Below are 56,143 nucleotides of genomic sequence, written 5' to 3' on the forward strand. Positions count from 1 at the left end.
AGACCGCCGGTTCCGAGATGTCGGACAGTGGTGGTTCAAGGAAGGCGTCGCCGAACCGGTCGACGATTCGCCCCGGCTCGTAGCCCACGACACGACTAGTTCGTCGGCACCCGCCGATTCTCGAACACGTGCGCGAGCAACGCCCGCCCAGCCACATCGATAAGCCCCTTCGGCCGGTCGTCGGTGAGCTCGCCGAGTCGACTCCCCCGCCCCGCGGCGGGTATCACGGCGTCCATACGGGAGACGCCACACGCCGGTCACCGAACCCCATCGACGAGACTACCGGATCCAGAAGGCACGCCGGTGGTCTTCAATCTCTGAGAGCACCATTAAGAGGACGTCACGCCGGTCGGTCGGGTGTGTCGTATCGTCTCCGGTCGTCAGTGCGTCCGGTCCCAGATGGACGTGGTCACGGACGTTGTGACAGTCGTTTGCGGCGATAGTCTGAAGTACATGGACTTCGGACTAACAAGTATGACTGCTGATCACAACCGCGTTCGTCCGGATGGTGGGATCGACGCGCTGGACCCGCCACCGAGAGATGTGATGGGTGAAGAGGCGCTCAAGCCAGAGACGCTGGCCCAGAACGCTCCTCGGCTCGAGACGGTCGTTCAGTTGCTCAACCACCCCGCACTGACCCGTGTCTACGTCTACGTGTGTTACTGGGGGCCGGTTGCCCCGCCGGAGATCATGGAGGCACTCGATATTTCGAAATCGACGACCTACGAGTACGTCGATCAGCTTGTCGACCTCGGCCTCGTCGACCGTGATGACTCGACGCGCCCCCAGCAACTGACTGCCGATCCGATCGTCATCGTCGAGCAGTATGCCCCAATCGTCATCACACCGACCGTCCTCCACGCCCTCGCGCTCCAAGAGGTCGACGAGGACATCGCGTACTTTATCGACCGCTACGGTATCGGGAAACTCATCGCAGCTTTACGGGGTGCTGGACTCCATTTCGCGGGCAAGACAACCCAGCGGATGGTCGCCACTGATATCGACGTTCGCGAAACGGAAGCAATGATGATCATCTACGCACTCAAACCGGCACTGGCCGTTGGCCGAGACCACGATCCGTTCTTTGAGTATCTGTTCCCGGATGTAGATGACGAAATGGATCTCCCTGACCTTGACGCAATATCTGATGCCCCGACTCACTCGTCGGATCTCGATAGGTGAGTCGGACGAATGGACACCGACACACCATTCTCTGCTGACCAAGACATCCTTGTCGACGCGAATATCTTCTACAGATAAGCAAGGCGAGTGCCTTGGGGCTTGACCCTGAGGTAGTTCACGCAATCGGTAGTCCTTCGAATCCTCAGTATCAGCGCTTCCGGAGTGCAGTCCAAAATGCTGGCGTTGTCTGCAAACTCCCCCGACGCGTGATCGGTGAACTTGGAGGACCAGAGACGGACCGTGTCCGAACGTCACTCGACGAGGGTTGGGCAACAATCATTGATGCTCCCTCACCGACGGATGGCGACGCTGTCGCCGCGAGTGATATCGCCAAACGAACTATTGCAAACGAAACCGATCAGGCCGAACACGAGGTCGAAAAAAAACAGATGCGATTCTCGCCGGGCTAGCGATCCAGTACATCAGAGACCGTTCATCGGAAGGTGTTGTGGTCCTAACAGATGATAAGCCTGCGAAAAAGGGAATCGAGAACGCAGTCCGAGTGCAAGGGTACACGGACACGAACCACCGAGAGCCCAATATTCGAAGTCTTTTACTCGAGTCGGTGACTTCACCCAAATGAGATGGTGGACCCCGACCACGTCGTGACTGCTGAAGATGTTGCCGACGCGACTGGCCAGTCCATCGAAACGGTGGCCCGGGTCTGGCACGAGCTGGCCGAAGAGCAGGTCGATACCGAAGAGTCCGAGTCGGAATCCACGGACCGTCGCCGGATGTTTTCCGACGAGTAACTCATTTTCGTTAGCACGTCACGTAGCCTGCTATACACGGACGCGTCGATCCTTCCTGGCAACCCATCGTTCAGACCGGAACCCCGTCTCGATCGGTCGCCCAATCGTACTCTTTCAGCGCTGCTTTCACGACCGGCAACCGGTCAGCGAGGTGGTCCCACTCGCTGGCGATATCCCGCCATCTCTCGACTTCATCAGAGGCATCGACATCGGCGACACTCGCAAGGAGTTCGCTTGGCGACTCAACGTCGTACTCGGCTTCCCACTCTGCGATCCGTGTCTGCATCGATTCCAAGGTGTCGGCAAGCCCTCCCGGTCGTGCTCGCGTTGGAGGGTTGCGACTTCGCGATAGGTCGCCATCAGCTGATCGACGCAGTAGAGCGTCTGGCTCCCGCGGTCGGTCTTCTGTAAAACGGTATCCTCGACGAGCTGATCGAGGTACTTCTGGGCCAGCTTCTCGACAATTCCCGTCACTCCCGTTTCGTCTGTCTCGATCACGCCGGTCGTCGTCGCGACCGCGGGCGACACCGCCTCGACCGCGAGCGCGGTGTCTGCCTCCTCGACGGCCTCAATCGCGGGCTCGACGCTTCCCGCGAAGACGTTGTCGCCGTTCACGAGCAGGAACGTCCCGTCGACGTGCTGTTCGGCCTGTAACACCGCGTGCCCGAGCCCCAGCCGCTCGCGCTGGTAGACGTAGGTGATCGGGACGACTTCAAAGGCGTCGCCGAACCTGTCGACGATCCGCCCCACCTCATAGCCCACGATCACGACCAGCCTGTCGACTCCGGCGTCGACCACCGTTTCGAAGACGTGTGTGACCCCGGCGAGATCGAGTCGGGTCCGAACGCCCACGAATCGACGAGCGGATGTATCGCTGTCCGTCTACCGAGCGTCTGCATCGCCGTCCGGTCGAGTCGATCGCCGTCAGGCACGTCATCGGTGGGTGTTTCGTCCGACATGTTCTTCTGAGTCAGTCGGACGTTCCCAGATCGCCACCGTCACGTTGCCGATCAGTTGCCCGCGAGACGGTCCGCTGGAGCAGTTCGGTGTTGTGTCGGATCGTCCGCCATCGCGACAGCTACTGGCGATTTTCGCGTGCGCTCGACCACGAAGCCGAACACGTCCTCTACTGTCGGTCTAGCGGGTGCCGGCACGTTCGAATTCGAACGCTCCCAAAAAGGGGAACCGTTTTACTCCCTGCCCAACACCCACGCACTAATGCGACTCTCGGGTGGTCTCCAATGGAACTGATTGACGACGACGGCAACCTCTTTGGCGCCGTCAACGTTATCGACGCGCTCGTTGTCCTCCTCGTCTTGGCGGTCGTCATCGCAGGCGCTGCCCTCGTCTTTGGCGGCGACGACGCACCCGAACCAGACACCCAAACCACCTACGCCACCCTCGATATGGGCACGCAACCCGCCTACATCGTCGACGCGATTAATGAGGGTGACACCTACGAACCCGACGGATCCTCCTCGGCCACGATTACGGATGTCCACCTGACTCCCCGCGGGAACGACATCGGCGTCACCCTCCGCGTTGCTCTTGAAGGCGAAGCGAATGATGGTACGCTGACCTACGGGAATGCCCCACCGCGTCTCGGCCGCACACTCGCTATCGAAACAAGCCGGTATCAGGTAGAGGGTCAGATCCGTGCCGTTGGAAACAGTGATGCGCTTACCACCGGGGAGCGACGCGTCATCATCCGTGACACCCTCGACGCCGAAACCGCCTCTGCGGTCACCCCTGGCGACGAGATCCGCTTGGCTGGCCGCACTGTTGCGACCATCGACGATGTTGCGACCTACGCGACGAACACCTCTGGACAGACCCGACTTCTCGCCGAGACGACGCTTGCGACGCACCGTGAAGACGGGTACACCCGCTTCGGTGGCGTTCCTCTCCAACGCGGACAGTCACTCACACTCCCTGCTGATGACTACACCATTGAGGGAGATGTTGAGCGCACCAACGGTGATGGACTGGGCGAGACCGCCACCCGGAACGTCACGCTTCGCATGACGGATGTGCGTGAAGACACCGCTGATTCGATTGAGCCAGGGATGATCGAAGGCCCGGCCAATGACCCCGTTGCAGAGCTCACCGATGTGGACACAGAACCATCGCTCATCATCGCCACCGGTGATGACGGGAGTGTCAACGTCGTCGATCATCCGATCGATCGCGACGTGACGATCACTGCACAGTTCCAAGTCCGAGAAACTGCGACGGGTGTCCTGTTCAAAGGCGACCAGCTCCGCGGTGGCACGACTATCACCCTCGATCTGGGGACGAGAGTTATCGAAGTCGAGGTGGTGGGCGTCTCCAGATGACCGACTGCGGCCGGTCTCCCCCAATCCCCCCTGCACTCTTTCAGCGGCACTCGAGAGCGAGGTGTAGCGTATGACGGCTCGCTCGACAGAGGAGCCTGACGCATCTCCTCGCGATGTGTCGGACGACACGCCGGCCATGCTGGCCGGCTCTCGTGTGGCATCAGCTGTGCGGACTGCGAGTGACCGCGTCGGTTTGTGGGTGCGTACCTCGGCGCTCTTTCAGTGGCTCACCGCTGAACCCGATCCCGAAGTGATCGTGATCGACCTTCGGGAGACGTGGACGGTCGGGCCGTTCTTGCGTATCCTGGACTGGGTGATCGAGCGACTTGTCGATAGTGCAGCCGATTCTCGTGCCGTCGACATCGCCCAGCGCGGGGCCACCGCGACGTTCGCCGCGCCGCTTCGGGCGGCCGGACTCGGCGTCGCCACACTGGGCGCCGCCGTCGCGATCACCAGTCTCCCCGGTGGGGTCTCGACAGTACGTCTGGTTGTCGGTCTCGGACTCGCTGTTGGGGGACTGCTCGCGATGCAAGATACGCGTGACTGGGAAACACTCCGGGAGACGCGTCCCGTCACACTTGCCATCGCTGCGCTTGAGCCACCAGCCCCCCCGAATACTGACGGTGACGACACAAACGGACAGTCGCATGCCGATTCGGGTGTGAATTCGACTCGCTCCATGGCTGACGATGCAGACGACTCGAAGTTGCTGTCCTCGGACTCGCTGAAAGCGACTGAGGCGTCGGATTCAGACGACTCGAATGGACTGACTTCGGACTCGTTCAAAGCGACTGAGGAGTCGGATTCGGACGACTATTGACTACTCAAATCGAGAATCTGTATCGCTTAAGTAGTCGGCTCAACCCACATGAGATAGTGAATTCCACGGATATCGCGGTCGCAATCCTCGCGGGGATCGTCCAAGGAATCGTCGAGTGGCTCCCCGTATCCAGTCAAGGGAACCTCGCGTTAGTGCTGACGGCGGTCGGTACTGAACCTGATGTCGCACTCCAACTTGCGCTGTTCTTACAGGTGGGGACGACCCTCTCTGCAGCGACGTACTACCGCGACGAACTTCGGACAGTCCTCGCCGCAGTGCCGGACTGGCGACCGCGAGCAGCCTACGAGGGGGAGAATGCGATCGCCTCGTACATCGTGGTCGCCTCGTTTATGACTGGCCTCGTGGGAATCCCGCTCTACATCTTCGCCGTCGATCTGGCTGGCCAACTCACCGGTGGCGTATTTATCGCTGTCATCGGACTGTTGCTAGTTGCAACCGGAATTTTGCAACTCGCGTCTGAATCCGTCTCGATGGGAAAGAACAAAGCGCCAACATTCGCGGATTCAGTCCTCGTCGGCGCCGTTCAGGGGATCGCGATCCTGCCCGGCGTTTCGCGATCGGGGATGACCACGAGCGCCTTCCTCTTTCGCAGCTATGAGGCGCCGACCGCGTTTCGACTTTCGTTTTTGTTGTCGATCCCAGCCAGTCTCGGCGCAGCGGCACTCACACTACTCAGTGCTGGTGGTCTCCCGGGGATCAGTCCCACGGCTGCGTTCGTCGCGCTTGCTGTCAGTGCGATTGTCGGCTACCTTACCATCGACGCGCTCATGCGGGTCGTCGAGCGTGTCCCGTTCTGGGCGGTCTGCTTCGGACTTGGTGGGTTAGCGATTGTCGGGGGCGGTGTCGTGTCGATATTGACCTCCTCCCCGGCCTGAAGGGATTGCCAGACTGTCTCGCGTTCTAGTTGCCCGCAGGCACAGTCTGGCAACGAAGCGGTAGCCAGTTGGACGGCTCTCTCGTTGCCCTTCACACCAATACTGGTCAGTCATTCGTGAGACGGTCCCGTGTGAGCACCTCACCGGGCGCTGTCGTCGCACCAACGCCCATCGTGACGCCGGCGTTCAGCGACGTGTTGATCCCCGTCTTCGCGTCGTCGCCGACGACCACACCGAACTTTCGCCGACCCGTGTTGACCCGGTCGCCTTTCACGGTCAGCCGAACGTTCTCGTCGTCGTGGCGCAGGTTCGCGACGTTCGTTCCGGCGCCGACGTTCACGTCGCGACCCAGTATCGAATCGCCGACGTAGGACAGGTGACCGACCGACACGCCGGCCATGAGCACCGAGTTTTTCACTTCGACCGAGTGACCCACATGACCGTCTGGACCCACGACGGTCGCCCCCCGAATGTAGGCGTTCGGTCCGACTTCTGCACCCTCACAGATCAAGGCCGGCCCCTCCACGTATGCACCCGATCGAACACGGGCGCCGGCCTCGACGACGACAGCTCCCTCTAGGTGTACACCTTCCTCAACGGTACCGTCGAGTTGCTGGTCGTCCCAGTCGCCGAGGACGACCTCGGTCGCCTCCAACAGCTCCCACGGCCGCCCGACGTCGAGCCACGTGCCCGCATACGATGCGACCGCAATCTCGCGGTCGTCAGCAAGAAGCAACTCCAGCGTGGTCGTGATCTCGTACTCACCCCGCTCGCTTTCGGGCGTTCGCTCGATGTACTCGAAAACGTCCGGCTCGAACGCGTAACAACCAACATTCGCCAGCGATGTCGGGGGATCTGCGGGCTTCTCGATGATACCCGCAAGGACATCACCATCGGTGCCATCCTCGCTCGTCGTCGAAATAACACCGTACGACTGTGGGTCGTCGACGACCGTAGCGGCGACTGCAGTCCCACCCGCGTCGGCTAGCGCCCGCGGCAGTTCGGGATCAACGAGTACGTCGCCGTTGAGTACGATAAACCGGTCGTCGACGACTGACTCGGCCTGCGCGACGGCATCGGCCGTCCCTCGCGCCTCTTCCTGCTCGACGTAGTGAACGGGTCGGTTTCGATACGAGTCACCGATCGTCTCGCGGATCAGATCGCCGCGATAGCCGATCACGACCACGAACTCGTCGACAACCTCGTACGCGGCGTCGAACGCGTGTTCGAGCAGCGATCGGTCGCCGACCGGGAGCAGCGGTTTTGGTCGCCGATCCGTCAGTGGTCGCATCCGCGTTCCACGACCCGCCGCGAGCACGACTCCGTACATATCTGGGTGCGACGACCGGACGAGGTAAAGCCGCTCTGATCGTCGAAGACGGCTCACGCCCCGATCGCATCGGTGTGTGCCCACCCACAAATCTGATCGGAGAGAGCCGCACGAGAAACGCAGAGCTTTTACGAAAAATTGGCTTTGTTGAAATCCTCTTTTTCAGACATATCCTCTCTCGAAACAGCTGTTCGCTGATGGCTGCTGACTGACCATTACGTGATCTCGTCAATCAGCTCAAACCCATTTTTGAACCGCACACGATTCTCGAACCCGTGGGCGTCGAGTGTCGCAACAACCGCCTCGCCGGCGTCGATGTCGGTCGTCACGATACAGACCAGACCGCTATCCGCTTCGAGCCTTTCAACTGCGGCCGCAGCAAGCGCGGTGTCAGCCTTTTCGATCCGATCCTCGCTTCTTTTCGAGGATCGAGCGATATACGATCGGACACCGTCCATCACTCGTGATACCGTCCCGTTCGTATAATCAGGCTCGTCGGCAACTGTAATCCAACCAGCGTCGATGGCGCTGTTGATCGGAGTCTGGCCCGGCGTACTTCTCTCCGGCGCACCACCGAGTTCGTCGTAGACCCGCTGCGGAACGACGAACGTGAGGTCGTTCCGTCGGGCAAAGCGTTCGAGAGCGGTGTACTTGTTGTTCTGTTGCCGACCACAGGCGATGAACAAACCTGTATCCGCTATCCAAGTCACGGAATCCTGCAACGGGTCGAACGTCTCACTCATCGCTCTCGTAGTCAGCCTTCGACCGTCGGATTCTCGTTGGCATCCCGAATCTCGTCGAAGTAGGGATCAACCGGCTCCATGTCGAGGACGACGTCTCGTAGTGCCTGTAACACGGCAATTGCGAAGGCGTGCTGAAGGTCGAGTTCCCGGGCTGCAACTCGCTCCGACATGTTCCCGTTGGCGTACGGTATCGCATACGTTAGGGCGGCAGCGAGCTTTCCGAGACCGTCTCTCTCGATGAGGAGATTGAGGTCCTGATCCCGAGGAGATCGGCCGAACGCTTCGATGAGCGTCGGCGTGATCGTATACTCGTCTCCCCCGAGATTTGTCGAGAGAGTGATCGGGACTGCTGAATACGTGTGTGTTTTCTGGCCCTCATCTCGAGTGAGGACCTTGAGCTCAACGAGCGAGCCGGCATCGGAATACGCTGTCGTCCGGGGAATCTCCAGTTCATCGACAATGTCGTCGATAGTGACCTCCTCTTGCCGGAGCACGAAGGTGTAGAGCCGCGCCAGTCGTGGCTCTTCCAGCAGCTGTGCAACTGACAGCAGGCCGTTGACGGCGCGTTCGGGGTCTCCAGCTGCCTTCGACATACAATTCATAATTCATGTACTAGATAATAGTGTTTGGGGTTGCCCAATCGGACGAGATACTTCGGAAACCCTGTGCCGAGCGATTCGTGAGTCCTCTGTATTGACCGCAACCGGGGCAGAATATATCACCTACTGAGGATTTCAACAGAGCCGAAAAATTCGAGGCGAAAGCCTCGCCCTTCACAGTAGTTGCCGAATCGGCCCGTATCAGTCACCGATCGGGTGTGAACAACGGTCTTCAGTTATATACGTAATAAAGAGATATATAAATAGAATACACCGAGTTTGATGACCAGTATCCTCGATATGAGACGTGTTGTGAGGTTCGGCAACTACTGTTTAGCGCGGGGAGGATGTCAAAGATAACAAGGCGAGTGCCTCGAGGCTTGCCCCCAAGGCGGTTCACACCCGATTAGCTGCTCGCTCGACCAGCTCGTAAGCCGTCTCGAACAGCGCCTCAGTATCGGCTTCCTCGCGTGCTTCAGCTGTCACTCGCACCAGCGGCTCGGTGCCGCTCGCACGTACGAGGAACCAGCCTGCGTCGGTCTCCACGCGAATCCCGTCACGTGTCGAGATGTCGTCGAACTCTGCAGCCGCAATCTCGGCGACGGCCTCGACAACTGTGCTCTTCGAATCTGTCCGCACCGACTCACGCCGGATCGGATATGTGGGCAGCTCGTCGACAAGCGCCGCGAGCGATCCCTCCTGAACAACTAGCGCGGCGAGTACAAAGGCGGCGAGTGGCCCGTCTGGACACTGGGTGTGTTCGGGGAAGATCCACGCGCCGCTCGGTTCACCTCCGAAGACGACGTCTGGTTCTTCGGTCGCGGCCGCAACGTATGCATCCCCCACAGGCGTATATATCACCTCAGCACCCACGTCTCCGACCGCGTCCGCGACCAAGAGGCTCGTGTCGACTGGTACGGCCACGCGGTCACCCGCTTCGGCCTCACGACGAGCGAACAACGCGAGCAGCGCGTCGCCGGAGACGAACTGCCCGTGTTCATCGATCGCCATCAGCCGATCAGCGTCCCCGTCGTGAACCAGCCCTAAGTCCGCGTCGGTCGCCCCAACAAGTTTGCAGGCTGTCTCGCAGTGTTCGGCTGTCGGCTCGCTCGGTCGGCCGGGGAACCGTCCATCACGCTGGCCGTTGAGCGTCTCGACGGTACACCCCGCGGCGTGGAGTGCGTCGGCAGTCACGCGGCCGACACCGTTACCCACGTCGACGATGACGGACAGATCGTCGGGTAGTGACACCGCTGCGTGAAGTGCGCGCTCGTGTTCGGCACGAGGGCTCTCACCGTCACGTCCGTCGTTGATACGACTGACTGTCCCGATCGCGTCGTGGGACGCGGCCGCGAACTCGCCCTCACGGACGATCTGGGCGATGCGATCGTTGCGCTCATCATCGAACGCACGGCCCGAGGCGGTCCAGAGCTTGATCCCGTTGTCGGACGGGGGGTTGTGCGAGGCGGTGACGACGACGCCCGCATCTGCGTCCTCACGACTCACCGTCCGCGCGACCGTGGGTGTCGACTGTACGCCGACATCCGTAACGTCGCCGCCACACTCCGTGATCCCCGCGGTGAGCGCCCGGCTGAGCATGCGCCCGCTTGCGCGAGCGTCACGGCCGACCACGACTGTCTCGGCGCCGTCAGTCACAAGCGCCCGTCCCACGTCGAGTGCGAGATCGGCCGTGACCGTCTCGCCGACTGGACCGCGCACGCCGCTGGTTCCGAACATACGCTCGCGGTCGGTGGCCGTACCAAAGACGATTCTGGAAGCGTCGTCCATGTGCCCGAGGACCGCAACGGCTCAGGCCATCACCGAGCACCGGCCGAAACCGATTCTCCTCGAGACGACGCCCCAATTTCGGAAGCTGTTCGACGCGTTCATCGACGTGGGAACGAAAATCTCCACCTCGTCGTTGGCTACATCACAATTGACGCGCTTATACCGATTCGAGGGGAATACCTGCGGCTTTAGCCACAGGATGAATCCGACAGAACTCTACACGAACCACTGTTCGGTGGTATCCCCGAGTTTCCAAAGTCCGCAGTTTCAAGTGGTGTCAATTCGTATCTGAGGGTAAGGTCAGGTCGGAACGGAGCGATTCCGAACGGCCTTCGGAGGCGGCCTCGCCGCCGCTAATGAGACAATATCCGAAACACCAACACGGTGAACGCGAATGCCAGAAGCGTTCGTCTGTGCCTGTTGGTCGAGCAAGCCCAAAGATACCTCCAAGTCCGTCGAAGTGTCGGCGACTCCCTGCTGGCAAAAATAACAGGTGGGAGTCAGCGGCATTGAGGATAGGAGTACCGGCGGTTTGGCACCGCCAGTCAGCCACCGTTTCGTGATGGGTTAAACGGGTTCCCGAAGAAGAAATCGGACTCATGGTTGCGAACCTGAAACTCCCACCGCTCGGGATTCCTCCGCGTTCACGCGGAGGAGGATGTCAATTTGCGCTCTATCGTTTCCGTTGAAATCCTCTTCTTCGGCTCTGTTGAAATCCTTAAGATCTGATAGGATCGAGGTGCGAGATACAGAGGATGTAGTTAGCACCTGAACGATGTTATTTTCTCCGTCTATATCCTGAATTAGCCGATAGAATGTGCCTGCCAATTGCTCATATCTTTATCGCGGACAGGGAGGTATGCAACCCTGATTTAATGGAAAAGGTTGAGCTTTTTCAAGATGGTGGTAGTACACATCGATTCCGGAATATATCTGATTTGCGGTATTAACGTCCGGTAAACCAGCACTGATTGATATACAGAATAATTCCATCGCTGTATGCCAGACTGTTTCGTAAACAGTGGCCATTGCGAAGGTTCTACGTGGGATGAATGTAATGAGTGTGATATTTATGTTTGTCCTCCTTGCACGGGAACCATGTCTGAATGTCCTAACTGCGGAACTACTTGGGGGTGGGGTTAGCAAATAGCTCTCACGATACATTTACTGTACTGAGCGATCCGGCCTGACCGAATCTGAGAGGAACTTAGTACGAGACTTGCGCTCTGTATTCAGCGTGCTCTCTCCAACCTATCACAATTTGAGGATTTCAACAGAGCCTCTTCTTCAGATATATCATCGTCTGAAGCAACCGGTCGCTGAGGAGTGCGTATTGAATGACCATGCCACCGACATCTATATCAGTATGAAAAAAGTATGAATATACATGTCCAAACACAAACGGAAAGTCGGAGATCGGGGGCAGGTGACGATTCCGAAGGAACTGCGAGATCGTCGTGGCATTAAAGGCGGTGACGAAGTTGAATTCGTCGAAGTGAATGACGAGATCATACTCAAACCGCCGACAGATGAAGAACGGCTTGCTGAAGGATATCGAAAGAGGGCCGAACGGTCTCGTGAGTTGGCTGAAGAAATGGAAGAAGCTTCCTCAGAAGCAACCGGGCATCTCGGTGACGCACCCGGCTGGAGCGAGTGAATTCTGGAGTCACGTGTGCAGGTACGCCGCGGCGACATTGTCATCGTTGAACTGAATCCCACGAAAGGGAGTGAGCAGCAAGGAAAGACCCGGCCCTGTGTTATCATCCAGAACGATGTTGGGAATCAGTACTCACCGACAACCATCATCGCTCCATTCACAACGCAGTACACGTCTGGAGACACGTACCCGTTCGAGGTGGAAGTACTGGCTTCGGATACTGCCCTCGATCACGATTCAGTGGCAGACCTCAGTCAAATCCGGGTTGTCGACATCGACAAACGTGTGAAAAAGAACATTGGATCTGTCCCGTCATCAGATATGGTGAAAATCGACTCGGCAATCAAAGATAGCCTCGGCATTTGAGCGAAAAGTTCCGTCAGTGTATCGTCTGTCGTCGTTCCTGTGTTCTTTGAACGATTCTCTCCGCTGAGGAGTGGTCTGTGGTGTTCACTCCACAGTCACGCTCTTCGCGAGGTTTCGGGGTTTGTCGATCGACCGCCCAAGCTGGTTCGCGACATGATACGCGACCAGCTGTAACTGCGTGTTCGCAAGCAGTGGCAAAACACTCGGATGTGCATCGGGCAACTCCAGCGTGTGGTCAGCGTACTCAGAGACTCCCGTACTGCCGTCCGTTACTGCGATGACCGGCGCATCGCGCGCTTCGACCTCCTTCACGTTGCTCACCGTCTTCTGAGCTGCTTTATCATCATCGGTGACGACGGCGATCACTGGTGTATTCTCGGTGACGAGCGCAAGCGTTCCGTGTTTGAGCTCGCCAGCGGCAAGTCCCTCGGCGTGTTCGTAGGTGATCTCTTTGAACTTCAGCGCTCCCTCGAGAGCAACCGGATGGTTTGTGTTCCTGCCGATGAAGAAGTAGCCGTTCTGGCCGACGTACTCCTCGGCGATTGCCGCGGCAGTCGATTCATCGAGTACCTGTTGGATGAGCCCCGGCAAATCACGAAGCGCTTCGAGTCGTTCTCGCGATGCCGTCGATCCGTTTTCACACAGATGTTCGACGAGCAGCGAAAGTGTCACCACCTGACTCGTGAACGTCTTCGTCGCGGCCACGCCGATCTCCGGGCCAGCCCGGATATAGAGCGCTTCATCACACTCTCGTGCGGCTGTTGAGCCCACCACGTTCGTGACAGCCACCGTTTGTGCACCTCTATTCTTGGCTGCTCGCAGGGCAGCGAGTGTATCAGCAGTCTCGCCACTCTGTGTGACCCCGATGACAAGCGCATCACCGACCGGGGGCGTCTGTGTCGCGTACTCGCTTGCCAGAAATGCCTGTGCCGGGATACCCATCGCTTGGAACCGTTGGGCGCCGACGAGGGCTGCGTGATACGATGTCCCACAGGCCACAAGCTGGACTGTTTGTGGCGAGTCTATCGCATCTACGTCAGTGAGTTCGACAGTCCCATCGAGCTGATTAATCCGGCCCGATAGACACTGTCGGAGCGCGGTCGGTTGCTCGTTGATCTCTTTGAGCATGTAGTGGTCGTACCCACTCTTGCCCGTGTCTTCGATATCCCAGTCGACAGTTCTCACTGGCTTCTCGACGGGTGTTCCCGCAGTATCACGCACGGTGAATCCGTCGGCAGTCATCCGCACTGTCTCACCGTCGTCGAGGTATACGACTTGCTCAGTAAACTGCAGAAAGGCGGGAACGTCACTCGCCAGATAATATCCGTCGTCGCCAACACCGAGCACGAGCGGGGAGTCGTTTCGCGCTGCATAGATTGCGTCTTCACTTCCGAACACGACAACGATCGCGTAACTCCCCTCGAGTCTGGAGACCGCCCGCTGGAAGGCGGTCTCCGGATCGACGCCGTCAGCGAGGTACTGTTCAATGAGGTGCGGAATGACCTCGGTGTCGGTGTCGCTCGAGAAGGTGCGCCCAGCAGCTTCTAGCTCGTCTTTGAGTGTTTGGTAGTTCTCGATGATTCCGTTGTGAACGACTGCTACATCTCCGGTCTCGCCCGTATGCGGGTGCGCGTTGCGGTCTGTCGGCGGACCATGGGTGCTCCAGCGTGTATGTCCAATACCGATCGAGCCCGTCGGAGCGGCCGTCTCGATCGCCGTCTCGAGGTTTTCGATCTCGCCGGCTCGCTTGCGGACATCAATCCCGCCGTCGCTTACAGCGATCCCCGAAGAGTCGTAGCCACGATACTCTAACTGGTTTAACCCGGCCATCAACACTCGTGTTGCGTCTCCCGTCCCGACGTAGCCGATAATCCCACACATCAGCGGATCACCTCCCCTTCCTCGATGTTCGTGCGTACCTGCACTCCATCACCAACCGTTGCGTTCGGCCCGATTAGTACGCCGCCACACAGCGTTGCTCCACTGTGAATCTGTGCTCGATCTGCGATGACTGCGCCGAGGCGTCGGTCCGGATGGACTGTGGTCTGAACGTGGACGGCAGCCGGGCCACCGGCAGCAGTAACACCTGCTTCGATCTGGGCTTGTTGTCCGGTGACACAGTCACTGAGCGTCGTGTTCGGTCCGACGCGCGTGTCGTCGTCCAACACCGATCCCTCAACGACCGTGTTCGCTCCAATCGTGACGTTCCGTCCGACAACCGTGTTCGGCCCGACTACGGCTCCGGGTCCAATGACCGCGTCATCATCGATGACAACGGGTCCACGCAGCGTCACCGTCGAATGCACGCGAGCGCCGTCCGCGATCCAACAATCCGTTTGCTCTGTCGAGTGCTCCCCAGCAGGTCGGCCCCACTCCCGCTCCAAGAGTTGCTGGGAGGCTTCCAGCAAGTCCCACGGATACGTCGCATCTGTCCAGAATCCTTCTGTCCGGACACCGGTGACTGTCAACTCCGAGTCCGCAGCTGCTGCTGCAACGACGGCGGGAAGCGACAGTGAGCCCTCCACGCGCGGTGCCTGTCCAAGCACATCGAAGAAGACAGGGTCAAACGCATACACCCCGGCGTTCAATAGCTCATAGTCGCCATCAGTCGGTCGTTCGACCAGATCGATAACCTCCCCATCGTTTGTGAGTTCGACGGCACCGTACTGGCTCGCCGCCTCGGTTCGAACGACACCGATTGTGGCGATCGTTCCGGCGTCGCGATGGGCTTCGATGACATCGTCAACAAGTTCTGGGTCGACGAGTTGGTCACCGTTCACGACGACGAACGGTTCGGCAAGGGCGTCACGCGCTTGGAGCAGGGCGTGACCGCTTCCAAGTTGTTTTGCCTGATGGTGATATTCGAGTTGCTTGCCTCGATACGTCGGTCCGAATCGATCTTGGACTCGATCTCCGTGATAGCCAATAACGAGATGAATCTCATCAATCCCGTTGGCGATCAACCCATCGAAGACGTGCTCGAGGATGGGTCGGCCACCGACTGGAAGCAATGGTTTTGGACGGTTTGCAGTGAGTGGCTGCAGTCTGCTTCCCTCTCCGCCCGCAAGAACGACCGCTGTTGTGAGTGTCATTGGTAGACTGTGTAGTGGTACGGTGACTGATCGGTCCAACTACGACCGCGGTCAGTTTCGGTACGTCGTTGGATGGACAACTGCTCCCACCGTTTTGAGGCGCTGTTGTTCCTGGATAGGAATGGGTGACCGCCAGCAGGTGCTCTGCGATTTCGACGGATGTGTGGAGGACTGAGATGGTGCTGTCGTCCGTCTGTTAAGAACGAGGACAGTAGACCCACTCGTGTTGGGTGGTCGACGGCGCGCATGGCCGGCCATATTGGCCACCTGGATAAAAACGTTCGCGAAGCAGTCACCACCTCCCGCATCACCTGTGGACTCCTCACCACCAATCGTCCGCCATCGACGATTGCGGTGCTCGGTCTACACGTACTAGCTGATCGGTGGTTCGAGATCGGCTGGTCGCGCCACTCGATAGAACCGAACATACCGCACGAGAACGCGCCAGCAGACAACCGCCACGGCCGAGCCAACCGCATTGACGCCCATATCTCCGAACGCGAACGTTCGCGATGGGAGTCTCGACTGTAGCAGTTCGATCGTTACCCCGAACCCAACAGCACACACGAAGACAACAACAAACACCTGCCACTCTGCTAGGCGAGAATCCTGGAGTGCATACGCAAGCATCACCGCGAGACAGGCGTACGCGAGGAAATGCAGCCAGTCCGAGTAGGGAAACAGCCCAAGCGGTCCCGTCTGGAACGTTCCAGTACCGGGTCCCGCACGGATTGAGTAATACAGAATGATCCCTGCAACCGTGAAGACGGCACCCCACCGAAGTGGGTTCGGGATAAGCGGAAGTCGGAGTCGACGCATATACAGTCGGATTGATGTCGTTACAAAAAAGTCTCGTTACTCGACTCTCTGCTCGACGTGTACTTCACGCATTTCGCTCCTCCGATTCAGACACGCTGACGTTCGAGCATTCTCACTAGTCCTGTACCTACTACAGTTTGGACGAAATCCGCTCACCAACCCATCGCTACCATTAGCCTCAGCTGTTAAGTTGTGTCCCGTTTTGGACCGCATCTGCCGATACGTCGACAGGTTCCTGGTTGGAGTCAATTCCTTCACCACTGACTTCATAGGCACCTGAGTGTGCGACGACTACTGAATAGGTCCCGTTTTCGCCCGCTGTCGTTCGGCGTTCGTACGTAAACGGCTCATCGAGTCCGTCGACTGCAGCCTCGGTTCGAACTGTCACCGTTGTGTCCGGCGGGGCCTCGCCCGTTATTGTCGCGCCTGCGACCAGGCGATGCACCACCAGATCGGCTTCGCTTGGAACGTATGATAGCTGGTACCGACCCGAACCGTTCGCAGCCGCAGTTGCGCTCCCGCGTGCCTCAAATAGCTGTCCGTACGTCGATTCTGGTGGGAAATCAGAGTCGATCTCATGAATCACCACGTACCCAACCCGTCCGCTGAACCGATCAGCATACGGGTTCGGATTTTGTCCTTCAATAAACGGCTCATAGTTGGTTTGAGCGTAACTGTACGACCGCGCCTCGCCGTTTACCGCATAATTGAACATCCGACTTTTCCCCCATCCGGTCAACACGTAGTCGGGTCCCTCACGTTCAGTTGCGTCCGCGTCGATCCATTCGATTGCGCTCGCCTCTGCGTCAGTTGGGGCTACACTGTCGGTTATCGCCGGGATCATGAAAAGACTCAGGCTCGCGACGACGACCACGGCACCGATCGCGTATCCGGCCTGCTGCCAGGTGGTGTCTGACGGGGTCAGATTAATCTGCACCCGCTGGTCGCGTGATCCAAAGGGGGTTGGTCGATCGGCCAGATCGATAACCGATAGCAGATACACAAGTCCAAGTCCCGCAAAGACGGCGACTACTCCGGTCGCCTCACCAGCGAACCGAAGTTGGATAACCCCGAATCCGATCAGAGTGGTCCCATACCCCACGAGTACCAGCCACCGTGGTTCGTGCGCGCGGACACAACTCAATGCGACAACTCCAATTACCGGCAGCGCCACGAACAGAAACCATCCGAAATGATCGATCGGCCCAAAGATCACACCAAAATCGGCAGCGAACAGCGACCGCGTCTCGACGGCCCCTTCCCGGCCGAGGAGTGCACCAGTTGCGCGTTCAACCAGTCTGGCGGCCGCTTCCGGCTGAATCGCTTCAAAGCCAACCCACAGCGGCAGGATACTTACTACGGACACAGCAAGGTGGACCCCTGGATGAACGTCGAATCGACCCAGAATAGTGGCGGCACCCGCGACAACGGCGATTCCGACGGCAACCAACGCGAGCGAATACACAACGATCGGTTCCTGCCATCCCGCGCGCGTGTGTAGCGCGTAGGCGATCACAAACCCAATTCCGAGAGCGCTTACGAGCGGCGTTGCCGCGATCAGTGGATTCCACCCGGCACGCATGTCGGATGTTGCACGAAGCGTCGCGTAGACGGCAAGCCCGACAAGCAGTATCGGCGAGCCGTTCCAACTGTGGACCATCGCCGCAAAGACGAGCCCGAGTCCTCCGACAACAATCCACGTTGTCGGTGCGATGAGATGCCCTTGGCGTGTGTCCGAATCCCGTCCTTCGTGATCGCGTGCAAGCCAGAGTACGCCACCAATAGAGAGTGTAAGCCAGACATAATCGAACGCGTGGTGATCGAAGAAGCCGATACCCGAGTAGAGTACGTGTCCCGGTAGCAATGCAAAGACGACAACTGAGAGTACGCCGACCCGCTCATCATTCGTCGTCCACAGCCCCAACAAGTACACGCCTGCGCCAACGACGAGTGCACACAGAACTGGTAACCACGCGACGACCGTGATCGCGTCGCTTGCGCCCCCACCGGCGAGCCGTGTCGCCCACCAGCCCAGTGTGGGAACAAGGGGCTCACCGAAGCCTTGTCCTCCGAGAACCTCAGCGATCGCCTCGAAGTCGAGCGGGTTGGTGTTGGCCTCGGCGAGTCGTTCCACCCAGTAGAGATAGTAGTACGGATCATTCCCCGGAAGGAGGACGCGCTCGTCGCGAAACACCCGTCTGAGAGCCACAATCCGCGTCACGAAGAGGAGGAAGAATCCACCGACAAGCCCAAACAAGAGATCACGATGAACAGTGTCGCCAACCGACTGAATGCGCAGTCCTAGTTGCGATCTCAGCCCAGTACTGGCGTTTTCGTTGTTCGGTGGGTTCTCATAGGAGTCACCATCGAGTGCGGCCCGAACCGCTTCGTGGTCGACAACACGATAATGGTTGTCGCTGTCTCCGTTTGTGTCGGGTTGTTTCTCGACGATGCCACGAGAGACGAGTTCGCCGAAGGTCCCGGAATCCACGTCAACGCTATCAAACGACCACGGACCATCAGCATCAACAGCTAGGATCTCTTCGAGAGCCGTCTCCACCTCCGGCCGCTCATCGAGGAGGGCGCGCGTTTTCGCGTGCGGATCCGCCATTGTACGACCCTCTGCGGCCAACCGGGTAAAATCCTGCGTTGAAATGAGCGCTACACTCGATGTCACTCAGTTCGCCCTCTTTTGTCAGTAGAGGTGTCTTCGCTTGGAACAGATCGAATCTCACAGTTCCACAATTGAAAACGACTGTCTTACACCTGTCAGACGCCTATGAGGGGTGTTCACATACAGTCCAGAGACCACACAAAGCATTTATACTGACCACCTTAACAAACGGATGCAGACCCTACCCACAAATGCGACACGAAGGCGAGTAATCCGGGTCACGTCTGATTGTGCTCCGCTGACACGGTTGGTGGATAACGAACAGGCGGATGAAGACGCGGATAAAGCACACTGTCGCGACGTAGAACACAACAACAATGACAAACGACACAACCTACCGCACGAAGGCCAACGCGGTCTTCTTTGCGGCAATCATGGTGGTTTCCATGGTCGCAGTTGGATTTGCTGCCGCTCCTGCTGCAGCAGCTGCCAATGGCCATGGCGACTTCTCCTATAACCCCGGAAGCCCGTTCCAGGGACAAGACGTATCGACTACCAACCTTGGTGCTGACAACAGCAATGACTACCAGATCCGGCGTGTGACTGAGACCAATGATGGTCAGGTCACGAACAGCCAGTTCGTTGAGGACGTTATCCCCAGCGATGGCGAGATCTCTTACGATACCGAAGATCTCGACGCCGATGACTACTTCGTCGCCGGAGACGGCCAGCTGAACCGGACACCGATGCTGGACGACACCTTCGAGGTGCGCACCCAGAGTCTCAGTACCGAGTTCGATGATGATGAAGTCACTGACGAGGGTTCCAACGCTCTGACCGACTTCGACATTTCCTCGAACCGAGGAAGCTACACGCTCAACGTGAGTGCAGACGGTGACCTCGACGACGAGGAACTGTACGACATCTTCAACGACGGTGCTCGTGATTATAACACCGCGAAAAACACCGACGACTACACCGTTGATGCCGATGGTAATCCCACCGGTGGAGATTACTCTGGTAACTTCAAGGTCGGTCTCTACGACTCCGGTGAGGAAGACGCAGATGAGAAGATCCTTCTGTACAACATCGATGACCGTGAGTACGAGACGAACTTCACGGACATTGATTCCGATGACTACGACTTCGAGCTGAACGCCACCGAGACCGAGGCTTCGGACACCGCCAGTATCTCGGTCACCGAGCAGGACTCGAGTGCTGCGTTCGGTCAGAGCGTCTACACACAGACCGCCGGTGACATCGTCGAAGTCACCGTCGAACTCGAAGACGCTGATGAATCGTACGTCCAGTTCGGTAGTGAGGACGCTGGCTTCGTCGACATTATCCGCGTTGAGGACGACGACGATGACGACGAAGTGACCTTCGAGATCAATACCCGGACGCTCGGGGCCGTTGGCACCGATGCAGAGGACGCCGTCTACAACTCTGAAGACGACATCGTCGAGAGCTCAGTTCACGGCGATGCCGACGACGACATCGAGTTCCAGAATGAGGACGGCGGCGACCTACCCAATGACAACGACTTCGAGCAGTACCTGTACGAGCTCGACCTGATCGACGACCCTGACTACGATCCGAACACGACGCTCACCCGGCCGCTCCAGGCGACCGACTACGACATGGCAGCGAACGGGAACAACGTGTTCATCGTGAACGATGACGAGGAGTCCGAACTCGACGACGAGATCGGTCTCGCAACTGTCGACCTGACGCCGCCCGGTGTGCAGAACATCCAAACGTGGTCGGCGTCCGGTGACAACGCTGACGAGGATGACAACCTCGAAGACCTCCTCGACAGCGTGTCGCAGCGCGAGGACATCGCAATCGACGACCGGCTCGTCATCCAGGCCGAAGCCAGCGGTATCTACGGCCAGATGGCCTACCAGGCTAGTGGAGACGATGATGACTCGGACTTCGAAGCGCTGGACGATGGCTTCAGTGGTCACGCTCTCTACCAGCTCAACAACGTGCTCGGTGAGGGAGTGACGTTCGAAGTTGAGGCCGACGACGCGACGGGTAACCAAGAGCCGACGTCGCTCAACCTCGAAGACATGGAGACCAACGAGGTCTTCGTGCTCGTCGACAATGACGCCGGCGAGATGTACGTCGTTGCCGACACGAGTAACAGCGATGTCTTCAGCAGCTCGCTTGAGGACGGTACGGACTTCACGGCCGAACTCGAGTACGAGGCAGACGAAGACAACCGGTACGAGTTCAATGGCGAAGAACCGTACGGTGGTGCAGGTGACACGACCGCCGACGCGTTCCCGTACTTCCAGGCTGGTGAGGATAACACGCAGTCCGCCTCGACTGAGTTCACCCTCGCCGACCGTGAAGCTACGTTCAACAACGTGAACGATAACGATGAGGTCGAGATTGAGGTCGCCGAGGACGCGACAATCTCCGGTACGACCAACGTCGCGCCCGGTTCGGACGCGAGTATTCGCGTCCGCTCCGCGCAGGACGTCTCGCCCTCGTTCGTCGAGACCACTGACGCGAACATCACTGAGGACGGCGAGTTCTCGGCCGAGTTCGACTTCAGCGGTCAGTCCGTCGACGACACTGCGACGGTGAACTTCCGGGTCGCCGGGAGCTCCATCTCGGACTCCGACGCGGTCCTCATTGAGGAAGTCGAAGAGGAAGACGGTGAGGACGGCGAAGATGACGGTGAGGACGGTGAAGACACCGACGGTGAGGACGGTGAAGACACCGACGGTGAGGACGGCGAAGACACCGACGGTGAGGACGGCGAAGACACCGACGGTGAGGACGGATCCGACGACGGTTCCGACGGCGAAGACGGCGGTGACGGCGAATCCGAAGACGGCACGCCCGGCTTCGGTGCGCTCGTCGCACTCGTCGCCCTCATCGCGGCTGCGCTCCTCGCGACGCGGCGGAACGAGTAACGCAGCAGCGATTCACCACACTCGCTAACTATCGGCCCTCGCGGGCCGACCCCTTGCGGTTTTCTTTATCGCGCGACGCCTCGACCGCCTAGCGACGGCTATCGCGGTAACGATGACACTCGCGATCGACGGAGTCGTTCACCCGATTAGTTACACGCAGTCGCATACTGCCGATCGTGTTCCGCTGTCTCGGGGACTCTCCTGTCCGAATATTCAGGTGTTCAAACTGTCAACCACACAAAGTATATATGTTATTCTAATCACTTGTTAGCCACCCACTCGTCGCCGGCGGATTCAGGGACCCCCCGCGCCACGCCCGCCCTCGGTACCGCGGTTACGGATCGAGAAACGGACGGATCGAGAGACGGCCGGCCCGGAGACGCTGAGTCCGCGGGACGAGTGTACCCCCATGATACACAACGACACAACTCGACGGAAGGCCAGCGCGGTCTTCTTCGCGGCGATCACGGTTGTCTCCATGGTGGCGGTCGGCTTCGCGGCCGCACCCGCCGCTGCGGCGCCCGCCGGTGGAGACGCCCCTACAATCGACAGCGCTGACGCATCACACCTCGACGACTCCGGGTTCTCCCAGACGTCGTCGTACACGAACGCGTACCTCCGCGCCAACGGGAACGAGGCGAGCCTCGTCTTCCAGGGACAGGACGTCTATCTGGTCGGAAGCGACCTCGATTCCGCCTCGGAAGGTGATACGGTCGATCTGCGCGAGGTCGACAGCTTTGACAGCGGTACCGTCCAGTCCAGTTCGTTCATCGAGGAACTGACCATCGAGGACGCCGCCGACGCCGGATACCCGCAGGCCGTGGTCGACGAGACCGGCTCGAACGGCCTCGCGGTCGAAGTCGACACGGGCAGCTTCGACGACGGCAACTACTACCTCCAGGGCGCGGGCGACCTCCCGTCGACCCCGGATCAGGACGACACCTTCGAGGTCACGTCCCAGTCGCTCGACGCCGAGTTCGACGACGACGAGGTGACCGACGCGGGCACGAACGCGCAGACCGACCTCGATATCGAGTCGAACCGAGGAGGCTACAACCTCAACGTAAGCGCTGACGACGACCTCAACGATGAGGAACTGTACGACATTCTCGTTGACACCACCGACTCCGGTGTCGATTCATATGACGACGCGACTCCCGTGATCTACGACGACGTCGAGGACGGGAGCGCCGTCGACGACGCGAACGGTGACTTCAACGTTGTGCGCTACGCCTCCGGTGAGGAGGACGCCAACCAGAAGGTCGCCATTGTTGGCTTTAACGACGGCGAGCATCAGATCGACTTCACGGACATCGACGACGGCGACTACACGTTCACCTTCGAGTCCGTCGACACCGACGCTGAGACGACCGCAGATATCACCGTGACTGAACGGGATGCTGGTGCCGACTTCGGCGATAGCATCTACACGCAGACCGCCGGTGACGTCGCCGAAGTGACGATCGAACTCGAAGACACGGACGATGCGTTCGTCCAGTTCGGTAGCGAGGACTCTGGCTTCGTCGATATCCTCTACATCGAGGACGACAACGACGACGGCGAAGTAACCTTCCAGGTCAACACCCGGACACTCGGATCCGTCGGCACGAGCGCCGAAGACGACGTCTACTACTCCGAGGACGACGTCGTCGAGAGCTCGGTTCACGGGAACGCCGACGCCGACGTCGACTTCCAGGACGAGGACGGCGACGACCTGGCCGGCGACGACGACTTCGAGCAGTACCTGTCCGAGCTCGACCTGATCGACGACGCCGACGACGACGCGGACACGCAGCTCACCCGACCGCTTCAGGCGACGACCTACGACCTGACCGTGAACGGGAACAACGTGTTCGTCGTCAACGACGACGACGCGTCCGAAGCCGACAACGAGATCGGACTGGCGACGCTCGAACTGACACAACCCGGCGTCGAGAGCGTCCAGACGTGGGTCGCGCCCGAGAACGCCGCGGACGAGACCGAGGACCTCGACGCGCTCCTCGACACGGTGACGGAGCGCTCGGACGTCACGATCGATGACCGACTGGTGATTCAGGCCGAGGCCACCGGGATCTACGGCCAGTTGCTCTACGGCTCCGGGTCGGACTTCACCGCGCTCGATGAGGGCTTCGACGGCGACGCCCTCTATCAGCTCAACGAGGCGCCCGGCGAGGGCGTGACGTTCGAGGTCGAGGCCGATGACGCGACGGGCAATCAGGACGCCACGTCGATCAACCTCGAAGACGCGGAGTCGGACGAGGTCTTCGTGCTCGTCGACAGCGAGAACGGACAGCTGTTCGTGGTCGTCGACACCAGCAACGGCGACACCTTCGACGCGATCGAGGACGGCACGGAGTTCACGGCCAGCCTCGAGTACGAAGCCGACGCGGACGAGCGGTTCGCGTTCGGCGGTTCGAACAACGACTACGACCAACCGTACGGGAGCGCGGGCGGCGACTCGACCGACGACGCGTACCCGTACTTCGGTGCCGGTGCGGACAACACGCAGTCCGCCTCGGCCGAGTTCACGTTCGAAGACCGCGACGCCTCGTTCGACAACATGAACGAGGACGACGAGGTCCAGATCGAGATCGCCGAGGACGCGACGGTCTCCGGTGAGACCAACATCGCGCCCGGCTCGGACGCGAGCGTTCGCGTCCGCTCGAGTGATGGCGTCTCGCCCTCGTTCGTCGAGACGACTGACACCGAGATCACCGAGGACGGCGAGTTCTCGGCCGAGTTCGACTTCAGCGGGCAGGCCGCTGGCGACACCGCGACGGTGACCCTCCGGCTCGCCGGCAGCTCCATCGCGAGCGAAGACGCGGTCCTCGTCGAGGAAATCGAAGACGGGTCCGACGGTGAGGACGGCGAAGACGGGTCCGACGGAGAAGACGGAGAAGACGGCTCCGATGGCACCGACGACGGCGATGACGGCTCCGACGGCACCGACGACGGCTCTGCCGACGGTGACGACGGGTCCGACGGAGAGAACGGCTCCGACGGCGGTGACGGCGACTCCTCCGACGGCACGCCCGGCTTCGGCGCGCTCGTCGCCCTCGTCGCCCTCATCGCGGCTGCGCTCCTCGCTACGCGGCGTCACGAGTAACGCGGCTTCGACGCCTCACGCTCGCTAGCTACCGGCCCTCGCGGGCCGACCCCGTGCGGTTTTCTTTATCGGACTGCCCCCACTGAGCGACAGCGATCCGCGTCGCTTCGCGTGGACGCGCTGTCTCCCCCGAAATCGTTCGTCGACCGCGACGCGTCAAGTGGCGCGGCTCGCGCGCTTCGGGTTCGCCCTCCCTCCACTACTCGACGGCGACCGAGCCGCTTCCGTCGGCGCTCTCGTACAGGGCGTCGATAACGCGCATGTTCGCGACGGCCTCCGCCCCGTCGGTCAGTGGACGAGCACCGTCGTCGACGCGGTCTGCGAAGTGTTCCACCTGCAACCGGTACTGGTCGACGGGCTCGAACGTCTCGACGCCGCGCCGGCCGCCGATCTCGTAGGTCAGCTCCACCGGTTCGTCGGTGGGCGCGTCGAACGCGCGCTCGACCTCGATCCAGCCGTTGGTCGCGTCGACCCGGTAGCGCTGGACCAGCTGCGTGTCGAAGCCGCAGGCGACGCGCGCCGACCGGCCGTCGCCGTACTCCAGCACGCCCGCGAGCTCCGTGTCGACGCCGGCGTCGCGGGTGTCGTGCGTGTGAGCGTACGTCCGGTCCGGCTCGCCGAGGACGGTCCTGACGAGCGAGACCGGGTAACACCCAACGTCCATCAGCGACCCGCCGGCGAGGTCGGGGTCCAGCCGCACGTCGTTCGGCCGGTCGTACAGCGGGAATCGAAACGTCGAGGTCACGGTGCGCACGTCGTCTAACGCTCGTTCCGCCAGTTCGAGGACGCGCTCGGTGCGCGGGTGGTACCGGTACATGAACCCCTCCATCAGGGTGACGCCTCGGTCCGCGCAGTGGTCGGTCACCGTCTGCGCCTCCGCCGCGTCGCCCGCGAGGGGCTTCTCACAGAGCACGTGGAGCCCGGCGTCGGCCGCCCGGGTCGCCCACTCGGCGTGGAGCCCGTTCGGGAGCGGGATGTACACCGCGTCGAGCCCGTCGTCTTCGAGCAGCGCCTCGTAGGAGCCGTGGCTCCGCGGAATCCCGTGTGCCTCGGCGAACCGCTTCGCGCGCTCGCCGTCCCGGGACGCGACCGCGCCGACCGCGTGGTCGCTCGCCGCGATCGCCGGAACGACCGCTTTCCGCGCGATTCCCGCGGTTCCGAGCACGCCGAAGGTGAGCCGATCGGTCGATGTCGTCATGCTCCCGCGGACACCCCGGACGATCAAAAAGCCGTGTGGTTCGACCCCGGCCGTCTCTCCGCCTCCCGTTCCGGCCCCGTTCGGAACCACGACCCGGGCGTGAGTCCAGCTTCGACTACGGCTCTCGTTCCGGCTCCGGCGGCCCCGGATCGACGAGGGGGGAGTCCTCGTTCACGCACTCGGGGCGGCCGCAGACGCCGGCGTCGGCGCCGGCCTGCGAGACGCCCGCGTCGAGCGACTCGATGTCCCAGTCGACAGCGTGGCCGGTGGTCGACTCGTGGTCGTCCACGGCGGTCCGGGCGTCGCGAAGTCGGTCGTACGTCGCCGCGAACGAGCAGTCGCCACACCGAACCGCGACGCGCGTTTCGTTCATGGGGGGTATCTGGCGCTACGTCGGGATAACCGTCGGGGTCATCGACGCTCCGACGAAATCGAAAACGCTCCGGTCGCCGGAGCCGACGGTATCGCCGTCGCTACGCCGGCTCGTCGCCGTCGGGATCGGTCCGCCAGCCGCCCTTGAGCGTGACGAACCACACCGCGAGGCCGGCGAGGATCAAGACACCGGCCATGTACGGGATCAGCGGCAGCTCGATGCCGACGAAGTCGAGCACCGTCCGGAGCTCGTAGACGATCACGCCGACGATCGCGAGCGTCACGAGGAGTCCGCCGCGGGTCACGTCGACGGTCATCGAACCACCTCGACGAGCGAGGCCCACGCGTCGCCGGCGAGGGGCGGCGTCGCCGCGTTCGCGAGCGCGTCGAGCCCGGGCGCGAGCCACACCGGATACGTGCCGACGCCGGGACCGAGCAGTCCGCCGCGGTTGATGATCGCCGCCAGCGGGAGCGCGTACGCGAGGACCACGAGCGTGACCGCGATGGCGACCCACAGCCGGAGGTTGTCGAGCACGCGCGGCGCGTCGTCGGGCCCGGACAGCGCCGGGGGCAGCGTCTCCGCGAGCCCGGAAACCTTCGGGTTCCCCATCGTGAGCACGAGGTTCCCGATGAAGAGGATCGTCGAGACGAACAGCAGCGTCCCGCCGATCGCGATCTGAATGTTGAGCTCCTCGTACCCGCCGAACATCGTCGCGTACTCGAACCCGGAGTACTCGGGTTCGGCAGTCCGGCGCGGAACGCCCATGATCCCCTGCGCGTGCATCGCGTTCGACATCAGCGCCATGCCGATAAACCAGAGCACGACTTGGAACAGCCCGACCGCCCGGCTGTAGATCGGCTTGTTGGAGATCTGTGGCCAGATCCAGTAGGTGGCGGCCATGAACGTGAGCGCGACCGCGGTCCCCACGGTGAGGTGGAAGTGGCCCGGGACCCAGATCGTGTTGTGGATCATGTAGTTGATGTTCATCCCGGCGTTCACCATCCCGGAGAAGCCGCCGGCGGCGAACATCAGCCCCGCGAGCATCATCCCGGTGAACTCGGGTTTCCGCCACGGGAGGTCGGTGAGCCAGCCGAGGAGCCCGGTCCCGCCGCGCTGACGGGCGCCGTACTCGACGCTCGCCACGACCGTGAACGCGGTGAGCAGGCTCGGCAACAGCAGGAACATCGTGTTCGTCATCGAGATGAACTTGAACCCCTCCGCGATCCCCGGATCGAGGTACTGGTGGTGGATCCCGACCGGGGTCGATAGGAGGAGGAAGAGGACGAACACGACGCGGGCGAGCGGGTCGCTGAACAGCCGCCCGCCGGCGATCTTCGGCAGGACGGTGTACCACAGCAGGTACGCCGGCATCAGCCAGAAGTACACCACCGGGTGGCCGAAGAACCAGAACAGCGTCCGGGTCAGCGTCGGGTTGACCTGATCGATCAGCCCGAGCGACCACGGCAGCAGGAAGATGAGCACCGACGCCGCCACGGCGGACGACGCGATGTACCACATCGCCATCGTCATCAACACCATGAACGTCTGCAGCGGGATCCGCTCGCCGGGGTTCTCGCGCTTCCACGCGAGCCACGTCCGGAAGTAGTCGGCGCCGGCGATCCACGACCCGACGATGAAGACGGCGAGTCCCGCGTAGAACATCGGGTGCGCCTGCAGCGGCGCGTAGAACGTGAAGAGTACGTCCGCGCTCATGTCGATCGCGTCGGTGAATCCGGCGAGGATCGACACGCCGGTCATCGTCATCCCGACAGCCATGATCGCGTACCACGTCCACGTGATCCGGATGTCGATAAGCGGCCGGTCAAGGCTTCGGGTCACCGCCCACGTGAACAGTCCCACGAGGAAGAAGATGGTGAAGCTGATCACCATGAACACGCCGTGGGCGGTCAACACGGTGTAGTAGTCGGTCGACGGAATGATCCGCGCCACGTCGGTCCGGTGAAGTGTCTGGATGATCCCGAGAACCGCCCCGATCACCAGCGCGAGGAAGGAACTGAGCAAGGCGGCGCGAACGATACGCGCCTCTTCGGGGAACTTATCGACGAAGGTCCGATCGCCCTCGATGGCCTCGCTCATTCGCCGTCACCCCCGCTCGTTTGATTCTCGTACTCCGCCTGACTGACGACGTTCACCTTCCCCTCCATTACGTGGTGGCCGGCGCCGCAGTACTCGTTACAGATGAGCCCGTACTCCGTCGGCTCGTCCGTTTCGACGGTGATCTCCGAGACTTCGCCGGGGACGACCATCGTGTTGGCGTTCGTTCCGGCGACCTCGAAGCCGTGGATCACGTCTCGGGAGGTGACGTAGAACGTCACCGTGCTGTCTTCCGGTATCACGATCGGGTCCGGCTGGAACCCGAACTGGAAGGCGACGACGTACGCCGCGTACTCGTTCTCGCCGACCTGTTCGACACGGGGCTCCGAGAACCGCTCGTCCTCGTCGAGCGCGGTAGCATCGACTGGCTGCTCGCTGTCGCTGACCATCGCGACGCCGGGACCGACGGCGCCGTACGTGACGGAACCGAGGAGGAGCAGTATCAGGAGCACCGATGCCGCGAGCCACAGTTTTTCGTATGCGTGAATATGCATCTCGTGATCACCCCACGACGACCAGATCGCGGCCGAGGAACTCGATGTAGTAGATGTACACCCACGACAGCACCAGGATCGTGAAGTAGATCCCGATGAGCGTGAGCGTCCCGATCGGATCGAACTCCTCTGTGTCACCGCTCACGTCGTCCGCGGGCGCGTGTGCGGTCTCGTTCCGGCCCATGGGTTGCGTTATCGACAAGGAACCATATAACGTCTACCCGTTCTCGGACCCTGAAAACACGGGTGTTATATATGTCCGGCCAGCCCTTGGTCACGGCATGAACTTCTCGCTTCAACAGGCCGTACTTCTCGTGCTCGGCGGGCTCGTCCCCGCGGCGGTGTTCATCGCGGACCGAGCGGAGATCTACGTCGCGATCACGCTGGTGAACGTGCTGCTCATCTGGGCGAGCCTCCGGATCGCGACCGGCGGAAGCATGCCGGGGATCGGCGGCGGCGATGCGGCGGACCACGAACACGCGTAGTCGCCCGGAACAGGCGTCGAAGCAGCGGAACCCCGCGGTTACGACGCGTCGATTTCGGCCGCGGACCGGCCCCGGAAGCGAACACACATGCCACCCTGTACACTCTGTGACCTGCCGACCGGGGACGACCCCCATACGGCCCCGGACGTCGACGGCGAGTTCTGCTGTCGGGGTTGTCTCGCCGTCGCGCGGTCGCTCGGCGACGCGGAGGGGCTCGACGGGCTCGACGATGTCGAGGAGCGGCGACCGGACGCGGAGCCGGACGACGAGTTCGACGGCGAGACGACGTTCCTCCACGTCGACGGCATGCACTGCGCGACCTGCGAGTCGTTCCTGGAGATGACGGCGGGCGAACAGCCCGGCGTCGCGGCCGCGGAGGCGAGCTACGCCACGGACACGATCCGGGTCGACTACGACCCCGACGCCGTCGGCGCCGACGAACTCCCCGAGCGGCTCTCGGTCGCCGGGTACTCCGCGAGCCACCGGGCGGATCCGGACGCCGAGGACGACGACGCGGTCGTCCGGTTCCTGATCGGCGGCGGCTTCTTCGGGATGATGGCGATGCTGTGGTACGTCGTCTTCCTGTACCCCACCTACTTCGGCTACGAGCCGTTCCTCGATCTGGGCGGGATCTCGGGGTTGTACCTGTTCACGCAGATCTGGGTGTTCGCCTCCATCGTTCTGTTCTACACCGGATACCCGATCCTGCGGGGCGCCTACGTGAGCCTCCGCGCGCGACAGCCGAACATGGATCTCTTGGTGTCGCTCGCGGCGGTGAGCTCGTACGCGTACAGCACCCTCGCGATGTTCCTCGGCCGGACCGACCTCTACTTCGACGTGACGATCGCGGTCATTCTGGTGGTCACCGCCGGCAACCACTACGAGTCGCTGATCAAGCGGCGCGCGACCGGCGCCCTCTCGGCGCTGACGACCGCGACGGATCGGGAGATCCGGACCGAGGCGGGCGAGACGATTGCGCCCGACGCGGTGGACCCGGGCGATCGCCTGCTCGTGCGCCCCGGCGAGCGCGTCCCGTTCGACGGGACCGTCGTCGAGGGGACCGCCGCGGTCGACGAGGCCTTAGTCACCGGCGAGTCGCTCCCGGCGACGAAACGCGAGGGTGACCCGGTCCGCGGCGGAACCGTCGTCACGGACGCCCCGGTGGTCGTCGAGGTGGGCGAAGACGCCGAGAGTACCCTCGACACGCTCGTGCGGCTGCTCTGGGAGATCCAGAGCTCGCGGTCGGGGATCCAGCGGCTCGTCGACAAACTGGCGACGGTGTTCGTTCCCCTCGTCGTCGCCGTCGCGGTCCTCGCGGCCGGCGCGACGCTCGCGCTCGGCGCCCCACCCACGGAGGCGGCGCTCGTCGCGCTCACGGTGCTCATCGTCTCGTGTCCGTGCGCGCTCGGGCTCGCGTCTCCGCTCGCCGTCGCGGCCGGGATCCGCGACGCGGCCCGGCGGGGGATCGTGATCGTCTCCGACGCCGTCTTCGAGGAGGCCGCCGACGTCGACACGGTCGTGCTCGACAAGACCGGGACGCTCACGGACGGGGAGATGCGACTGCTCGGCACCGAGACCGACGGGGCGGACCCGGAGACCGTTCGGACGCGGGCCGCCGCGTTGGAGCGCGCCTCGGCCCACCCGATCGCCGAGGCGATCGTCGCGGGGGTGCGTGGCGGGGAGACCGAACCCGGCGAGGCCGCTGACCGTCGGACCGCGGCGACTGATGGCGGTGTCGCCGCCGCACCGTCGCCCGCCGCCGCGGACGTGACGGTCACGGACAGGGGCGTCTCCGGTCGGATCGACGGCGACGAGGTCGTCGTCGGTCACCGGTCGCTGTTCGAGGGCGACGCGTGGACCGTGCCCGAATCGCTCGACGCGGTCGGTACGAAAGCCCGCGAAGCCGGTCGCGTCCCCGCGTACGTCGGCTGGGACGGGGGCGTTAGGGGAGTGCTCATCGTCGGCGACGAGGTGCGCGACGGCTGGGAGGCGGTCGTCGAGGAGCTCGCGGCGGACGGGCGTCGGGTCGTCCTGCTCACGGGCGACTCGCCGGCCGCGGCCCGGCAGTTCGAGGAACATCCCGCGATCGACGAGGTGTTCGCGGGGGTTCCGCCGGAGGCGAAGGCCGAGACGGTCCGGCGCCTGACCGCGACCGAGCGCGTCGCGATGGTCGGCGACGGGAGCAACGACGCGCCCGCGCTCGCGGCGGCCGACATCGGGATCTCCGTCGCCAGCGGGACCGATCTGGCCGCCGACGCCGCCGACGCCGTCCTGCTGGAGGATCGCCTCTCGGCGATCCCGGAGCTGTTCGCGGTCACCCGCGGGACGAACCGCCGGCTCAAACAGAACCTCGGGTGGGCGTTCGTCTACAACGCGGTCGCGATCCCGATGGCGGTCTCCGGGGTCCTCAACCCCCTGTTCGCCGCGGTCGCGATGGCGACGAGCAGCCTCCTCGTGGTGTCGAACTCCGCGCGAGCCGTTTATAAAGACGAGTAGCGGAAGGAGGCGACTGCGAGGGCGTCGCCGTCACGCCGTCGCGCCGACGTACGGCTTGACCGCGCGCACGATGGCGTCCACGTCGTACTCGTCTTCCGTCTTGTCGAAGACGACATCGCCGTCGGCGCGCACGACGAACACGCCGGCGTCGCCGGTTACCAACGCGACCTCGTCGATCCCCTCGCCGAACTGCTTGAGGACCGCCTCCGAGACGTCTTGAGCGCGATTCAACATGCCGCACGGGACGCAGTACTCGATCTCGATGCGGGTCATACGGGAGGGTGTAGGGTGCGAGCGGTGTTAAAACGGGCGTCCGTCCGAGCCTCTCTCCCGGGCCGCGCGTTCAGACAACGAGCGCGTCGAGGACGACCGCGAACAGCAGGAGACCGAGGTAGGCGTTCGACGCGTGGAACGCCCGGAACGCCGCGGCCTCGGTACGCTCGTAGTGGAGTCGGACGACGGTCCAGAGGAACACGGCGCCGACGGCGACGCCCACGACCGCGTAGAGCGCGCCGAGCGGCTCGGAGACCGCCGCGAGCGCGACCGCCGCGACGAGCGTCGCGCCGAGGTACCAGACGATGTGCCGGCGCGTCGTCGTCTCCCCGCGGACCACGGGCATCATCGGGAAGCCGCCGCGCTCGTAGTCGTCCTTGTAGGCCAGCGCGAGGTTGTAGAAGTGTGCCGGCGTCCACAGGAAGATGACCAGAGCGAGCAACAGCCCGCCGCCGCCGATTTCGCCGGTCACCGCGGCCCAGCCGATGAGGGCAGGGAGCGCGCCGGCGGCCCCGCCGATCACGGTGTTTTGCACCGTGTTCGGCTTCAGGATGAGCGTGTACACGACGCTGTAGAAGCCGATCGCGATCAGTCCGAGCGCCGCCGTCAGGAAATTAACCGTCCAGAACAGGCCGACCGAGACGAGCGTGAGGAGCCCGCCGAACGCGAGCGCGTGGGACACCGGCACGAGGTCGGTCGCCAGCGGGCGGTCGTTCGTGCGCTGCATCCGCTTGTCCACGTCGCGTTCGAGCACGTGGTTGAACGTGCCGGAGGCGCCGATCGAGAGCGCCCCGCCGACGAGGGTCGCTCCGACGGCGTACGGCGTGAACCCGGGACCGCCGGCCAGCGCCATCGCGGCGGCGGCGACCAGACAGAGCAGCCACATCAGCCGCGGCTTCATCAGCCGGAAGTACGCCGCGGCGGTCGCCCGCAATCGGGGGACCGTCGCGGTCGGCACGTCCGGATCGGGCGCATCCTCGATCGGCGGGAGGTCGTCGGTTCCCGGTTCGAAGTCGACCGGCGCGTCGTTCGGATCGCCGGTCTCGGCCTCCAGCCACCACGCGAGCCCGGCGAGCACGGCCGCGAAGATGGCCACACCGAGGACGAGGTGGACCGGACCGAGGGCGGTCGGGAGCCCGCCGACAGCGACGAGCGCGCCCACGCCGGCCTGCGCCGGGTACACGAGCAGCGCGGCGGTGAGCGCAGCCCGGATCCGGCGGCTCGCGCCGTCGATCCACGCGAGGGCGGCGGAGAGGGCGACGAGAATTCCGACGACGACGGCGAGTAGTCGGTGGCCGAGCGCCACCCACCCGGCGGTCTGGGTGGGGAGCTCGGCGCCGTTCCCGCAGGCGGGCCAGCCGCCGCAGGCCGTCGCCGCCTCCGTGAGGGAGGTGGTCGCGCCGACGACGACGACGAGGTACACGCCCATCGCCGCCGCCGCGAGAACCGCGGGGAATCGGTCGGGTATCGTCACGTGGTCGGTCTTGGGAACCGACCCATATAGGTTCCGCGCTTCGGCGTATCGCTCGCGTTCGCCGCCGGGAGTACGGCCGCTACCGCCGTCCGTCGCGGGCGTCGTCGCGGTCGGATCCCCGGCGCTCGACGATCCGGTCGACGATGTCGCCGCTGGAGAGGAGTTCGTCCTCGTACCGGGGATCGCGGGCCGAGGCGCGCTCGACCCGACAGTCGATCCCGCGCTCGGCGAGCGCGTCGGCGATGTCGGCCTCGTCGTGGTGCTGATCGAACCCCAACACGATCACGTCGGGATCGAGGCGCTCGATGGGGACGAACACGTCCTCCGGATGGCCGAGGTGGGCCTCGTCGACGGCGTCGAGCGCGGCGACCATGTCGCGGCGCTGCTCGGCACAGAGGATCGGCGCCGGCTTGTGCGTGACGTTGGTGCGGCGGGCGACGATGGCGTGAAGCTCGTCGCCGTACGCCGCGGCGTCCTCCAGGTAGTGGACGTGGCCGGGGTGGAGCAGGTCGAAGGTCCCCTGCGCGACGACCCGCGTCATCGGAACCACGAGAGGAAGCCGCCGCCGTCCCGTCGCTCCTCGCCGATCTCGCGGTCGATGTCCTCCTGCGTGAAGTCGAAGAAGTGCTCGTCGGGGACCTCCACGTCGAGCACGTCGAGAGTCGTCTGGTTCCCCTCGTTGTCGAACGCCTTCCAGTCGCCCCACCCGTAGGGCGCGCCGACGATGATGTGGACCCGTCCCTGTCCGAACGTCGCGAGGTCGGCGTCGCTCGGTCGGAGCGCGCCGTTCGGATGCGAGTGGACCGAGCCGACAGCACGCATGTCGTTCGGCTTCATGTGGGTACGGACGCTGGCGCTCGTCGGATTCGACTCCGTGCCGGGAATCACGAGCACGTCGGTGATCACCTGCCCGTCTCGGTCGAGGTCGAGCTTCCGGGCGTCGTCCGCGCGGAGGAACCCCATGTACTCGTCGGGGTGGCTCTCCTCGCTCGCCTCGAGGACGAACTCCATGGTCTCCCGGGCGATCCCGAGGAGCTCGTCCGAGCGGAACAGTCGCATAGGCGACGGGAGGGCCCGTCGCCCCATATGGATTCCGGACCGCGGGGCGCTCGGGTCCGACCGTCCCCAGTCTGGCCGAATTCGCTCCCTCGACGGCGGCGGAGACACGAGAGAACAGGCTTAACACCGGTCCTTCCCGATGAGTATTCATGAGCGAGAACACCGCCGGGGATCCCGGCATGCGGGGCGATTCGAGCCCCGAACTCGACGCCGACGCGGCGGAGGGGGCGGCCGACGACCGGCCGACCGTCTACGATCTGGCACCGGACTGCACCCTCGAAGACGCCGAGGTCGACGCGCTGTACCACGCCGAGGTCAACGGCGTCGTCGACTACGGGATCTTCGTCGACGTCTCGGACGCCCTCTCGGGGCTCGTCCACGAGTCGAACCTCGACGGCGCCTACGCCGTCGGCGACCGGCTGGTCGTCCGGCTGACCGAGGTGAAGGAGAACGGCGACGTGGCGTTCGACGACGAGGACCTCGACGACTACCGCACGGAGACGGTCGCCCACGAACCGACCGTCTCCCGCGTCCGCGGGCTCGCGCCCGGCGACGAGGTCACCGTGGAAGGGGAGGTCGTGCAGGCGAAACAGACGGGCGGCCCGACGATCTTCGCCGTCGCGGACGCCTCCGGCGTCGTCTCCTGTGCCGCCTTCGAAGAGGCGGGCGTCCGGGCGTACCCGGAGGTCGAGGTCGGCGACATGGTCCACGTCGGCGGCACGGTCGAGACCCGCGAGAACGCCCTCCAGTTGGAGGTTGACTCGCTGAAGCGGCTCCCCGAGGAGCGCGCGGCCGAGGCCCGCGACCGCTTCGAGGCGGCCCTCGACGAGCGCGCCGAGCCCGCCGACGTCGACCCCCTCGTCGAGTGGGAGGCGTTCGAGCCGATCCACGACGACCTCCGTGAGCTCGCCCGGCTGCTCCGCCGGACCGTGCTCTCCGGCCGTCCGCTTCGCGTCCGACACCATGCCGACGGCGACGGGATGTGCGCCGCGATCCCCGTCCAGCTCGCCTTGGAGAACTTCGTTCAGGAGGTCCACGAAGACCCCGACGCGGCCCGACACCTGTTCAAGCGGCTCCCGAGCAAGGCGCCGTACTACGAGATGGAGGACGTGACCCGCGACCTGAACTTCGCCTTAGAGGGCCGAGCCCGCCACGGCCAGAAGCTCCCCTTCCTCCTCATGCTCGACAACGGCTCGACCGAGGAGGACGTGCCCGCCTACGAGAACCTCGCGCACTACGACATCCCCATCGCGGCCGTCGACCACCACCACCCAGACCCCGAGGCGGTCGAGCCGCTGCTCGACGCCCACGTCAACCCCTACCTCCACGACGAGGACTACCGGATCACGACGGGAATGATGTGCGTCGAGCTCGCCCGACTCATCGATCCGTCGATCACGGAGGAACTGGAGCACGTCCCGGCCGTCGCCGGGCTCTCCGACCGCTCGAAGGCGGAGGCGATGGACGACTACGTCGCGCTCGCCGAGGACGCCGGCTACGACGAGTCCGACCTGCTCGACATCGGCGAGGCGCTCGACTACGCCGCCCACTGGCTGCGCTACTCCGAGGGAAAGACCCTCGTCAACGACGCCCTCAACGTGGGCTGCGAGGACGAAGACCGTCACGAGGAGCTGGTCGAATTCCTCTCCGAGCGGGCCGACCGCGACGTGCAGCGCCAGCTCGACGCCGTCGACGACCACGTCGAACACGAGCGGCTCGCTTCCGGCGCGCACCTCTACCGCATCGACCTCGACGAGTACGCCCACCGGTTCACCTACCCCGCGCCCGGGAAGACGACCGGCGAGCTCCACGACACCCGTGTGCAGGAGACGGGCGACCCGGTCATCACCATCGGCTACGGGCCGGACTTCTGCGTGCTCCGGTCGGACGGCGTCCGGCTCGACATCCCGAACATGGTGACCGAGCTGAACGAGGAGCTCCCCGAGGCGGGCGTCTCCGGCGGCGGTCACCTCGTCGTCGGCTCGATCAAGTTCGTGAAGGGCCGTCGGAGCGCCGTCATCGAGACGCTCGTCGAGAAGATGGCCGAAGCGGAGATCGACGAGGCGCTCTCGTCGACGGCCGCGATCGACGACTGAACCGCGGTCTCGCGACCAGTTTCTTCAGACGCCGCTACGCGAACGCCACCTCCCGGCGAGCGACGGCGTCGGCGCTCTCGCCGATCCCCGCTTCGGGATCGGCGGCGACCGCGGCCGGCGCGGTGAGCGTCAGGGCGACGAGGAGGAGCGCGCCGGCAACGACGGCGGCGACACTACCGAACGGGGCGGCACCTTCGGAACGCGTCGCGGTCGACGACACGCGGGGTCTGCCCGCGCCATCCGACAAAAAGAGTCGTCCGAATTCGCGTCGTAATCAGGCCGTCGGCGCCGTCTCGTCGAGCGCGCGCTCGGCCTTTTCGGCCTCAGTGGAGACGATGAAGGAGTGCTCGTCGCCGTACTCGGCGACCGCTTCGAGCGCCTCTCGGGTGCCGATCTGGCGGAGCGCCCACCCGGCGGCCGCGCGCACGTCGTCGGAGTCGTCCTCGGCGAGCGCGTCGGTGAGGGGGTCGATCGCGCGCGTGTCGCCGATGAGCCCGAGCGCGCGGGCGGCGTGGGGACGCACGAGGTCCTCCGTGTCGCCCTCGGGGTCGAGCTGGTTCGCGAGCGGCTGGACCGCCTCTGCGGCGCCGATCTCGCCGAGCGCCTTGAACACGACTTTCTGGAGCTGCGGGTTCGAGTCCTCCGGGACGTACTCCACGAGGGTCTCGGTCGCCTCGTCTGCCGCCATCTTGCCGAGGATCCGGATGGCCGGTTGATTACGCTTCTCGGCGCGACCGAGCAGCTCCTCGACCGACGCCTCGGTCTTCCCGCGTTTGCCCATGCGTTCGAACGCCTCGAGGCAGTGGCGCTCCATGAAGTCGGACTGCAGCGAGTCGAGCGCGAGCAGGATCATGTCGACGTTGCCGCGCTTCTCGTGCTCCTTCAGCGCGGCCCACTCGACCGGGAAGTCCTTGTAGTGGCCGAGCACGTCGTAGTACTCCTGCGCGCGGAGCTGCTCGTGCGTTTCGAGGTCGTCCCACTCCTCGGCGTCGTCGAGGCCCGCCTCGAGTCCGTCGGTCGCGTCGAGCAGCGCCGCGATCGTCTCGGCGTCGTCGTCGGGGTCGAGACCGGCGTCCGCGACCGCCTCGGCGACGGCGTCGAGCGCCGCGACGAGGTCGTCGAGGCTCTCGTGTTCGGGGAACGCGTCGACCGCGACCGACTCGGACGCCTCCTCGACGAAGGCGTCGACCGCGTCGGCGGCGTCGTCGCGCCCGTCAGCGGTCCACTCGGTATCTTCGAGCGTCGATACGGCCGCCTCGATCGCGTCGACCACGTCCTCGGCGTAGGGGCCCCGAGCTTCTTCGACGCCGTCGCGGAGCTCCGCGATCCGGTCTTCGAGGTCGCCGCGCGGGTCGTCGGCGTCCTCGTCGTCCTCGTCCGGTTCGGGGAGGTCCGCCTCGGCGACCCCCTCTTCGGCGTCGTCGAGGAGCGCGTCGATGTCGTCGAGGTCCGCCTCGGTCTCGGCGCTGTCGAGGCGGTCCGCGATCTCGTCGAGGTACTCTGTTAAGGACTCCTCGGTCGCTTCGTCGGGAAGCGTGGGCGCGGCGGCCGCGTCCGTCGACTCGCCGGCGCCGCCCGCCTCCTCCGCGTCGTCCGCGGCGTCGGCCCCCTCGGAGGCGTCGGCCGGGTCGTCGTCGCCGTTGCTCATACACCATAAACTGCGCGCGTAATCCATTAAGACGTTTCCCTTCGCGGGCGGAGTCGATGACGGTACCGGCCGATATCGAATACTAACAAATATATTTTCGATATATAGAATTTCTCTTACCAAATTACGAGCTATTAAGTACCTCGCGCGCGTACGTGTAGACAGACATGAGCACCCAGAAAGAAGCCCGTCAACGGTACGGCGACGTCCACGAGAGCGAAGCGCTGCGCATCCCCGAGGAGAAGGCCGAGCAGCTCGTCGACGCGCTCAACTCCGATCTCGCGGCGACGTACGTCCTCTACCACCAGGTGAAAAAGCACCACTGGCTCGTCGAGGGCGCCGAGTTCCACGACATCCACGAGTACCTCGGCGAGGTCGCCGCGGACCTCGAAGAAGGTGCCGACGTGATCGCCGAGCGCGCGCAGGCGCTCGGCGGCGTGCCGCTCTCGGGCGGCGCGAACTACGAGGAGCACGCGCCGGTGAGCCCCGAGGACGCCGACGCCTACGACATCCGCACCTCGCTGGAGAACGACCTGGAGATCTTCGGCGACATCATCGAGCAGCTCCGCGAGCACATCCAGCTCGCCAACAACCTCGGCGACTACACCACCGAGGAGCAGCTCCGCGAGATCCTCGAAGGCGTCGAGGAGCACGGCCACCACATCGAGCACTACCTGGAGGACGACACCCTCGTCAGCCAGGGCACGCTCGAGTAGGCGTCGACGGTCTCACAAGCGTCGAAAACTCCGTAACTGCGGCCTCGAATTCTCTCGTTTTCTCGTCCAAAAGCGGCGGCTATCGCTTATAAGAAACTAGCGGCCGGACTCGTAGAACTCCTCGCGGTACACCCGTCCGAACGCGTTCCGGCGGAGGGTGCTTGCCGCCGCGTCCGGCTCTTCCTGATACGTCGCCGCGACCACGGTGTCGGCGAAGGGGACCGGGTGCCACACGATGTTGTCGACGTTGTCCGAGCCGATCCGAACCACGCTCTCCTCGTCGAACTCGCTGTCGGCGAGCCACTCGTCGAACTCTCCCTCCTCGCCGACGTGGACCGTGAGCATCTCGGCGAACGTCGCGTCGCGCGCGGTCCGGATCACCTCGGGCGTGACCCGCTCGTCGTACTCGTCGGCGTCAAACGACATCGCCTTGGTCGCCTCGCGGACGACGACCTGCGCGACCGGGCCGACCTCCTCGTAGCGTTCGAGCGCGTCGGCGCGGGTCTCCGGGGCGAACGTTCCTCTGGTGTGCATACCCGTCGTTCGCCGTCGACTGAAAAGGGCGTTCCGTTACGCGGACGAGTCGTCGGGGGCGTCGCTGTCCGCTGGGTCGGTCTCAGCATTCTCGCCGTCTGCGTCGTCTTCACTGTCTCCCGCCTCCCGCGCCATCTCGCGAGCCTCGCGGATCGCGTCGGCCACCTCCGGACTGGCCTCGTCCGTCACGTCGACGGCGCCGGATCTTCCGCCTGCGGCGTGATCGTGGCCGGCATGATCGTGACCGCCCGATCCGACCCCGTCGTGCGCTCCGAGGTCCACGTCGGGGCGTCCCCGGTTGACGGTGTCTTCGAACACCTCGTGGTACTCCGCGTCCTCGGCGTGGGGCGTCACCTCGGCGGCGAGCCCGGCGGGTTCCCGATCGCTCCAGTCGGACACGTGGTCGTCGAGCCACGCCTCGTGGTCGCCGCCGTGTAACATCGCCGTGAACGCGAGGTGATGCGCGAGGTGTTCGCCGTCGCGCTGGGGCGTCTCGCAGACGGGGCACGCGTATCCCATATTGGACGCGGGTACGGCCGTGAGGCGTAAAGTCGCGTCGAACGTGGATCGCTCGCTCATACGCAGTCACCAACACATCGGCGGAGAGCACCTCCGAACCCTCAGTCACTCGGAAGTACGTGCTTGGCCCCTCCGCGAACACCTCCAAAGCTCCAGCCGTGACGACTCGTGCCCCGTGAGCGCTCAGAGGCACACGCCACTGCACCAGTCTTGGTGGGTCTGAGTAGTTCGCCGCCGCCTCGCCGCGTGCGCGTTTCGCACCTATAACAGCAACTTTATCACTCGCACGGAGCGAATTTCCGGTAAGACTACTCCGTTAGGAGGTCCAACAGTGACTGAAGCCAACACACAACCGGAGGTGAACATCGGTCTCGTCGGTCACGTCGACCACGGGAAGACGACGCTCGTGCAGGCGTTGTCCGGCTCGTGGACCGACCAGCACAGCGAGGAAATGAAACGCGGTATCTCGATCCGGCTGGGGTACGCGGACGCGACGCTCCGGCGCTGTCCCGGCGTCGACGCGCCCGAGTGTTACACCGTCGACGAGGAGTGCGAGGACGGCTCCGCGAGCGAGCCGGTCCGGACGGTCTCGTTCGTCGACGCGCCCGGCCACGAGACGCTGATGGCGACGATGCTCTCGGGCGCCTCGATCATGGACGGTGCCGTCTTGGTCGTGAGCGCGACCGAGGACGTCCCGCAGGCGCAGACGGAAGAGCACCTGATGGCGCTCGATCTCATCGGGATCGAGAACATCGTCATCGCGCAGAACAAGGTCGACCTGGTCGACCGCGACCGCGCCGTCGACAACTACCGGCAGATCCAGGAGTTCGTCGAGGGCACCGTCGCGGAGGACGCCCCGATCGTCCCCGTCTCGGCTCAGCAGGAGGTCAACATGGACCTCCTCATCGACGCGATCGAGACGGAGATCCCGACGCCCGACCGCGACCCCGGCGAGAGCGCCCGCATGTACGCGGCCCGCTCGTTCGACATCAACCGCCCGGGCGCGACCGCGGCGGACCTGAAGGGCGGCGTCGTGGGCGGCTCGCTGGTAAGCGGCGAGCTGTCCGTCGGCGACGGGCTCGAGATCCGACCGGGCCGCGAGGTCGACGAGGAGGGCCAGACGGAGTGGCGCCCCCTCGAAACCACGGTGCGCTCGCTGCAGGCCGGCAGCAACAACGTGGAGTCCGCCCGGCCGGGCGGGCTGCTCGGCGTCGGCACCGGGCTCGACCCGAGCCTGACGAAGGGCGACGCGCTCGCGGGACAGGTCGCCGGTGAGCCCGGTACGCTCCCGCCGACGCGCAACGAGTTCGAGATGCAGGTCGACCTCCTCGATCGGGTCGTCGGGAAGGAGGACGACGAGAGCGGCGAGAGCGACATCGACGACATCAACACCGGCGAGCCGCTGATGCTCACGGTCGGCACCGCGACGACGGTCGGCGCGGTGACGAGCGCGCGCGACGGCGAGTGCGAGGTCAGCCTCAAGCGCCCGGTCTGCGCCGAGGAGGGCGCACAGATCGCGATCAACCGGCGCGTCGGCGCGCGCTGGCGACTCATCGGCGTCGGGACGCTCTCGTAGCGTGACCGACGACGCCCGCGCGGACGACTCGGAATCGCTCTCCGCGGGAGGTGCCCCCGACGGCGCCCCGGTCGTCGCGCTCGATGCGAGCGCGCTGATGGCGCCCGTCGAGGCGGACCTCCGGCTGTTCGAGGAGCTCGATCGGCTCCTCGGCGCCCACGAGGCCGTGGTCCCGACGGCGGTCGTGTCGGAGTTAGACCGGCTGCAGGGCGGGAACGGCGCGGCGGCGACCGCGGCGAGCGTGGGGGCGGACCTCGCGACGCGGGCGGAGACGGTGGAAACGGACGAATCGTACGCCGACGACGCGCTCGTCGAACTGGCCACAGAGGGCCGGGTTGACGGCGTCGTCACCAACGATCGACCGCTGGCGAACCGGGTGCTGGAGGCGGGCGCACCAGTAATCGGTTTAAGGGGTCGGAACACACTGGCGATAACGGAACCCTAGCGGACGCGGACAACCAATCATGTACAAACGAGTTCGACTCAAGGATACGGTCGAGGTACCGCCGAAACACCTGGCGGATGTCACCGACGAGCGGGTGAAAGCCCTGCTGCAGGACAAACTGGAAGGACGAATGGACGAGGACGTGGGGAGCGTCGTGAGCGTCATCGAGGTCCACGACATCGGCGACGGCGCGGTGTTACACAACCGCCCCGGCGTCTACTACGAGGCCGAGTTCGACGCGCTGACCTACGACCCCGACATGCAGGAGGTCGCCGACGGCACGGTCGTCGAGACGGTCGAGTTCGGCGCCTTCGTCGGGATCGGTCCGGTGGACGGCCTGCTGCACGTCTCGCAGATCACCGACGAGTACCTCACGTTCGACGGGGCGAACCAGCAGCTCGCCTCCTCGGACTCCGACAAGACCCTCGGCGTCGACGACGCCGTCCGAGTCCGCGTGGTGACCAAGAGCATCGACGAGCGCAACCCGCGCGACTCGAAGATCGGGCTCACCGCGAAACAGCCCGGCCTCGGGAAACACGAGTGGCTGGAGGGCCAACGGCTTCACCGCGAACAGACCGGTGAGGAGGCCGACTGATGGCCGAGGACCGCCTGGCGTGTCGTGAGTGTCACCACGTCAACGACCCCGACTCCCAGACGTGCGAGCACTGCGGGTCGTCGTCGCTCACCGAGGACTGGGCGGGCTACGTCATCATCACCCAGCCCGAGGAGAGCCAGATCGCCGAGGAGATGAACGTCACGAAGCCCGGTTCGTACGCGCTGAAGGTCCGGTAAGCGACTGTTCGCGGCAACGCCTTACGGCTTCGGCCACTACGTACCCCATGCTCACGCTCCCCGACTCCCTGCGCGACGCCTTCAAGGAGCCGCTCGGCCCGGTGACGACGGACGCCGACGAACTGCTCGCGGGCGCGGCGGAGACCCGCGGGGAACGGGCCGCGCCCGACGCCCCCGTCATCGCTGTCGGCGACGTAGTCACGTACCACCTGCGGGAGGCGGGTCGCGTCCCCGACGTCGCGCTGATCGACGGGAAGACCGAACGCGAGGCGGTCGATCCGGAGATCGAGTTGGCGCTCGCGGCCGCGGACGACCGCCGAATTTCGGTGGAGAACCCCGCCGCGTCGCTGTCGACGGAGCTGCTTGAGGCGCTCGCCGAGGCGCTCTCCGACGCCGACCCGGTCATTATCGAGGTGACAGGCGAAGAGGATCTGGCCGCCCTGCCGGCGATCCTCGCCGCGCCCGACGGCGCGAGCGTCGTCTACGGCCAGCCCGGCGAGGGGATGGTCCGCGTCGCGGTCACGCCCGAGTCCCGCGACGGGGCGCGAGAACTGTTCGAGGGGCTCGACGGCGATGTCGAGGCGGCCTACGAGGCGCTCGGTCGCGTCCCCGACGGCGCCCGGTGAGATCCGGGCGGAGACGACCGAGCGCCGGATCCCGACGACACCCCCGCTTCGAAATCCTTTTACAGCTTTCGAGGGGATATACGCCTAACTGAACCATGGACGTCGATATCATCTCCGAGGAGGAGAACCCGATGTTGCACCGCACGGACATCCGTTTCGAGACGACCCACGAGGAGGCGACGCCCTCTCGTCTGTCGGTCCGCGACTCGCTCGCGGCCAAGCTCGACAAGGCCTCCGAGGAGGTCGTCGTCCACGAGCTGGACACGAAGTTCGGCATGCGCAAGACGGTCGGCTACGCGAAGGTGTACGACAGCGCGGAGGACGCGCTCGACGTCGAGCAGGAGTACATGCTCGAACGCAACAAGATCGGCGGCGAGGGCGACGCGGACGCCGAAGAGGCCTAACGCCCGCCGAATGCGCGTTCTCGGCATCGAGGGGACCGCGTGGTGCGCCAGCGCCGCCCTGTACGACGCCGAGACCGACTCCGTTCTCATCGAGTCGAACCCGTACGAACCGGACAGCGGCGGTATTCACCCGCGTGAAGCCGCCGAGCACATGTCCGAGGCGATCCCCGGGGTCGTCGACGCGGTTCTCACGGCGGCCGAGAACGAGCACGGCCCGGACGCGATCGACGCGGTCGCGTTCTCGAAGGGCCCGGGACTCGGTCCGTGTCTCCGGACCGTCGGCACCGCCGCCCGGTCGCTCGCGGGGGCGCTCGGCGTGCCGCTCGTCGGCGTCAACCACATGGTCGCGCACTTGGAGATCGGTCGCCACCGGTCCGGCTTCGAGAACCCGGTGTGTCTGAACGCCTCCGGCGCGAACGCCCACCTGCTCGGCTACCACGACGGGCGCTACCGCGTGCTCGGGGAGACGATGGACGCCGGCGTCGGCAACGCGATCGACAAGTTCACGCGCCACGTCGGCTGGGATCACCCCGGCGGTCCGAAGGTCGAGGCGGCGGCGCGGCGGTACGCCGAGGGGAGCGACGGCCCGGGATATCTCCTCGACCTTCCGTACGTCGTCAAGGGGATGGACTTCTCCTTCTCCGGGATCAGCTCCGCGGCCAACGACGCGTCCGACGACGGCGTCCCCGTCGAGGAGATCTGCTTTTCGCTCCAAGAGCACGTGTTCGCGATGCTCACGGAGGTCTCGGAACGCGCCCTCTCGCTGACGGGCGCCGACGAGCTCGTGTTGGGCGGCGGCGTCGCGCAGAACGACCGGCTCCGCGAGATGCTGGCGTCGATGTGCGCGGCCCGCGGCGCGGCGTTCCACGCCCCGGAGCCGCGGTTCCTCCGCGACAACGCCGGGATGATCGCCGTGCTGGGCGCGAAGATGGCGGAGGCCGGTGACACGCTCCCCATCGCCGAGTCCGCGATCGACCCGAACTTCCGCCCGGATCAGGTGCCTGTGACGTGGCGGAGCGGCGAGTCGGTCGCTCGGGGGCGCGCCCCCGGAGGGGAACAGGCCGTGACGGACGCCGATCGGCGGGGCGCCGAAGCCACGGTGGAGTTCGTCGCAGGCGGCGGCGGAATCGGGGGCGGCGACGACGAGCGGCGCGTTTCCGACGCCGCCGACCGCCGCGTGATCAAGCGCCGCGTCTCGAAGGAGTACCGCCACCCCGAACTCGACCGAACGCTCAGGCGCGACCGGACCGTCGCCGAGGCTCGGCTGACGAGCGAGGCGCGCCGGGCGGGCGTTCCGACGCCGCTGGTGTACGATGTCGACGTGCCGAACGCGACGCTGACGCTCCAGCACGTCGGCGACCGCGACCTCGCCGCCGTCCTCGACGGAGGGGCCGAGCGCGCGGCGGCGGTCGGGCGACACCTCGCGCGGCTCCACGAGGCCGGGATCGTTCACGGCGACCCGACCACGCGGAACGCGCGGGTCGGGCAGCGGGAAGACGGCGACCCGCGAGTGACGCTCATCGACTTCGGGCTCGCCTACCACACCGGCCACGTCGAGGACCACGCGATGGACCTCCACGTGTTCGAGGGGTCGGTCCGCGCGACCGCGGCCGACCCCGACCCGCTGATCGAGGCGTTCGAGGCCGGGTACGGGGCCGTCGGCGACGAGAGCGTCCTCGACCGCCTCCGCGACGTAGAGGGGCGCGGGCGGTACCGGTGAGCGGTCGAGAGTCGGGTCGGCGAGTCGCCGGCGGACAACTACCACTGTCGACTTGCGCCACGCTTTATATGCCCGGCGAGTGATATGCCTGTATGGCAGACAAACCGTCCTCGGGAGAGATACTGGGGATCCCGTACAACTTCGAGCGGCCGAGCCTCGGCCGGATGCTCTCGTCGTACTGGCAGCCCGACAAGGGAATGCTCGTGGAGAAGCCGTTCGGCATCGGGTACACCCTGAACCTGGCGAACTGGCGGTCGTGGATCGTTCTAGCCGTCGCCGGCGGGCTCTACTACCAGCAGACGCAGTCGGCTGGAGCCGCCGACGCGTCCGACGACGACGTGGACGCGAGCGACGAGCCGGTCGAAGTGATCGTCGACGACGCCTGATCGTCGACGCCCGATCGACGACGAGCTGTCGCCGCCGAAATCGACTCCTGCGCACCGATTTTCAGGCCCGATTTCGAGACGGATTATCTTAAATACCAGAACCGACTACCGGAAGCAATGAAAGTCCAGTTCGAGTGCTCGTGTTCGGAGGAGATCTCCGAGTTCACTCGCGGCGAGACGAGCCGCGGGGTCCACGTCGAATGCGGGAACTGCGGCGCGGTGTACGCGGTGACGATCACGGAGCTCGACTAGCCTCGCGGCTCGATCCACTCGGTCTCCGTCTCCCCTCCGTTTAGCCGTCGTCGGCCGCTTTCTCGCCGTTTCCGTCCGCGATCGCGTCGGCTCGCGCCGTGTCGCTCCCGCACCGCGTCCGTCGGCACGTCTCTTCCGCCGACGCTGTCGACGCCGGACCGTCGACCGACTCGAATCGAAGCCGGACCGTCGTCCCGTCGTCGCTCGTCTCGAACCCGACGGTCCCGCCCTGCGTTTCGCACATCCACTTCACGAGCCACAGCCCGATGCTGCTCGCGTGCGACAGCGGCGTCTCCTCTTCGGCGCGCAACACCGCCCGCTCGTCGTCGGGGATCCCCGGGCCGTTGTCGCGGACCTCCAGACAGGTCGTCGATCCGTTCTCGGTAACGCTGACGTCGACCCGACGCATCGACTTGTCGTTGTGCGTGACGGCGTTCTCGAACACCTCTCGGATCGGGTACTCGATCGACTCGTCCGCGCGGACCCACGCCTGCGCGGGCGCGTCGACGGTGAGCGAGACGTCCGCGCGGTCGATCTCCGCGGCCGCCTCGTGAACCGCGTCGACGAGATCGATCCGACCGCTCGGGGGTTCGGGCGACGCGTCTTCAATGATACGCAGCTTCTCGCTGATCTCCACCACGTCGTCGGTCGTCTCCCGGATCGTCTCCAGGCACTCGCGGCTCCGCTCGTCGTCGACCCGGTCGATGAGCAGGTCCGTGTACCCCTGAATGACATTGAGATCGTTTCGAACGTTGTGTCGGAACACGCGGCTCAACACCTGCAGCTGCTGATTCGACGTCTCGAGTTCGCTCCGGGCGGTGACCGCCCGACGCCGCTGATATGCCGTCGCACCGTAGAGAACCAGCGACGAGACGACGACCAGCGCCCAGCCGCCGACGGCGTGAATCGGCGTCCACGTCGGGAGCGACCCGACCGCGGAGGCGGCCGCGAGATCGGTGGCGACCACGAACAGCGTCCCGAGACAGCAGTACGCGACGGCGAGTTCTCGCGGGGGTCGGCCGAGGACGCGGTCGGGTTCCAATTTCATTTATATCCAACAAAACATCAGGTGATCGTCGCCGTAACTAACGGCTGACCCGCTTCGTATTAAGTTTTGATTCAGATCACCACGACTTACAGGCGGGACAGACGCGGTCCCCGTCGTCGAGCCAGCGGCGTTCGACGCGCTCGCCGCACCGCTCGCAGTCGGCGCCGCCGGTGGTCCACGTCGCCGTCGACGTGGCGGGGATCGGGTCGTCGAGGGTATCAGTGGGGTCGGCGTCTGCGGGGTCGGACTCCGAAGCGTCATCGTCCGACCCCTCGAACTCGTCGAGCGAGCGGTCCTCGGGCATCTACGCCTCCCGGCGGAGCCGAGCCACGACGTAGTCGCGCTCCAGTTCGCCGAGGAACTCGCCGAGCCGCGGCCCCTGCGTGTCGTCGAAGAAGAGCCGGTAGCCGGCGGTGAAGAAGTCGCTCACCTCCACGTCGTGGGCGCGCGCCGTCTCGTACATCTCCGACTGGATCGCGTCGCCGTCGTGGCCGGCCGCGACGAAGTCGGCGAGGTCGTTGAGCGCGGCCGCGACGTCGTCGTCGAAGTCGACCTCGGGCAACTCCGTCTGGAGCAGGTAGTCGTACTCGTTTCCGGTGCGTTCGGCCCAGTTGCGCGCCTTCTCGACGCGGGCGAGCGCCGCCTCGACGACCTCGTCGGAGGCGTCGTCGGGGATGTGCCCCTCGTCGCGGGCGAGCCGCTCGCGGAAGTCGGGGTCGTCGACCATCCCGAGGACGGCCGCGAAGGTGTACGGGAGCCGCACGGGCCGCTCCTCTGGCGGGTCGTCCGCGCGCCCGACGACGAACGGGTAGGCGCGCTCGGCGAAGGCAGTGAGATCTTCGTCGTCGACCTCGCCGAAGTACGCGCGCTCGAACCGGTCGAAGCGGTCGACGAGCTGGTCGAGCCGCTCGATGTCGAGGTCGCGGGCCTTCTTCGGGTGGAGCGCGAAAAAGTACCGGAGCACCGCGGGTTCGAGCAGTTCGAGCAGTTCCGGGACGGTGACGATGTTGCCGGCCGACGAGGAGAGCGGCTCGCCGTTGAGCGTGAACCACTCGTACACCATCGGCACCGGCGGCTCGATTCCGAGGACGTTCCGAGCCACGTCGACGCCCGAGGGCCACGACCCCTCGGCGTGGTCCTTCCCGAAGGGCTCGAAGTCGACGCCGAGCACGTCCCACTGGCCGGGCCACTCCAGTCGCCACGGGAGCTTCCCCTCGCGGAACGTTGCCGTGCCCTCGTGACCACACCCCTCGATGACCTCGTCGCCGACCTCCATGTCGGTGCAGACGTACTCGACGGTCTCGGCGTCGAGATCGATCCCGGTGACCGTCTCCGTGATCTTCCCGCACTCGGAACACACCGGGTTGAAGGGGACGTACTCCCCGTCCACCTTGTTCTGATACGTCGAGAGCACCTCGCGGACGCCGTCGAGGTCCGAAAGCACGGTTCGAGTCACGTCGTCGAAGGCGCCGTCGGCGTACAGCTCCGTGTTCGACACCATCTCGACCGGAATCTCCAGCCGGTCGGCGTCGGCCTTCAGCAGGGCCGCGAAGTGGGCGGCGTACGAGTCACGCTCGCCGAACGGGTCGGGGATCGCGGTGTACGGCTTCCCGAGGTTCCGCCCGAGCGCGCCGGCGTCGACCTCGCCGAGCCCGACGATCTCACCGTCGGCGTTCGCCAATTTCCGCGGGAGCTTGCGGAGCGGGTCCTTGTCGTCGGAGGTGAACACCTGCCGGACCTCGTGGCCGCGATCGCGGAGCACCGCCGCGACGAAGTAGCCGCGGATGATCTCGTTGAAGTTGCCGAGGTGCGCGACCCCCGAGGGAGAGACGCCGCCCTTGATCACGATCGGCTCGTCGGGGTCGCGCGCCTCGATCTCGTCGGCGACCACGTCGGCCCAGAAGGCGTGGAACCCCTCGCCGTCGGCATCGTCGACCTCGTCGCCGGCTCCCGCCGCGCCGTCGGCCCCCTGAGACTGTTCGGAGAGGATGTGCGGGGAGTCGTCGGCGCTCACGCGTCGCTCGCCCCCGTCCAGTAGGTCGGCTCGTCGCTTCCGGTCGGCACCACGTCGGTGCCGGTGTGCTCGCCGCGGAGCACGGCGTCAACGACCGCGCTCGGGTCGGTGCCGTCGAGGACGATCGACCGGATGCTCGCCCGGTCGATCAGCTTGGCCGCGAGCAGGTCCACCGGCGCGGACGCGCCCGCGTCCCGGCTCATCGGGAGGACGATGTCCACGAGCTCCGCCGGCGACATCGACTCGAACTGGGTCGCGTCGGAGTCGACGTTGGGGTCGGCGTCGTACACGCCGTCGGCGCTCGTGGCGTACACGAGCAGGTCGGCGTCGACCGACTCCGCGAAGGCGGCAGCGACCGCGTCGGTGGTCTGTCCGGGTGTCACGCCGCCCATCACCGCCACCTCCCCGCGGCGGAGGGCGGCGGCCGCCTCGTCGTACCCCGTCGCCGGCGAGAGGTTCGCGCTGCCGTCGAGCGCGGCGATCAGCAGCCGGGCGTTGAGCCGGGTCGTCCCGATGCCAAGCTGGTCGAGCTCGACCTCGTTCGCGCCGAGGTCGCGCGCCGTCTCGATGTACTCGCGCGCGACGCCGCCACCGCCGACGACGACGCCGACCTCGCAGCCGTCGGCCGCCAGCCGCTCGATCGCCTCGGCGTACGCGGTCACCCGGTCGGGGTCCAGATCGGGCGCGAGCACGCTCCCGCCGATAGAAACGACGACTCTCATTACGGTTGGATACCCCTGTCGCGCTCTTAAGGATTATCAAGCGAGACCGGGTCGCTTTCGGCCGCTCTCCGGTGCCCTCGGGAAACCCCTAAGCCGCTCGCAGCCCGCCTTCGGGTATGCAACCGATATCGATCGTCGGCCCGGGTGCGAGCGACCTCGCGAGGTCGCTCGCGGATCGGCTCGACGGGCGAGTAGCGGTCGTCGACTGCGGAGAAAGAAATGTCGCGGCGAGACGAGGCGACCTCGACGGCGCGGAGGGAGGGACGGAGATGACCGCCGAGACGACGCTCTCGCTCGCCGCCGACGGCTCGTGGACGGGCCGCGGCCGCGTGGACGGACTCGACGACCTCCTCGACGGGCTCGCGCCCGACCACGACTACCTCGTCGCCGTCGGCGAGTCCCGCCTGCGCGTCCCGACGGTCCTGCTCGGCGAGGACGCAGAGCCGTCGGACGTTCCCGGTTCGGTCGTCGCCGTCGCCGACGCACCCGGCGAGGTCGAGGTCGACCGACTCGTCGCGGACTTGGACGACGCGGAGCCGTGGATCACCCGAGAGGCGCTCGTACGCCGCGTGGAGGCGTCCGCGGACGCTGACCGCGCGGGTGCGATAGCGACCTTCACCGGGCGCGTTCGCGCGCGAGACGCGCCCGACGACGACCGTACCACCCACCTCGCGTTCGAGAAGTACGAGGGGGTTGCCGCCGAGCGGATGGACGCCATCACGGACGAGCTGACCGAGCGCGACGGGGTGTTCGAGGTCCGGATGCACCACCGGACGGGCGTGATCGAGGCGGGCGAGGACATCGTGTTCGTCGTCGTCCTCGCCGGTCATCGCCGCGAGGCGTTCCGAACCGTCGAGGACGGAATCGATCGGCTGAAAGACGAGGTGCCGATATTCAAAAAGGAGGCCACGGAAGAGGAGGAGTTCTGGCTCCACCGACGTGACTGACCCCTGCTCGGCCACCCGAGGCCTGCAACCGGCCCGCGATCGACCTCCGCGGGTGACCCGACCCGGCTGCGCGATCGGTGACAGTGGCGCCGCACACCGCCATCTTCCGGCAATATCTTCTGGTTAAGCCCTGCTCACCAATCTACCGAAGCGGAACAGCTACCGAAATCGGATGCCAGTTCGAAGCTATTAGAAAGCAGTATAAAATTTCTAAGTGGTTTTGAAACCGTTTTGAACGGTCTGTCAGACACGTTTTAGCCGGTGTCCTCGGATTAAAACGCCATGAAAACCGCTGAACGCCCCCCAACGGTCGTGCCTTTATAACATCCTCTGGGGGCAAGTATGGAGTGTACTATGAGCGCGACTGCAAACCCCTCCACGACGACCGACGACCTCAGCAAGGAAGAGCGGTTGAAGCGGTACCTGCTCGACCGCGCCGAGGAAGGCGAGATGTACTTCAAAGGGAAGTTCATCTCCGAGGACGTCGAGCTCTCGCCGAAGGAGATCGGCGCCCTGATGGTGAAGCTCCGGGACTCCGCCACGGAGCTCACTGTCGAGAAGTGGTCGTACACGGGTGCGACGACCTGGCGCGTCGAGCCCGCCTGACCGCCGGAAGCACCGCCGTCGAACAGCGCGCTCACGCGCGTCCCCGCATCGTACGCTGATAACCCCTCTCGCACCGGTCGACGACTCGCACCGGCCGACGACTCTTCTTCGGTCTCCCGCGCTTCGCCAGCGAGCCGAAGCGGTCGGCGAACGCTTCGCCCGACGCGGGGTTTATACTCGCCGGCAAGCTACGACCGACGATGCCAGAACACGAGGACGGGGAGCCGTCGGGGGCGTCCGACGTTCCGCGTCCCGAACCGCTCCGGACGTTCTTTCGGATCGACGAAATCCGTCGGGAGGACGGCCGCGTTCGGTACGTCGGAGAGTCGTACGTCCCGGAGCGCACGCTGTTGCGGAAGCTGGTCCCGGAGTTCCGCGACGCCGGGTACGACGTCGACTTTGAGACGGTCGAGGGTGGACACGTCGTCGTCGCGACCCCGTTCGACCGCGGGCGGGACGGGGTCCCGTGGGTCAACGTCGCCATGTTCGCGGCGACGGTGCTGTCGACGCTGTTCGTGGGCGCGTACGGCTGGTACTACATCGGCTGGGAGGAGATCGCGGCGAACCCGCTCGTCATGCTGCGAGCGTGGCCGTTCACCGCCGCGGTGCTCGGCGTCCTCATGACCCACGAGCTCGGCCACTACGCCGCCGGGCGGTACCACGGCGTCGACGTCTCGCTTCCGTACGTCATCCCGTTCGTCTTCCCGTTCGGGACCCTCGGGGCGATCATCCGGATGCGGGGTCGGATGCCCTCTCGGAAGGCCCTGTTCGATATCGGGGTCGCCGGGCCGATCGCCGGGCTCGTCGCGACCGTTCTCGTCACCGCGATCGGGCTCTCGCTCGACCCGATCCGCGTCCCGGCGGAGATCGCCAGCTCGTCGGGGACGATGATCCGGTTCAACAACCCGCCGCTTCTGGGGATCATCGCCGATCTCCTCGGGCAGCCGACCGCGTACGAGGACCCGTCGCTCTCAGCGCACCCGGTGGTTATCGGCGGCTGGGTCGGGATGTTCTTCACCCTCCTCAACCTCCTGCCGGTCGGCCAGCTCGACGGGGGGCACATGGTCCGGGCGATGGTCGGTCCGCGACAGGAGACGATCGCGGCGCTGGTCCCCGGCGCCCTCCTCTCGATCGCCGCGTACCTCTACTTCTGGCGCGGCTTCGGGCTCGACCAGTCGGTGGGGCTGTGGGCGTTCTGGGGCGTGTTCGCGCTCGTGATCGCGTTCAACGGACCCGCCGACCCGGCCGACGAGGAGCGGCTTGGGTGGCCGCGGCTCGCCGTCGGGATCGGGACGTTCGCGGTCGGCGCGCTCTGTTTCCTCCTCGTTCCGATCGAAGTCGTCTCGGCGTGAGCGGCGGGGTTCACGCGACGATGTGGCTGTCGGTCAGTCCTCGCGCCGCTTTTTCATCCCCTGTCTGGTGAACTGGGGCTTCGCTCGGATCCCGCGCTTCTTCCGGAACGACCGGTAGAGCGCCACGGCCAGCGGGGCGGCGAGTAAGAGCACGACCGCCGCGAGCCGCCACGACTGGGCGAACGAGTAGAGGATCGTCGCGGAGAGCACGCCGACGGCGAGCAGCACCGAGTAGGCGATCCGCATCGCGAGCTTGTCGAGGACGTTCGAGCCGTCGTCGATCGTGACGTCGACGTGGAGGTCGCCGCGGTTCGCGCGGTCGAGGAAGTCGTCCGCCTTCGGCGGGACCGTGAACAGCGCCTCCGCCGTCTTCTGGGCCTGCTGTCCGGCGTCCTCGGCGAGGTTGCGGGCGGTCTGCTCGTAGTATCCCTCCTCCTTGAGGTACTCCGTCGCGGTCGAGATGAAGTCGAACTCGGGGTCGAGCGTGACGCAGACCCCTTCGACGACGGTGGCGACGCGGAGGACCAAGGCGAGGTTCGGCGGGAGTCGGAGCGGGAACTCGTAGATGGTGGACTCCACCTGCTCGATGATCTGGTTCACCTGATACTGCTCGATGTCCTCGCCGCTGGCGTCGGCGATGGCCAGCTCCATCACGTTCCCCATCACCTCGCGGTCGGCCTCCGGCGAGAGGGTCCCCATCGCGATCAGCGTGTCGAGGATGCCGTCGATGTCCTGCCGGGCGACCGCGACGTAGAAGTCGACGATCTTCTCCTGGACGAACGGGTCCACCCGCCCGGCCATCCCGAAGTCGTAGAAGATCACCCGCCCGTCGTCGTCGACCGCGAGGTTCCCGGGGTGGGGATCGGCGTGGAACACGCCGTCCTCGATGATCATCTGGAGGTACACCTCTTGGAGGGTCTCGGCGATGGCGTTCCGGTCGTGGCCCGCGTCATCGAGGGCGTCGATGTCGCTGATCTTGGTCCCCGGGATGTACTCCATCGTGAGCACCCGCGGCCCTGAGACCGCCTCGAAGGCGGTCGGGATCCGGATCCGGTCCTCGTCGGCGAAGTTGTCGCGGATCTCCTCGAGCATCTCTCGCTCGCGCTCGTAGTCCATCTCCTCGCGGATCGTCTTCGAGAACTCGTCCGCGAGGTTCTCTAGGGAGAACGCCCGTCCGCTGCCGATGAACGCCTTGACCAGCGGGATCGACCACCGGATCGTCCGGAGGTCGGCCTCGACGAGCGACTCGATGTTCGGACGCCGGACCTTGACGGCCACGTCGGTCCCCTCGTAGCGGGCGGTGTACACCTGCCCGAGGCTCGCGCCGCTTATCGGCTCCCGGTCGAAGTCGTCGAACGTCTCGTCGACCGGGCCGAACTCGTCTTCGAGGACGACCTTCGACTCCTCCCACGGGGCCGGCGGCACGTCGTCTTGGAGCCCCTCCAACACCTCGATGTAGGCCGGCGGGAGGATGTCCGGTCGCGTCGAGAGGATCTGGCCGAGCTTGATGAACGTGGGGCCGAGCGTGAGCAGGATGTCGAGGAGGACGGCGGCGCGCTCGCGCTGCGTCTCGGCGTCGACCTCGCGGCCCCCGCCGAACAGGAAGTACCGCTTCCGGTCCCGCCAGTAGGCGACGATCAGCGGCGAGAAGCGCCGCATGACCACGAAAAACCGCCAGTAGGCGCGAAGGTTTACCAGCGTGACCACCCGTCAGGCGTCGTCGGCTTCGGTGTCGTCGGACTCACCGTCGCCGTCGGACTCCCCATCGCCGGCCTCGTCGACCGGAATGGTGCGGGAGGCGCCGTCGGTCCGCTTGGGGATCGTCACTTCGAGCACCCCGCGGTCCATCTCGGCGTCGGCGCCGCTGCCGTCCGCGTCGCCGGGGAGCGGGAGTTCCGCGTCGAGGAATAGCGGTCGGTCCTCGCGCACGTAGCGGAACCCCTCGGGGACCTCCTTCTCGCGGCGCCCCTCGATGGCGATCCGGCCGTCTTCCGCGAGGACCTCGGTGGTCTCGGCGGTGGCGCCCGGGAGGTCGACGACGAGCACGTACCCCTCGTCGGATTCGAGCAGGTCCGCAAACACCGCGTCCGGGAGGTCCCGGAGCGCGTCGCGTAACGCTGACATGCACACGGGTACGGTCGCCGCGGCGAAAAAGGTGTGGAAAGGGGGGGACGGTCCCGCTGGGGCCGGTTAGTCGTCGAAATCGAGGTCGAGGTCGAGCTCGCTGATGTCCTCGCCCTGCGACTCGCCCGGGAGGATGTCGCCGAGGCTCGCGCCGAACGCGGCGGCGGCCCAGACGACCGCCACGCGCGAGACCCGTTCGAGTCCGGTGGGATCCCCCTCGTGGAGCCGGCCCCAGAGGGCCAGCATGAACACGGAGGTGAACAGCGAGACGAGCAGGATCCCGGCGTAGCGCCGGGGAATAACCCCCAAAATCGGATGGCTGATCTCGATCTGGCGGAAGTCCGCGAAGTACAGCAGTCCGGCGGTCAGGAGGAGCACGAACCCCACGTGCGCGAGCAGGAAGACGGGAACGCCGCCCGGCGTCACCGCCGCGAACCACGTCGCGATCTCGAAGACGCCCCCCTCGACGAGCAGGGGCAACGCGAAGAGGACCGACCCCACGAACGCCTCGGCCATGTCGCGCGACGTGTACTTGGTGATGCGGGTGGTGAACGCGGCGCTGCCGGGCATGCGCTCGACGAGCGAGATGGTCTGGCGCACCTTCTCGCGCTCGTGGCCCTCG

The 56,143-nt window shown here is 64.7% G+C and carries 56 protein-coding genes and 3 pseudogenes (2 of these 59 running past the window's edge); 27 read left to right on the forward strand and 32 right to left on the reverse strand.

From position 1 onward, the window contains the following. On the reverse strand, positions 1-88 hold the 5' end (the start) of the coding sequence (locus ACP96_RS19585; protein WP_237561656.1) for a hypothetical protein. The gene continues 107 nt to the left of window position 1, outside the view; 88 of the gene's 195 nt are visible here — the first part of the coding sequence; its start codon is at positions 86-88; its stop codon lies beyond the left edge, outside the window. Positions 89-95: 7 nt separating this feature from the next. Continuing rightward, on the reverse strand, positions 96-236 hold the full coding sequence (locus ACP96_RS19590) for an NTP transferase domain-containing protein (RefSeq protein ID WP_237561657.1): 141 nt from the start codon (positions 234-236) through the stop codon (positions 96-98). A gap of 217 nt (positions 237-453) precedes the next feature. On the opposite strand from ACP96_RS19590, the gene ACP96_RS12960 reads away from it, so the two are divergent. From ACP96_RS12960 to ACP96_RS18750, 3 genes and pseudogenes are all read left to right on the forward strand, one after another. Next, on the forward strand, positions 454-1,182 hold the full coding sequence (locus ACP96_RS12960) for a DUF7437 domain-containing protein (RefSeq protein ID WP_050033668.1): 729 nt from the start codon (positions 454-456) through the stop codon (positions 1,180-1,182). A gap of 9 nt (positions 1,183-1,191) precedes the next feature. After that, positions 1,192-1,765 (forward strand): annotated as a pseudogene (locus ACP96_RS19925) (hypothetical protein). Between the two features lies 1 nt (position 1,766). After that, positions 1,767-1,934 carry a hypothetical protein gene (locus tag ACP96_RS18750; RefSeq protein WP_154020471.1) on the forward strand — a complete coding sequence of 56 codons (168 nt, stop codon included), beginning with the start codon at positions 1,767-1,769 and terminating at the stop codon, positions 1,932-1,934. Positions 1,935-2,004: 70 nt separating this feature from the next. On the opposite strand, the pseudogene ACP96_RS19595 reads toward ACP96_RS18750, so the two are convergent. Continuing rightward, positions 2,005-2,786, reverse strand: a pseudogene (locus ACP96_RS19595) (DUF7342 family protein). A 389-nt stretch (positions 2,787-3,175) separates the two neighbouring features. Here ACP96_RS19595 and ACP96_RS12970 point away from each other — a divergent pair. From ACP96_RS12970 to ACP96_RS12980, 3 genes are all read left to right on the forward strand, one after another. Beyond that, a complete protein-coding gene (locus tag ACP96_RS12970) occupies positions 3,176-4,270 on the forward strand; it encodes a DUF4330 family protein (RefSeq protein ID WP_050033605.1) in 1,095 nt (364 codons plus the stop codon). Between the two features lie 70 nt (positions 4,271-4,340). Then, positions 4,341-5,090, forward strand: coding sequence for a hypothetical protein (locus ACP96_RS19305; RefSeq protein ID WP_050033606.1), 750 nt, complete (start codon positions 4,341-4,343; stop codon positions 5,088-5,090). A 56-nt stretch (positions 5,091-5,146) separates the two neighbouring features. Continuing rightward, positions 5,147-5,986: an undecaprenyl-diphosphate phosphatase gene (locus tag ACP96_RS12980; protein WP_050033607.1), complete on the forward strand. Its 840-nt coding sequence runs from the start codon at positions 5,147-5,149 to the stop codon at positions 5,984-5,986. A 106-nt stretch (positions 5,987-6,092) separates the two neighbouring features. Here ACP96_RS12980 and glmU read toward each other — a convergent pair whose 3' ends face one another. The 4 genes from glmU to glmM all read right to left on the reverse strand — a co-directional run bounded on the left by glmU (position 6,093) and on the right by glmM (position 10,395). After that, positions 6,093-7,316 (reverse strand): bifunctional sugar-1-phosphate nucleotidylyltransferase/acetyltransferase, encoded by a 1,224-nt coding sequence (gene glmU, locus ACP96_RS12985; protein WP_050033608.1) that lies wholly within the window; start codon positions 7,314-7,316, stop codon positions 6,093-6,095. A 215-nt stretch (positions 7,317-7,531) separates the two neighbouring features. Next, a complete protein-coding gene (locus tag ACP96_RS12990; RefSeq protein WP_050033609.1) occupies positions 7,532-8,059 on the reverse strand; it encodes a hypothetical protein in 528 nt (175 codons plus the stop codon). An 11-nt stretch (positions 8,060-8,070) separates the two neighbouring features. Further along, positions 8,071-8,652 (reverse strand): DUF7437 domain-containing protein, encoded by a 582-nt coding sequence (locus ACP96_RS12995; protein ID WP_050033610.1) that lies wholly within the window; start codon positions 8,650-8,652, stop codon positions 8,071-8,073. Positions 8,653-9,054: 402 nt separating this feature from the next. Then, the gene (gene glmM / locus ACP96_RS13000) at positions 9,055-10,395 is read right to left on the reverse strand and encodes a phosphoglucosamine mutase (protein ID WP_050033611.1); all 1,341 of its coding nucleotides are present in this window, start codon (positions 10,393-10,395) and stop codon (positions 9,055-9,057) included. A 1,438-nt stretch (positions 10,396-11,833) separates the two neighbouring features. Between glmM and ACP96_RS17935 the strand changes: the two genes are divergently transcribed. After that, entirely contained in the window at positions 11,834-12,103 is a 270-nt protein-coding gene (locus ACP96_RS17935) for an AbrB/MazE/SpoVT family DNA-binding domain-containing protein (RefSeq protein ID WP_082222541.1), read from the forward strand. Positions 12,104-12,118: 15 nt separating this feature from the next. After that, positions 12,119-12,469, forward strand: a complete 351-nt coding sequence (locus tag ACP96_RS13010) for a type II toxin-antitoxin system PemK/MazF family toxin (RefSeq protein ID WP_050033613.1) — start codon at positions 12,119-12,121, stop codon at positions 12,467-12,469. An 84-nt stretch (positions 12,470-12,553) separates the two neighbouring features. Here the strand turns inward: ACP96_RS13010 and glmS are convergent, their stop codons facing one another. From glmS to ACP96_RS13030, 4 genes are all read right to left on the reverse strand, one after another. Next, positions 12,554-14,350, reverse strand: a complete 1,797-nt coding sequence (gene glmS / locus ACP96_RS13015; RefSeq protein ID WP_050033614.1) for a glutamine--fructose-6-phosphate transaminase (isomerizing) — start codon at positions 14,348-14,350, stop codon at positions 12,554-12,556. After that, a complete protein-coding gene (locus ACP96_RS13020) occupies positions 14,350-15,561 on the reverse strand; it encodes a sugar phosphate nucleotidyltransferase (RefSeq protein WP_050033615.1) in 1,212 nt (403 codons plus the stop codon). Before ACP96_RS13020 ends, glmS begins: the two co-directional genes overlap by 1 nt. A gap of 372 nt (positions 15,562-15,933) precedes the next feature. Next, the gene (locus tag ACP96_RS19755) at positions 15,934-16,380 is read right to left on the reverse strand and encodes a VanZ family protein (RefSeq protein ID WP_050033616.1); all 447 of its coding nucleotides are present in this window, start codon (positions 16,378-16,380) and stop codon (positions 15,934-15,936) included. 178 nt (positions 16,381-16,558) lie between these two features. Next, positions 16,559-18,991, reverse strand: a complete 2,433-nt coding sequence (locus ACP96_RS13030; RefSeq protein ID WP_050033617.1) for an STT3 domain-containing protein — start codon at positions 18,989-18,991, stop codon at positions 16,559-16,561. 380 nt (positions 18,992-19,371) lie between these two features. Here ACP96_RS13030 and ACP96_RS20035 point away from each other — a divergent pair. The 3 genes and pseudogenes from ACP96_RS20035 to ACP96_RS13040 form a co-directional block, all read left to right on the forward strand. Then, positions 19,372-19,470: pseudogene (locus ACP96_RS20035) on the forward strand (surface glycoprotein); the annotation flags it as partial. 123 nt (positions 19,471-19,593) lie between these two features. Next, entirely contained in the window at positions 19,594-21,921 is a 2,328-nt protein-coding gene (locus ACP96_RS13035) for a BGTF surface domain-containing protein (RefSeq protein WP_050033618.1), read from the forward strand. A gap of 409 nt (positions 21,922-22,330) precedes the next feature. Further along, positions 22,331-25,027, forward strand: coding sequence for a BGTF surface domain-containing protein (locus ACP96_RS13040; RefSeq protein WP_082222543.1), 2,697 nt, complete (start codon positions 22,331-22,333; stop codon positions 25,025-25,027). A 199-nt stretch (positions 25,028-25,226) separates the two neighbouring features. On the opposite strand, the gene ACP96_RS13045 is transcribed toward ACP96_RS13040, so the two are convergent. The 6 genes from ACP96_RS13045 to ACP96_RS19315 form a co-directional block, all read right to left on the reverse strand. Next, positions 25,227-26,225, reverse strand: coding sequence for a Gfo/Idh/MocA family protein (locus ACP96_RS13045; RefSeq protein WP_050033620.1), 999 nt, complete (start codon positions 26,223-26,225; stop codon positions 25,227-25,229). Between the two features lie 115 nt (positions 26,226-26,340). Further along, a complete protein-coding gene (locus ACP96_RS13050) occupies positions 26,341-26,598 on the reverse strand; it encodes a DUF7542 family protein (protein ID WP_050033621.1) in 258 nt (85 codons plus the stop codon). Between the two features lie 100 nt (positions 26,599-26,698). Continuing rightward, positions 26,699-26,914 (reverse strand): hypothetical protein, encoded by a 216-nt coding sequence (locus ACP96_RS13055; RefSeq protein ID WP_050033622.1) that lies wholly within the window; start codon positions 26,912-26,914, stop codon positions 26,699-26,701. Then, positions 26,911-28,695, reverse strand: a complete 1,785-nt coding sequence (locus ACP96_RS13060) for a b(o/a)3-type cytochrome-c oxidase subunit 1 (RefSeq protein WP_050033623.1) — start codon at positions 28,693-28,695, stop codon at positions 26,911-26,913. The genes ACP96_RS13055 and ACP96_RS13060 overlap by 4 nt, the downstream gene beginning before the upstream one ends. After that, positions 28,692-29,207, reverse strand: a complete 516-nt coding sequence (locus ACP96_RS13065) for a cytochrome c oxidase subunit II (RefSeq protein WP_050033624.1) — start codon at positions 29,205-29,207, stop codon at positions 28,692-28,694. Before ACP96_RS13065 ends, ACP96_RS13060 begins: the two co-directional genes overlap by 4 nt. A 7-nt stretch (positions 29,208-29,214) precedes the next feature. Next, a complete protein-coding gene (locus ACP96_RS19315) occupies positions 29,215-29,391 on the reverse strand; it encodes a hypothetical protein (protein WP_202593953.1) in 177 nt (58 codons plus the stop codon). Between the two features lie 97 nt (positions 29,392-29,488). Here ACP96_RS19315 and ACP96_RS13070 point away from each other — a divergent pair, with 97 nt between their 5' ends. Together ACP96_RS13070 and ACP96_RS13075 are read left to right on the forward strand one after the other, a co-directional pair. Beyond that, positions 29,489-29,692 carry a hypothetical protein gene (locus ACP96_RS13070; RefSeq protein WP_050033625.1) on the forward strand — a complete coding sequence of 68 codons (204 nt, stop codon included), beginning with the start codon at positions 29,489-29,491 and terminating at the stop codon, positions 29,690-29,692. A gap of 87 nt (positions 29,693-29,779) precedes the next feature. Then, on the forward strand, positions 29,780-32,188 hold the full coding sequence (locus ACP96_RS13075) for a heavy metal translocating P-type ATPase (protein WP_050033626.1): 2,409 nt from the start codon (positions 29,780-29,782) through the stop codon (positions 32,186-32,188). Between the two features lie 30 nt (positions 32,189-32,218). Here ACP96_RS13075 and ACP96_RS13080 read toward each other — a convergent pair whose 3' ends face one another. The 4 genes from ACP96_RS13080 to ACP96_RS13095 all read right to left on the reverse strand — a co-directional run bounded on the left by ACP96_RS13080 (position 32,219) and on the right by ACP96_RS13095 (position 34,994). After that, positions 32,219-32,461 carry a SelT/SelW/SelH family protein gene (locus ACP96_RS13080; RefSeq protein WP_050026221.1) on the reverse strand — a complete coding sequence of 81 codons (243 nt, stop codon included), beginning with the start codon at positions 32,459-32,461 and terminating at the stop codon, positions 32,219-32,221. Positions 32,462-32,531: 70 nt separating this feature from the next. After that, a complete protein-coding gene (locus tag ACP96_RS13085) occupies positions 32,532-33,935 on the reverse strand; it encodes a heme o synthase (RefSeq protein ID WP_050033627.1) in 1,404 nt (467 codons plus the stop codon). Positions 33,936-34,014: 79 nt separating this feature from the next. After that, the gene (locus ACP96_RS13090) at positions 34,015-34,476 is read right to left on the reverse strand and encodes an adenylyltransferase/cytidyltransferase family protein (RefSeq protein WP_050033628.1); all 462 of its coding nucleotides are present in this window, start codon (positions 34,474-34,476) and stop codon (positions 34,015-34,017) included. Then, positions 34,473-34,994 (reverse strand): Mov34/MPN/PAD-1 family protein, encoded by a 522-nt coding sequence (locus tag ACP96_RS13095; RefSeq protein ID WP_050026215.1) that lies wholly within the window; start codon positions 34,992-34,994, stop codon positions 34,473-34,475. Before ACP96_RS13095 ends, ACP96_RS13090 begins: the two co-directional genes overlap by 4 nt. A 149-nt stretch (positions 34,995-35,143) precedes the next feature. Between ACP96_RS13095 and ACP96_RS13100 the strand changes: the two genes are divergently transcribed. Next, complete coding sequence (locus tag ACP96_RS13100) at positions 35,144-37,090, forward strand: DHH family phosphoesterase (protein WP_050033629.1); 1,947 nt, start codon at positions 35,144-35,146, stop codon at positions 37,088-37,090. A gap of 34 nt (positions 37,091-37,124) precedes the next feature. Here ACP96_RS13100 and ACP96_RS13105 read toward each other — a convergent pair whose 3' ends face one another. Together ACP96_RS13105 and ACP96_RS13110 are read right to left on the reverse strand one after the other, a co-directional pair. Further along, positions 37,125-37,310 carry a hypothetical protein gene (locus tag ACP96_RS13105; RefSeq protein WP_050033630.1) on the reverse strand — a complete coding sequence of 62 codons (186 nt, stop codon included), beginning with the start codon at positions 37,308-37,310 and terminating at the stop codon, positions 37,125-37,127. A gap of 54 nt (positions 37,311-37,364) precedes the next feature. Continuing rightward, positions 37,365-38,738, reverse strand: a complete 1,374-nt coding sequence (locus tag ACP96_RS13110) for a HEAT repeat domain-containing protein (RefSeq protein WP_050033631.1) — start codon at positions 38,736-38,738, stop codon at positions 37,365-37,367. A gap of 167 nt (positions 38,739-38,905) precedes the next feature. On the opposite strand from ACP96_RS13110, the gene dpsA reads away from it, so the two are divergent. Next, on the forward strand, positions 38,906-39,454 hold the full coding sequence (gene dpsA / locus ACP96_RS13115) for a DNA starvation/stationary phase protection protein DpsA (protein WP_050033632.1): 549 nt from the start codon (positions 38,906-38,908) through the stop codon (positions 39,452-39,454). A 96-nt stretch (positions 39,455-39,550) separates the two neighbouring features. Here dpsA and ACP96_RS13120 read toward each other — a convergent pair whose 3' ends face one another. Further along, positions 39,551-39,988 (reverse strand): DUF5809 family protein, encoded by a 438-nt coding sequence (locus ACP96_RS13120; protein WP_050033633.1) that lies wholly within the window; start codon positions 39,986-39,988, stop codon positions 39,551-39,553. 36 nt (positions 39,989-40,024) lie between these two features. Beyond that, positions 40,025-40,507 (reverse strand): DUF5810 domain-containing protein, encoded by a 483-nt coding sequence (locus ACP96_RS13125; protein WP_050033634.1) that lies wholly within the window; start codon positions 40,505-40,507, stop codon positions 40,025-40,027. A 331-nt stretch (positions 40,508-40,838) separates the two neighbouring features. Between ACP96_RS13125 and ACP96_RS13130 the strand changes: the two genes are divergently transcribed. The 9 genes from ACP96_RS13130 (at position 40,839) to ACP96_RS19760 (ending at position 46,708) form a co-directional block, all read left to right on the forward strand. Continuing rightward, positions 40,839-42,083, forward strand: coding sequence for a translation initiation factor IF-2 subunit gamma (locus tag ACP96_RS13130; protein ID WP_050033635.1), 1,245 nt, complete (start codon positions 40,839-40,841; stop codon positions 42,081-42,083). A gap of 1 nt (position 42,084) precedes the next feature. Further along, positions 42,085-42,528: a PIN domain-containing protein gene (locus ACP96_RS13135; protein WP_050033636.1), complete on the forward strand. Its 444-nt coding sequence runs from the start codon at positions 42,085-42,087 to the stop codon at positions 42,526-42,528. A 19-nt stretch (positions 42,529-42,547) separates the two neighbouring features. After that, positions 42,548-43,123 carry a DNA-directed RNA polymerase gene (locus tag ACP96_RS13140; RefSeq protein ID WP_050026201.1) on the forward strand — a complete coding sequence of 192 codons (576 nt, stop codon included), beginning with the start codon at positions 42,548-42,550 and terminating at the stop codon, positions 43,121-43,123. Continuing rightward, the gene (gene spt4 / locus ACP96_RS13145; RefSeq protein ID WP_004047158.1) at positions 43,123-43,320 is read left to right on the forward strand and encodes a transcription elongation factor subunit Spt4; all 198 of its coding nucleotides are present in this window, start codon (positions 43,123-43,125) and stop codon (positions 43,318-43,320) included. The genes ACP96_RS13140 and spt4 overlap by 1 nt, the downstream gene beginning before the upstream one ends. Positions 43,321-43,367: 47 nt before the next feature. Continuing rightward, positions 43,368-43,946 carry a GTP-dependent dephospho-CoA kinase family protein gene (locus ACP96_RS13150; RefSeq protein ID WP_050033637.1) on the forward strand — a complete coding sequence of 193 codons (579 nt, stop codon included), beginning with the start codon at positions 43,368-43,370 and terminating at the stop codon, positions 43,944-43,946. Positions 43,947-44,041: 95 nt separating this feature from the next. Further along, complete coding sequence (locus tag ACP96_RS13155) at positions 44,042-44,350, forward strand: 30S ribosomal protein S24e (protein ID WP_004047156.1); 309 nt, start codon at positions 44,042-44,044, stop codon at positions 44,348-44,350. 10 nt (positions 44,351-44,360) lie between these two features. Continuing rightward, positions 44,361-46,070 carry a bifunctional N(6)-L-threonylcarbamoyladenine synthase/serine/threonine protein kinase gene (locus ACP96_RS13160; RefSeq protein WP_050033638.1) on the forward strand — a complete coding sequence of 570 codons (1,710 nt, stop codon included), beginning with the start codon at positions 44,361-44,363 and terminating at the stop codon, positions 46,068-46,070. 92 nt (positions 46,071-46,162) lie between these two features. Continuing rightward, on the forward strand, positions 46,163-46,456 hold the full coding sequence (locus ACP96_RS13165; RefSeq protein ID WP_050033639.1) for a DUF5808 domain-containing protein: 294 nt from the start codon (positions 46,163-46,165) through the stop codon (positions 46,454-46,456). Between the two features lie 117 nt (positions 46,457-46,573). Further along, positions 46,574-46,708: a hypothetical protein gene (locus tag ACP96_RS19760; protein WP_006114415.1), complete on the forward strand. Its 135-nt coding sequence runs from the start codon at positions 46,574-46,576 to the stop codon at positions 46,706-46,708. 40 nt (positions 46,709-46,748) lie between these two features. On the opposite strand, the gene ACP96_RS13170 is transcribed toward ACP96_RS19760, so the two are convergent. The 4 genes from ACP96_RS13170 to pyrH form a co-directional block, all read right to left on the reverse strand. After that, the gene (locus ACP96_RS13170; RefSeq protein WP_050033640.1) at positions 46,749-47,756 is read right to left on the reverse strand and encodes a sensor histidine kinase; all 1,008 of its coding nucleotides are present in this window, start codon (positions 47,754-47,756) and stop codon (positions 46,749-46,751) included. A gap of 76 nt (positions 47,757-47,832) precedes the next feature. Further along, entirely contained in the window at positions 47,833-48,060 is a 228-nt protein-coding gene (locus tag ACP96_RS13175; protein WP_050033641.1) for a DUF7573 domain-containing protein, read from the reverse strand. Continuing rightward, on the reverse strand, positions 48,061-49,770 hold the full coding sequence (gene lysS, locus ACP96_RS13180) for a lysine--tRNA ligase (protein ID WP_050033642.1): 1,710 nt from the start codon (positions 49,768-49,770) through the stop codon (positions 48,061-48,063). After that, positions 49,767-50,492, reverse strand: a complete 726-nt coding sequence (gene pyrH, locus ACP96_RS13185) for a UMP kinase (protein ID WP_050033643.1) — start codon at positions 50,490-50,492, stop codon at positions 49,767-49,769. The genes lysS and pyrH overlap by 4 nt, the downstream gene beginning before the upstream one ends. Positions 50,493-50,608: 116 nt before the next feature. Between pyrH and ACP96_RS13190 the strand changes: the two genes are divergently transcribed. The 3 genes from ACP96_RS13190 to ACP96_RS13200 all read left to right on the forward strand — a co-directional run bounded on the left by ACP96_RS13190 (position 50,609) and on the right by ACP96_RS13200 (position 53,397). After that, a complete protein-coding gene (locus tag ACP96_RS13190; protein WP_050033644.1) occupies positions 50,609-51,439 on the forward strand; it encodes a molybdopterin synthase in 831 nt (276 codons plus the stop codon). Positions 51,440-51,793: 354 nt separating this feature from the next. Beyond that, positions 51,794-52,045, forward strand: a complete 252-nt coding sequence (locus ACP96_RS13195) for a DUF7123 family protein (RefSeq protein ID WP_050033645.1) — start codon at positions 51,794-51,796, stop codon at positions 52,043-52,045. 200 nt (positions 52,046-52,245) lie between these two features. After that, entirely contained in the window at positions 52,246-53,397 is a 1,152-nt protein-coding gene (locus ACP96_RS13200) for a site-2 protease family protein (protein WP_050033646.1), read from the forward strand. Positions 53,398-53,430: 33 nt separating this feature from the next. On the opposite strand, the gene ACP96_RS13205 is transcribed toward ACP96_RS13200, so the two are convergent. The 3 genes from ACP96_RS13205 to ACP96_RS13215 all read right to left on the reverse strand — a co-directional run. Further along, positions 53,431-55,104 carry an ABC1 kinase family protein gene (locus ACP96_RS13205; protein ID WP_050033647.1) on the reverse strand — a complete coding sequence of 558 codons (1,674 nt, stop codon included), beginning with the start codon at positions 55,102-55,104 and terminating at the stop codon, positions 53,431-53,433. 3 nt (positions 55,105-55,107) lie between these two features. Beyond that, positions 55,108-55,521, reverse strand: a complete 414-nt coding sequence (locus tag ACP96_RS13210; protein ID WP_050025729.1) for an Hsp20/alpha crystallin family protein — start codon at positions 55,519-55,521, stop codon at positions 55,108-55,110. A gap of 66 nt (positions 55,522-55,587) precedes the next feature. Continuing rightward, on the reverse strand, positions 55,588-56,143 hold the 3' portion of the coding sequence (locus ACP96_RS13215) for a DUF2391 family protein (RefSeq protein WP_050033648.1). Its footprint extends 200 nt past the window's final position; the window shows 556 of its 756 coding nt (coding positions 201-756); the start codon falls outside the window, past its right edge; it ends in the stop codon at positions 55,588-55,590.

This window comes from Halorubrum halophilum (assembly GCF_000739595.1).
GTDB lineage: Archaea > Halobacteriota > Halobacteria > Halobacteriales > Haloferacaceae > Halorubrum > Halorubrum halophilum.

Bases quoted from the DNA above. Each gene is read 5' to 3' on its own strand.
- ACP96_RS19590 (WP_237561657.1), bottom strand. From the start codon at position 236: ATGGACGCCGTGATACCCGCCGCGGGGCGGGGGAGTCGACTCGGCGAG.
- ACP96_RS12960 (WP_050033668.1), top strand. From the start codon at position 454: ATGGACTTCGGACTAACAAGTATGACTGCTGATCACAACCGCGTTCGT.
- ACP96_RS18750 (WP_154020471.1), top strand. From the start codon at position 1,767: ATGGTGGACCCCGACCACGTCGTGACTGCTGAAGATGTTGCCGACGCG.
- ACP96_RS12970 (WP_050033605.1), top strand. From the start codon at position 3,176: ATGGAACTGATTGACGACGACGGCAACCTCTTTGGCGCCGTCAACGTT.
- ACP96_RS19305 (WP_050033606.1), top strand. From the start codon at position 4,341: ATGACGGCTCGCTCGACAGAGGAGCCTGACGCATCTCCTCGCGATGTG.
- glmU (WP_050033608.1), bottom strand. From the start codon at position 7,316: ATGTACGGAGTCGTGCTCGCGGCGGGTCGTGGAACGCGGATGCGACCA.
- ACP96_RS12990 (WP_050033609.1), bottom strand. From the start codon at position 8,059: ATGAGTGAGACGTTCGACCCGTTGCAGGATTCCGTGACTTGGATAGCG.
- ACP96_RS12995 (WP_050033610.1), bottom strand. From the start codon at position 8,652: ATGTCGAAGGCAGCTGGAGACCCCGAACGCGCCGTCAACGGCCTGCTG.
- glmM (WP_050033611.1), bottom strand. From the start codon at position 10,395: ATGTTCGGAACCAGCGGCGTGCGCGGTCCAGTCGGCGAGACGGTCACG.
- ACP96_RS17935 (WP_082222541.1), top strand. From the start codon at position 11,834: ATGTCCAAACACAAACGGAAAGTCGGAGATCGGGGGCAGGTGACGATT.
- glmS (WP_050033614.1), bottom strand. From the start codon at position 14,350: ATGTGTGGGATTATCGGCTACGTCGGGACGGGAGACGCAACACGAGTG.
- ACP96_RS13020 (WP_050033615.1), bottom strand. From the start codon at position 15,561: ATGACACTCACAACAGCGGTCGTTCTTGCGGGCGGAGAGGGAAGCAGA.
- ACP96_RS19755 (WP_050033616.1), bottom strand. From the start codon at position 16,380: ATGCGTCGACTCCGACTTCCGCTTATCCCGAACCCACTTCGGTGGGGT.
- ACP96_RS13030 (WP_050033617.1), bottom strand. From the start codon at position 18,991: ATGGCGGATCCGCACGCGAAAACGCGCGCCCTCCTCGATGAGCGGCCG.
- ACP96_RS13040 (WP_082222543.1), top strand. From the start codon at position 22,331: ATGATACACAACGACACAACTCGACGGAAGGCCAGCGCGGTCTTCTTC.
- ACP96_RS13045 (WP_050033620.1), bottom strand. From the start codon at position 26,225: ATGACGACATCGACCGATCGGCTCACCTTCGGCGTGCTCGGAACCGCG.
- ACP96_RS13050 (WP_050033621.1), bottom strand. From the start codon at position 26,598: ATGAACGAAACGCGCGTCGCGGTTCGGTGTGGCGACTGCTCGTTCGCG.
- ACP96_RS13055 (WP_050033622.1), bottom strand. From the start codon at position 26,914: ATGACCGTCGACGTGACCCGCGGCGGACTCCTCGTGACGCTCGCGATC.
- ACP96_RS13060 (WP_050033623.1), bottom strand. From the start codon at position 28,695: ATGAGCGAGGCCATCGAGGGCGATCGGACCTTCGTCGATAAGTTCCCC.
- ACP96_RS13065 (WP_050033624.1), bottom strand. From the start codon at position 29,207: ATGCATATTCACGCATACGAAAAACTGTGGCTCGCGGCATCGGTGCTC.
- ACP96_RS19315 (WP_202593953.1), bottom strand. From the start codon at position 29,391: ATGGGCCGGAACGAGACCGCACACGCGCCCGCGGACGACGTGAGCGGT.
- ACP96_RS13070 (WP_050033625.1), top strand. From the start codon at position 29,489: ATGAACTTCTCGCTTCAACAGGCCGTACTTCTCGTGCTCGGCGGGCTC.
- ACP96_RS13075 (WP_050033626.1), top strand. From the start codon at position 29,780: ATGCCACCCTGTACACTCTGTGACCTGCCGACCGGGGACGACCCCCAT.
- ACP96_RS13080 (WP_050026221.1), bottom strand. From the start codon at position 32,461: ATGACCCGCATCGAGATCGAGTACTGCGTCCCGTGCGGCATGTTGAAT.
- ACP96_RS13090 (WP_050033628.1), bottom strand. From the start codon at position 34,476: ATGACGCGGGTCGTCGCGCAGGGGACCTTCGACCTGCTCCACCCCGGC.
- ACP96_RS13095 (WP_050026215.1), bottom strand. From the start codon at position 34,994: ATGCGACTGTTCCGCTCGGACGAGCTCCTCGGGATCGCCCGGGAGACC.
- ACP96_RS13100 (WP_050033629.1), top strand. From the start codon at position 35,144: ATGAGCGAGAACACCGCCGGGGATCCCGGCATGCGGGGCGATTCGAGC.
- ACP96_RS13110 (WP_050033631.1), bottom strand. From the start codon at position 38,738: ATGAGCAACGGCGACGACGACCCGGCCGACGCCTCCGAGGGGGCCGAC.
- dpsA (WP_050033632.1), top strand. From the start codon at position 38,906: ATGAGCACCCAGAAAGAAGCCCGTCAACGGTACGGCGACGTCCACGAG.
- ACP96_RS13120 (WP_050033633.1), bottom strand. From the start codon at position 39,988: ATGCACACCAGAGGAACGTTCGCCCCGGAGACCCGCGCCGACGCGCTC.
- ACP96_RS13125 (WP_050033634.1), bottom strand. From the start codon at position 40,507: ATGGGATACGCGTGCCCCGTCTGCGAGACGCCCCAGCGCGACGGCGAA.
- ACP96_RS13140 (WP_050026201.1), top strand. From the start codon at position 42,548: ATGTACAAACGAGTTCGACTCAAGGATACGGTCGAGGTACCGCCGAAA.
- spt4 (WP_004047158.1), top strand. From the start codon at position 43,123: ATGGCCGAGGACCGCCTGGCGTGTCGTGAGTGTCACCACGTCAACGAC.
- ACP96_RS13150 (WP_050033637.1), top strand. From the start codon at position 43,368: ATGCTCACGCTCCCCGACTCCCTGCGCGACGCCTTCAAGGAGCCGCTC.
- ACP96_RS13155 (WP_004047156.1), top strand. From the start codon at position 44,042: ATGGACGTCGATATCATCTCCGAGGAGGAGAACCCGATGTTGCACCGC.
- ACP96_RS13160 (WP_050033638.1), top strand. From the start codon at position 44,361: ATGCGCGTTCTCGGCATCGAGGGGACCGCGTGGTGCGCCAGCGCCGCC.
- ACP96_RS13165 (WP_050033639.1), top strand. From the start codon at position 46,163: ATGGCAGACAAACCGTCCTCGGGAGAGATACTGGGGATCCCGTACAAC.
- ACP96_RS19760 (WP_006114415.1), top strand. From the start codon at position 46,574: ATGAAAGTCCAGTTCGAGTGCTCGTGTTCGGAGGAGATCTCCGAGTTC.
- ACP96_RS13170 (WP_050033640.1), bottom strand. From the start codon at position 47,756: ATGAAATTGGAACCCGACCGCGTCCTCGGCCGACCCCCGCGAGAACTC.
- ACP96_RS13175 (WP_050033641.1), bottom strand. From the start codon at position 48,060: ATGCCCGAGGACCGCTCGCTCGACGAGTTCGAGGGGTCGGACGATGAC.
- pyrH (WP_050033643.1), bottom strand. From the start codon at position 50,492: ATGAGAGTCGTCGTTTCTATCGGCGGGAGCGTGCTCGCGCCCGATCTG.
- ACP96_RS13190 (WP_050033644.1), top strand. From the start codon at position 50,609: ATGCAACCGATATCGATCGTCGGCCCGGGTGCGAGCGACCTCGCGAGG.
- ACP96_RS13195 (WP_050033645.1), top strand. From the start codon at position 51,794: ATGAGCGCGACTGCAAACCCCTCCACGACGACCGACGACCTCAGCAAG.
- ACP96_RS13200 (WP_050033646.1), top strand. From the start codon at position 52,246: ATGCCAGAACACGAGGACGGGGAGCCGTCGGGGGCGTCCGACGTTCCG.
- ACP96_RS13210 (WP_050025729.1), bottom strand. From the start codon at position 55,521: ATGTCAGCGTTACGCGACGCGCTCCGGGACCTCCCGGACGCGGTGTTT.